This window comes from Ruegeria sp. AF8, from assembly GCF_056541825.1.
The window spans coordinates 113,306-170,976 of record NZ_JBQFYW010000002.1; the positions used below are offsets into that span (position 1 = coordinate 113,306).

Annotated in this window: 51 protein-coding genes, 1 tRNA gene and 1 pseudogene (2 of these 53 running past the window's edge); 26 read left to right on the plus strand and 27 right to left on the minus strand. The window is 60.3% G+C overall.

The window, feature by feature from the left end:
* The 3 genes from ACR0AO_RS05975 to ACR0AO_RS05985 form a co-directional block, all read left to right on the plus strand.
* Window positions 1–122: the final stretch of a MerR family transcriptional regulator gene (locus ACR0AO_RS05975; protein ID WP_480601152.1), read on the plus strand. It extends 514 nt beyond the left edge of the window; only the last 122 of its 636 coding nucleotides appear in the window; its start codon lies beyond the left edge, outside the window; it ends in the stop codon at window positions 120–122.
* Window positions 123–182: 60 nt separating this feature from the next.
* A tRNA-Pro gene (locus ACR0AO_RS05980) sits at window positions 183–259 on the plus strand.
* A 61-nt stretch (window positions 260–320) separates the two neighbouring features.
* Entirely contained in the window at window positions 321–1,400 is a 1,080-nt protein-coding gene (locus tag ACR0AO_RS05985; RefSeq protein WP_480601154.1) for a 2'-deoxycytidine 5'-triphosphate deaminase, read from the plus strand.
* Between the two features lie 243 nt (window positions 1,401–1,643).
* Here the strand turns inward: ACR0AO_RS05985 and scpB are convergent, their stop codons facing one another.
* The 6 genes from scpB to ACR0AO_RS06015 all read right to left on the minus strand — a co-directional run bounded on the left by scpB (window position 1,644) and on the right by ACR0AO_RS06015 (window position 8,231).
* Window positions 1,644–2,312 (minus strand): SMC-Scp complex subunit ScpB, encoded by a 669-nt coding sequence (gene scpB, locus ACR0AO_RS05990; protein ID WP_480601157.1) that lies wholly within the window; start codon window positions 2,310–2,312, stop codon window positions 1,644–1,646.
* Window positions 2,305–3,099, minus strand: coding sequence for a segregation and condensation protein A (locus ACR0AO_RS05995; protein ID WP_480601159.1), 795 nt, complete (start codon window positions 3,097–3,099; stop codon window positions 2,305–2,307). Before ACR0AO_RS05995 ends, scpB begins: the two co-directional genes overlap by 8 nt.
* On the minus strand, window positions 3,074–4,096 hold the full coding sequence (nagZ, locus tag ACR0AO_RS06000; RefSeq protein ID WP_480601162.1) for a beta-N-acetylhexosaminidase: 1,023 nt from the start codon (window positions 4,094–4,096) through the stop codon (window positions 3,074–3,076). The genes ACR0AO_RS05995 and nagZ overlap by 26 nt, the downstream gene beginning before the upstream one ends.
* Window positions 4,093–5,157 (minus strand): SPOR domain-containing protein, encoded by a 1,065-nt coding sequence (locus ACR0AO_RS06005; protein WP_480601165.1) that lies wholly within the window; start codon window positions 5,155–5,157, stop codon window positions 4,093–4,095. Before ACR0AO_RS06005 ends, nagZ begins: the two co-directional genes overlap by 4 nt.
* An 88-nt stretch (window positions 5,158–5,245) precedes the next feature.
* Window positions 5,246–6,991 carry an arginine--tRNA ligase gene (gene argS / locus ACR0AO_RS06010; RefSeq protein ID WP_480601168.1) on the minus strand — a complete coding sequence of 582 codons (1,746 nt, stop codon included), beginning with the start codon at window positions 6,989–6,991 and terminating at the stop codon, window positions 5,246–5,248.
* 82 nt (window positions 6,992–7,073) lie between these two features.
* Entirely contained in the window at window positions 7,074–8,231 is a 1,158-nt protein-coding gene (locus ACR0AO_RS06015) for a deoxyguanosinetriphosphate triphosphohydrolase (RefSeq protein ID WP_480601170.1), read from the minus strand.
* Window positions 8,232–8,307: 76 nt separating this feature from the next.
* Between ACR0AO_RS06015 and ACR0AO_RS06020 the strand changes: the two genes are divergently transcribed.
* Complete coding sequence (locus ACR0AO_RS06020; RefSeq protein WP_480601172.1) at window positions 8,308–8,631, plus strand: HesB/IscA family protein; 324 nt, start codon at window positions 8,308–8,310, stop codon at window positions 8,629–8,631.
* Window positions 8,632–9,030: 399 nt separating this feature from the next.
* Here the strand turns inward: ACR0AO_RS06020 and tcuB are convergent, their stop codons facing one another.
* Genes tcuB through ACR0AO_RS06035 form a run of 3 tightly spaced genes read right to left on the minus strand, consistent with a single transcriptional unit; the run spans window position 9,031 to window position 12,207 of the window.
* Window positions 9,031–10,131, minus strand: a complete 1,101-nt coding sequence (gene tcuB / locus ACR0AO_RS06025; protein ID WP_480601174.1) for a tricarballylate utilization 4Fe-4S protein TcuB — start codon at window positions 10,129–10,131, stop codon at window positions 9,031–9,033.
* Window positions 10,121–11,515: an FAD-dependent tricarballylate dehydrogenase TcuA gene (tcuA, locus tag ACR0AO_RS06030; RefSeq protein WP_480601178.1), complete on the minus strand. Its 1,395-nt coding sequence runs from the start codon at window positions 11,513–11,515 to the stop codon at window positions 10,121–10,123. The genes tcuB and tcuA overlap by 11 nt, the downstream gene beginning before the upstream one ends.
* Window positions 11,516–11,526: 11 nt before the next feature.
* Window positions 11,527–12,207 (minus strand): GntR family transcriptional regulator, encoded by a 681-nt coding sequence (locus tag ACR0AO_RS06035; protein ID WP_480601180.1) that lies wholly within the window; start codon window positions 12,205–12,207, stop codon window positions 11,527–11,529.
* A 78-nt stretch (window positions 12,208–12,285) separates the two neighbouring features.
* Between ACR0AO_RS06035 and ACR0AO_RS06040 the strand changes: the two genes are divergently transcribed.
* Window positions 12,286–13,350: an AbrB family transcriptional regulator gene (locus ACR0AO_RS06040; protein WP_480601182.1), complete on the plus strand. Its 1,065-nt coding sequence runs from the start codon at window positions 12,286–12,288 to the stop codon at window positions 13,348–13,350.
* On the opposite strand, the gene ACR0AO_RS06045 is transcribed toward ACR0AO_RS06040, so the two are convergent.
* The 5 genes from ACR0AO_RS06045 to ACR0AO_RS06065 form a co-directional block, all read right to left on the minus strand.
* A complete protein-coding gene (locus ACR0AO_RS06045; protein WP_480601184.1) occupies window positions 13,319–14,299 on the minus strand; it encodes a D-2-hydroxyacid dehydrogenase family protein in 981 nt (326 codons plus the stop codon). The two genes, ACR0AO_RS06040 and ACR0AO_RS06045, sit on opposite strands and share 32 nt — an antisense overlap.
* Window positions 14,296–14,532 (minus strand): hypothetical protein, encoded by a 237-nt coding sequence (locus ACR0AO_RS06050; protein WP_480601186.1) that lies wholly within the window; start codon window positions 14,530–14,532, stop codon window positions 14,296–14,298. The genes ACR0AO_RS06045 and ACR0AO_RS06050 overlap by 4 nt, the downstream gene beginning before the upstream one ends.
* A gap of 50 nt (window positions 14,533–14,582) precedes the next feature.
* A complete protein-coding gene (locus ACR0AO_RS06055; RefSeq protein WP_480601188.1) occupies window positions 14,583–15,671 on the minus strand; it encodes a 4-oxalomesaconate tautomerase in 1,089 nt (362 codons plus the stop codon).
* 79 nt (window positions 15,672–15,750) lie between these two features.
* A complete protein-coding gene (locus tag ACR0AO_RS06060; protein ID WP_480601190.1) occupies window positions 15,751–17,781 on the minus strand; it encodes a tripartite tricarboxylate transporter permease in 2,031 nt (676 codons plus the stop codon).
* Between the two features lie 78 nt (window positions 17,782–17,859).
* Window positions 17,860–18,948 carry a tricarboxylate transporter gene (locus tag ACR0AO_RS06065; RefSeq protein ID WP_480601192.1) on the minus strand — a complete coding sequence of 363 codons (1,089 nt, stop codon included), beginning with the start codon at window positions 18,946–18,948 and terminating at the stop codon, window positions 17,860–17,862.
* Between the two features lie 139 nt (window positions 18,949–19,087).
* Between ACR0AO_RS06065 and ACR0AO_RS06070 the strand changes: the two genes are divergently transcribed.
* Together ACR0AO_RS06070 and ACR0AO_RS06075 are read left to right on the plus strand one after the other, a co-directional pair.
* Window positions 19,088–19,756 carry a response regulator transcription factor gene (locus ACR0AO_RS06070; RefSeq protein WP_480601194.1) on the plus strand — a complete coding sequence of 223 codons (669 nt, stop codon included), beginning with the start codon at window positions 19,088–19,090 and terminating at the stop codon, window positions 19,754–19,756.
* Window positions 19,753–21,120, plus strand: coding sequence for a sensor histidine kinase (locus tag ACR0AO_RS06075; protein ID WP_480601197.1), 1,368 nt, complete (start codon window positions 19,753–19,755; stop codon window positions 21,118–21,120). Before ACR0AO_RS06070 ends, ACR0AO_RS06075 begins: the two co-directional genes overlap by 4 nt.
* A gap of 108 nt (window positions 21,121–21,228) precedes the next feature.
* Here ACR0AO_RS06075 and ACR0AO_RS06080 read toward each other — a convergent pair.
* Window positions 21,229–22,607, minus strand: a pseudogene (locus ACR0AO_RS06080) (IS3 family transposase).
* Between the two features lie 335 nt (window positions 22,608–22,942).
* On the opposite strand from ACR0AO_RS06080, the gene xth reads away from it, so the two are divergent.
* On the plus strand, window positions 22,943–23,722 hold the full coding sequence (xth, locus tag ACR0AO_RS06085) for an exodeoxyribonuclease III (protein WP_480601200.1): 780 nt from the start codon (window positions 22,943–22,945) through the stop codon (window positions 23,720–23,722).
* 5 nt (window positions 23,723–23,727) lie between these two features.
* Here xth and ACR0AO_RS06090 read toward each other — a convergent pair whose 3' ends face one another.
* The gene (locus tag ACR0AO_RS06090; RefSeq protein WP_480601203.1) at window positions 23,728–24,864 is read right to left on the minus strand and encodes an FAD-dependent monooxygenase; all 1,137 of its coding nucleotides are present in this window, start codon (window positions 24,862–24,864) and stop codon (window positions 23,728–23,730) included.
* Between the two features lie 86 nt (window positions 24,865–24,950).
* Window positions 24,951–25,373 carry an RNA polymerase-binding protein DksA gene (gene dksA / locus ACR0AO_RS06095; RefSeq protein WP_480601755.1) on the minus strand — a complete coding sequence of 141 codons (423 nt, stop codon included), beginning with the start codon at window positions 25,371–25,373 and terminating at the stop codon, window positions 24,951–24,953.
* 376 nt (window positions 25,374–25,749) lie between these two features.
* On the opposite strand from dksA, the gene ACR0AO_RS06100 reads away from it, so the two are divergent.
* From ACR0AO_RS06100 to ACR0AO_RS06120, 5 genes are all read left to right on the plus strand, one after another.
* Window positions 25,750–26,595: an AAA family ATPase gene (locus tag ACR0AO_RS06100; protein WP_480601205.1), complete on the plus strand. Its 846-nt coding sequence runs from the start codon at window positions 25,750–25,752 to the stop codon at window positions 26,593–26,595.
* A 122-nt stretch (window positions 26,596–26,717) separates the two neighbouring features.
* Entirely contained in the window at window positions 26,718–27,167 is a 450-nt protein-coding gene (locus ACR0AO_RS06105) for an N-acetyltransferase family protein (RefSeq protein ID WP_480601207.1), read from the plus strand.
* Window positions 27,167–28,531, plus strand: a complete 1,365-nt coding sequence (locus ACR0AO_RS06110; protein ID WP_480601759.1) for a DUF2927 domain-containing protein — start codon at window positions 27,167–27,169, stop codon at window positions 28,529–28,531. The genes ACR0AO_RS06105 and ACR0AO_RS06110 overlap by 1 nt, the downstream gene beginning before the upstream one ends.
* A 6-nt stretch (window positions 28,532–28,537) precedes the next feature.
* Window positions 28,538–28,705 (plus strand): apolipoprotein acyltransferase, encoded by a 168-nt coding sequence (locus ACR0AO_RS06115; protein WP_480601209.1) that lies wholly within the window; start codon window positions 28,538–28,540, stop codon window positions 28,703–28,705.
* Between the two features lie 4 nt (window positions 28,706–28,709).
* Window positions 28,710–29,894 (plus strand): vWA domain-containing protein, encoded by a 1,185-nt coding sequence (locus ACR0AO_RS06120; RefSeq protein WP_480601211.1) that lies wholly within the window; start codon window positions 28,710–28,712, stop codon window positions 29,892–29,894.
* Between the two features lie 14 nt (window positions 29,895–29,908).
* Here ACR0AO_RS06120 and ACR0AO_RS06125 read toward each other — a convergent pair whose 3' ends face one another.
* Entirely contained in the window at window positions 29,909–31,669 is a 1,761-nt protein-coding gene (locus ACR0AO_RS06125; protein ID WP_480601213.1) for a hypothetical protein, read from the minus strand.
* Window positions 31,670–31,842: 173 nt separating this feature from the next.
* Between ACR0AO_RS06125 and ACR0AO_RS06130 the strand changes: the two genes are divergently transcribed.
* Window positions 31,843–32,532, plus strand: a complete 690-nt coding sequence (locus tag ACR0AO_RS06130; protein WP_480601215.1) for a M48 family metallopeptidase — start codon at window positions 31,843–31,845, stop codon at window positions 32,530–32,532.
* A 31-nt stretch (window positions 32,533–32,563) separates the two neighbouring features.
* Here ACR0AO_RS06130 and ACR0AO_RS06135 read toward each other — a convergent pair whose 3' ends face one another.
* From ACR0AO_RS06135 to ACR0AO_RS06155, 5 genes are all read right to left on the minus strand, one after another.
* Complete coding sequence (locus tag ACR0AO_RS06135) at window positions 32,564–33,112, minus strand: RSP_2648 family PIN domain-containing protein (RefSeq protein WP_480601217.1); 549 nt, start codon at window positions 33,110–33,112, stop codon at window positions 32,564–32,566.
* Entirely contained in the window at window positions 33,109–34,320 is a 1,212-nt protein-coding gene (locus ACR0AO_RS06140) for an RSP_2647 family RNA methyltransferase (protein ID WP_480601219.1), read from the minus strand. The genes ACR0AO_RS06135 and ACR0AO_RS06140 overlap by 4 nt, the downstream gene beginning before the upstream one ends.
* A gap of 45 nt (window positions 34,321–34,365) precedes the next feature.
* Window positions 34,366–34,647, minus strand: a complete 282-nt coding sequence (locus ACR0AO_RS06145) for a hypothetical protein (protein WP_480601222.1) — start codon at window positions 34,645–34,647, stop codon at window positions 34,366–34,368.
* Entirely contained in the window at window positions 34,622–37,426 is a 2,805-nt protein-coding gene (locus ACR0AO_RS06150; RefSeq protein WP_480601224.1) for a [protein-PII] uridylyltransferase family protein, read from the minus strand. The genes ACR0AO_RS06145 and ACR0AO_RS06150 overlap by 26 nt, the downstream gene beginning before the upstream one ends.
* Before the next feature lie 63 nt (window positions 37,427–37,489).
* Entirely contained in the window at window positions 37,490–37,840 is a 351-nt protein-coding gene (locus ACR0AO_RS06155; RefSeq protein WP_480601226.1) for a DUF4440 domain-containing protein, read from the minus strand.
* Window positions 37,841–37,920: 80 nt separating this feature from the next.
* On the opposite strand from ACR0AO_RS06155, the gene ACR0AO_RS06160 reads away from it, so the two are divergent.
* Window positions 37,921–38,388 (plus strand): YbaK/EbsC family protein, encoded by a 468-nt coding sequence (locus tag ACR0AO_RS06160; protein WP_480601229.1) that lies wholly within the window; start codon window positions 37,921–37,923, stop codon window positions 38,386–38,388.
* Between the two features lie 53 nt (window positions 38,389–38,441).
* On the opposite strand, the gene ACR0AO_RS06165 is transcribed toward ACR0AO_RS06160, so the two are convergent.
* A complete protein-coding gene (locus ACR0AO_RS06165; RefSeq protein ID WP_480601232.1) occupies window positions 38,442–38,870 on the minus strand; it encodes an Lrp/AsnC family transcriptional regulator in 429 nt (142 codons plus the stop codon).
* 86 nt (window positions 38,871–38,956) lie between these two features.
* Here ACR0AO_RS06165 and rocF point away from each other — a divergent pair, with 86 nt between their 5' ends.
* The 7 genes from rocF to ACR0AO_RS06200 all read left to right on the plus strand — a co-directional run bounded on the left by rocF (window position 38,957) and on the right by ACR0AO_RS06200 (window position 50,720).
* Entirely contained in the window at window positions 38,957–39,877 is a 921-nt protein-coding gene (gene rocF, locus ACR0AO_RS06170; protein ID WP_480601234.1) for an arginase, read from the plus strand.
* Window positions 39,877–40,797, plus strand: coding sequence for a citrulline utilization hydrolase CtlX (gene ctlX / locus ACR0AO_RS06175; protein WP_480601236.1), 921 nt, complete (start codon window positions 39,877–39,879; stop codon window positions 40,795–40,797). The genes rocF and ctlX overlap by 1 nt, the downstream gene beginning before the upstream one ends.
* A 6-nt stretch (window positions 40,798–40,803) precedes the next feature.
* Window positions 40,804–41,850 (plus strand): ornithine cyclodeaminase, encoded by a 1,047-nt coding sequence (locus ACR0AO_RS06180; RefSeq protein ID WP_480601238.1) that lies wholly within the window; start codon window positions 40,804–40,806, stop codon window positions 41,848–41,850.
* Between the two features lie 156 nt (window positions 41,851–42,006).
* Complete coding sequence (locus ACR0AO_RS06185; protein WP_480601240.1) at window positions 42,007–43,638, plus strand: S8 family serine peptidase; 1,632 nt, start codon at window positions 42,007–42,009, stop codon at window positions 43,636–43,638.
* Between the two features lie 8 nt (window positions 43,639–43,646).
* Window positions 43,647–45,482 carry a trypsin-like serine peptidase gene (locus ACR0AO_RS06190; protein ID WP_480601242.1) on the plus strand — a complete coding sequence of 612 codons (1,836 nt, stop codon included), beginning with the start codon at window positions 43,647–43,649 and terminating at the stop codon, window positions 45,480–45,482.
* A complete protein-coding gene (locus ACR0AO_RS06195) occupies window positions 45,472–48,723 on the plus strand; it encodes an ATP-binding protein (protein ID WP_480601244.1) in 3,252 nt (1,083 codons plus the stop codon). Before ACR0AO_RS06190 ends, ACR0AO_RS06195 begins: the two co-directional genes overlap by 11 nt.
* 23 nt (window positions 48,724–48,746) lie before the next feature.
* Window positions 48,747–50,720 carry a DNA/RNA non-specific endonuclease gene (locus tag ACR0AO_RS06200; RefSeq protein WP_480601247.1) on the plus strand — a complete coding sequence of 658 codons (1,974 nt, stop codon included), beginning with the start codon at window positions 48,747–48,749 and terminating at the stop codon, window positions 50,718–50,720.
* Window positions 50,721–50,744: 24 nt separating this feature from the next.
* Here the strand turns inward: ACR0AO_RS06200 and ACR0AO_RS06205 are convergent, their stop codons facing one another.
* The 3 genes from ACR0AO_RS06205 to dctP are packed head-to-tail and all read right to left on the minus strand — an operon-like array spanning window position 50,745 to window position 53,857.
* The gene (locus ACR0AO_RS06205) at window positions 50,745–52,148 is read right to left on the minus strand and encodes a TRAP transporter large permease (RefSeq protein WP_480601249.1); all 1,404 of its coding nucleotides are present in this window, start codon (window positions 52,146–52,148) and stop codon (window positions 50,745–50,747) included.
* Between the two features lie 2 nt (window positions 52,149–52,150).
* Entirely contained in the window at window positions 52,151–52,780 is a 630-nt protein-coding gene (locus ACR0AO_RS06210) for a TRAP transporter small permease subunit (protein ID WP_480601252.1), read from the minus strand.
* A gap of 60 nt (window positions 52,781–52,840) precedes the next feature.
* Window positions 52,841–53,857 carry a TRAP transporter substrate-binding protein DctP gene (gene dctP, locus ACR0AO_RS06215; RefSeq protein WP_480601256.1) on the minus strand — a complete coding sequence of 339 codons (1,017 nt, stop codon included), beginning with the start codon at window positions 53,855–53,857 and terminating at the stop codon, window positions 52,841–52,843.
* Window positions 53,858–54,325: 468 nt separating this feature from the next.
* On the opposite strand from dctP, the gene acs reads away from it, so the two are divergent.
* From acs to ACR0AO_RS06235, 4 genes are all read left to right on the plus strand, one after another.
* Window positions 54,326–56,290: an acetate--CoA ligase gene (gene acs / locus ACR0AO_RS06220; protein ID WP_480601259.1), complete on the plus strand. Its 1,965-nt coding sequence runs from the start codon at window positions 54,326–54,328 to the stop codon at window positions 56,288–56,290.
* Between the two features lie 7 nt (window positions 56,291–56,297).
* Complete coding sequence (locus tag ACR0AO_RS06225) at window positions 56,298–56,981, plus strand: adenylate kinase (RefSeq protein WP_480601263.1); 684 nt, start codon at window positions 56,298–56,300, stop codon at window positions 56,979–56,981.
* 171 nt (window positions 56,982–57,152) lie between these two features.
* The gene (locus ACR0AO_RS06230) at window positions 57,153–57,437 is read left to right on the plus strand and encodes a DUF4212 domain-containing protein (RefSeq protein ID WP_480601265.1); all 285 of its coding nucleotides are present in this window, start codon (window positions 57,153–57,155) and stop codon (window positions 57,435–57,437) included.
* Between the two features lie 6 nt (window positions 57,438–57,443).
* A protein-coding gene (locus tag ACR0AO_RS06235; RefSeq protein ID WP_480601268.1) for a sodium:solute symporter family protein crosses the window boundary here: on the plus strand, window positions 57,444–57,671 show its 5' portion. It continues 1,554 nt past the right edge of the window; only the first 228 of its 1,782 coding nucleotides appear in the window; its start codon is at window positions 57,444–57,446; its stop codon lies off the right edge, out of view.

Here is a 57,671-nt window from a genome sequence, read left to right on the forward strand (position 1 = left end):
GCGTATTGGCGATGGTATGGTCATGTGACCAGTTCGACGAGGCGAAGCTCGGGATGATGGCCCCGATCGCGCGCGATTTGAGGGATTGGCTCGACAGGGTCGAAAATCAGATGGCGGGATAAGAAAAAGGCAATGTTTTCCTCTTGCCCCTGCCGGGAAAACCGTTATGAACAGCCCAACGTCGGGCTATGGCGCAGCCTGGTAGCGCGTCCGTCTGGGGGACGGAAGGTCGCAGGTTCGAGTCCTGCTAGCCCGACCAAATCACACCGACGTACCAAACCAACCGCAGGCCAGAACCGCTGGCCCACAGGGGGATCGGCATGACAGGCGTATGCCCGAACCAGCACATAGAGCAGATGATCGAATGCGGCCAGATCGTCGCAACCAACCCGGTCCTGCCCGCGCAGGTGCAGCCAGCAAGCCTGGATTTGCGTTTGGGGACAGTCGCTTACCGTGTCCGTGCTTCGTTCCTGGCTGGCGAAGGCAACTCGGTTCAGAACCGCCTTGACGAATTCGAGATGCACCGCATCGACATCAGCGAAGGAGCCGTTCTGGAAAAGGGCTGCGTCTATCTGGTGCCGCTAATGGAATCTCTTGCCCTGCCACCGGGCATGAATGCGGTCGCCAACGCCAAAAGCTCGACCGGGCGGCTTGATCTGCTGACCCGAACCATCACCGACAGCGGCACCGAGTTTGACCGGATCGCGTCAGGCTATGTCGGGCCGCTCTATGCCGAGATTTGCCCCCGGTCGTTTTCCGTGCTGGTGCGTCCGGGCATGCGGCTCAACCAGATCCGGTTCCGCCAGGGTCAGGCAATCCTGTCGGATGCCGATCTGAGGGCGGCGCATGCCAACACGCCGCTGGTCGATGGACCGGCGGTGATTCAGGACGGGCTTGGCTTTTCGGTCGATCTGCGCCTGCCCGACACCGATCTGGTGGGTTATCGCGCCAAACCGCATACCGGTGTGATCGATCTGGACCGGATCGGTGTCTATGATCCACTGGAATACTGGGAAGAAGTACGCACCAGAGATGGGCGGATCATTCTGGACCCCGGCGCGTTCTATATCCTTGTCAGCCGCGAGGCGGTGCACATCCCGCCGGTATATGCTGCCGAAATGGCCCCCTACCTAGCCATGGTCGGAGAGTTCCGGGTGCATTATGCCGGGTTCTTTGATCCTGGTTTCGGCCACGCCGCAGCTGGCGGCGCCGGATCGCGCGGGGTGCTGGAGGTGCGTTGCCACGAGGCCCCTTTTGTACTGGAACACGGACAGGTGGTTGGGCGTCTGGTTTACGAACAGATGGCGGAAATGCCGACACAGCTTTATGGAGCGGGTATCGCGTCTAATTATCAGGGCCAGGGTCTGAAACTGTCAAAGCACTTCAAAACAACCTCGTAACCTGTTGCAGTGAACTAGAACCGCATGAACCTTCGTATCTGCCGAACAGCCCGCTCGGCCTGGCGGAGTTTTTGCCTCTGACCCTTCGACAAACCGGGCTGCGGTTGTGCCTTTTGCACTCGGTCGGCCCCGTTTTCCGGAGCCCGGCTCGCAGCAAGATCAATCCCCCTGTCGACACCGCGGCGAAGCACCTGCCGAATGGCCCCTCTCACAATCCGCTCAACAATCCTGTTGGGGTTCATGTCACTCCTCTTCGAAAAGCTCGGGCTGACCGCCCTCGCCCTCGCCTTCATCTTCTTCTCGCCGCTCGCCGATGGGCATCGCACCCGGCGGCGGGCGATTCTCCAAAAGCCCCGCCGCGCGCAGTTCTTTCAGCCCCGGCAGGTCACGGGCGCTTTCCAAACCGAAATGGTCCAGAAATTGAGGCGTCACCACAAAGGTCACGGGTCGGCCCGGCGTCATGCGTCGGCGTCCCAGCCTGATCCATTCCATTTCCAGTAACTGATCAATGGTCCCGCGCGAGACGGAAACGCCACGAATCTCTTCTATCTCGGCGCGGGTACAGGGCTGGTGATAGGCGATGATGGCAAGCATTTCTATCGCCGCCCGGCTGAGCTTGCGGGTCTCGACCGTTTCTTTCTGCATCAAAAAGCCAAGATCGGGGGCCGTTCGGATGGCCCAGGCCTCGCCCACCTGCACCACGCGCACGCCGCGCCCGTCATAGCGCTTTTGCAACAATTCCAACGCCTGCGCGGCGTTGCTGCCATGCGGCATTCGGGCTTCGAGATCGGCAATTCTCACGGGTTCGGCGCTGGCAAACAGCACCGCCTCGACCATGCGCTCCTGCTCGGCCAGCGGGGGGGCGTCGAACAGATTGCCCGAACTATCGTCTTGGGTCGTCACGTCAGTCACGTCGCTCTGTCCTTTTGCGCAGTTGGATTGGGGCGAAGGTTTCGCTCTGGCGGATTTCCATGTGCCCTTCCTTAACCAGTTCCAGGGACGCAGCAAAGGTCGCCGCCGTGGCCGATCGGCGGCGCATCGGATCGGCGCCCCAGCCGTCGGGCAAATAGCTGGCCATATCCGTCCATGTCCCGGCAAAGCCGATCAGCGGGCGCATGCGTTCCAGCGCCTGTTCCATCGTGAACACCGCGTCACGATCCATGACAAAGGGGCGGAATTCGTCGCGGGTGCGGATGCGGGCATAGCCCTGCATCAAATCCAACAGGGTTGCGGAATAGGTCACGGTGCGGATACGGGTGACATCCTCGCCCTGCCCTCGCCTGAAAAAGTCCCGCCCCAACTGGTCACGCCCCATCAGCCGCGCAGCCACATCGCGCATCGCCTGCAACCGTTCAAGCTGGAACGCCAGATGGGCGGCAAGTTCTTCGCCCGAAGGACCCTCTTCGTTCGGATCAGGAGGCAACAGCAGCCGGGATTTCAGAAAGGCAAGCCAGGCCGCCATCACCAGATAGTCGGCGGCCAATTCGATCCGCAGGGCACGGGCACGTTCCACAAAGGCCAGATATTGTTGCGCCAGCGCCAGAACCGAAATCTTGCGCAAATCGACCTTTTGCGTGCGCGACAAGCTCAACAGCACGTCAAGCGGGCCCTCGAAGCCGTCGACGTCAACGATCAAAGCTTCTGCCGCCAGACGATCCGCGACCGAGATCGTGTTATCGCTGAAAAGGTTGTCCGACATACACCTGCCCGCCCATGAGGCCGGATAGTTCCGCCTCGGCGGCGTCAATGTCAAGTTCCCGAGGCGCCTGACGCAAAGCAAGCGCCCGTTCGGCACGATTTTGCGCAGCATCTGTCATCTCGCCAGCGGCCTCCATGACCGCCGCCCGATCCGCAAACGAGCCGTTGCAATGCAAAATGACGTCACATCCTGCGGCTATGGCACGCCGGGACAGATCGCCCAGCGAGCCGCTGAGCGCCTTCATCGAGATATCGTCGGTCATGATCAGCCCGTCAAAACCGATCTGCTCGCGAATGACAGTCATCATGCGGGGCGAGATGGTTGCCGGTTCGGTGTCGACACGGTCATAGACCAGATGCGCGGTCATTCCCATCGGCAGATCGTTGAGCGCGCGGAACGGGGCGAAATCGGTCTGTTCCAACGCCTCCAGTGGCAGGTCCACATGCGGCAGATCGAAATGGCTGTCCAGCGTCGCGCGCCCATGCCCGGGGATATGCTTGACGACCGGCAGCACCCCGCCGTCCAGATGCGCCCGCGCCACCGCGCGGCCCAGCCGCGACACGGTTCCGGCATCGTGGCCATAGCAGCGGTTCAGCAAAAAAGGATGGGTCCCGGACTGCGCCACGTCGACCATCGGTGCGCAGTTGCTGTCGATACCCAGGCCCCGCAACTCGTGCGCGATCAGGCGGTAACGCAGATACATGGCGCGTTCGGCCCCGTTGCCTGACAGTTCCGCATGGCGCAACGGTGGGTGCCACTCGCGCGCCAGTGGCGGCCGCAGGCGCTGCACGCGCCCGCCCTCCTGATCTATGGTGATCGGGCAATCGCGCCCTACTGCCTCGCGGAAGTCGGCGCAAAGGGCGCGGACCTGATCGGCGGTATCGATATTGCGGGCAAACAGAATGAACCCGAACGGGTTCATTTTGCGGAACAGTTTCTTTTCCTCTGCCGTCAGGCGTAGCCCTTCGGCATCGGTGATCGTCGAGCCAAACCTCACCGGGCGGACACCGGAATACAGTCGGCACCCTGCGCAACTAGCGCCGCGCAGAACTGGCGCGACTCGCTCAGGTCATCGAAACCCATTGCACGCAGGCGATAGAAAGTCCGGCCGCCGCTTGAGGTTTTCTGGATAACCCTTTGCTTTCCATCCATATAATCTCCAAAGCGGCCAAACAGTCGATCCCATTCGACCTGCGCGACCTCAGCACTTTCATAGGCGCCAAGCTGTGCCAGACGCGTGCCCACAGCCAAGGTGTCGGGATCAACATCCAAACCGGAGGCGGCTTTGACCGCCGCGTCGATGGCTGCCTGTGTGCTGCCCTTCAATTCAGCGCCGCTGGCGGTGGCCCGGGCGGGCCGCCGCACCGGACGAAGCGATTTGCGTACACCCGGAACTTCAAGCAACTCATTTTGAGGATGATTTGCGATCAGATCGGCCGGATCGATGGCCGGTTCTTCCTCGGGCAATTCAAGCGCGACGAACTCACTGACTTCCTCTGCCGGTTCCGCCGCTTTGGTATCTTCCGCGGAAAGTTCCGCAACCAGAGCGTCCACGCTGTTCTGCCGCAGATTCGCGGCTTCCTGATCGGAGATATCTTCTTCGACGACCAGCACGGCAGGCGTGGGTTTCAGTGCACCCATCGGCGCGTCTTCGTCCGTCAGCGAAACCGAGCGCGGCGCCAGGATCAGGCGATCAGCGGGTGGCGCTGCCGTTCCCTGCGCCGCAACCGTGTTGACGGCCAGCCCCTGATGATCCGCCGGAGTGCCACCGGGGCTTTCTGGCTGGATCCGCATCGGCCCTTCAGCAGCACGCACGACCGGAACGCCACTCACATCGCGCATCACCAGCTTGTAGCCCCAGACGCCGATACCGGCGACCAGCGCCAGTGAGGCAACCGCGCCAAAAAAATTCACCATCCGGCCAAGACCGCCGGACGGCGCATACGCCTCCGAAGCCGCCAGTTCATCCTGGAATTCCTCGTCCGCCGGAATATCCACCTGATCCGTATAGTACTCGTGCCCGGAGCCTGATTGCCCCGACTGGTAGTAACTCGTCATATCAGCCTCACCGCCCCTATGCGTCCAATCCGGACGCGCGGGTCATTTCTTGCCTTGATCCTCGGACCGGCGGTTCGGGCGATATTGCTTACCGCATCTCCTGCGCCGGCTTGACCCCAAGAATACCCAAGCCAGCCGAAATCACAACCGCCACGGCGCGGGCCAGAGCCATTTTCGACTGGCTTGTGGCCGCATCGCCATCCTGAAGGAAGCGCAACGAGGTCACATCGTTGCCTTTGTTCCACAGCGCATGAAAATCTCCAGCGAGTTCATAGAGATAGAACGCGACCCGATGCGGTTCATTCGTTCGCGCGGCGATCTCGATCAAACGGGGCCACTCGGCGATCTTTTTGGCGACAGCCAACTCGGCCTCATGGTCGATCTTGCCCAGATCGGCGGCGGACAGCGTCGCCTCATCGGCCGGTATTCCGGCTTCGGCGGCGCGGCGCAGCACGCTCATAACCCGGGCGTGGGCATATTGCACGTAGAACACCGGGTTCTCGCGGCTCTGCTCCAGCACCCTGTCGAAATCGAAATCCAGGGGGGCGTCGTTCTTGCGGGTCAGCATGACGAAACGGGTCACGTCCGGACCGACCTGATCGACCACATCGCGCAAGGTAACGAAATTCCCAGCCCGCTTGGACATCTTGAACGGCTCGCCATTCTTCCACAGCTTCACCAGTTGGGTCAGCTTGATATCCAGCGACACCTTGCCGTCGGACAGCGCCGAAACGGCAGCTTTCATCCGCTTGACATAGCCGCCATGATCGGCCCCGAAAACGTCGATCAGCGCGTCAAATCCACGGGTCACCTTATCGTAGTGATAGGCGATATCCGGGGCGAAATAGGTCCAGCTGCCATCCGATTTCTTGACCGGGCGGTCGACGTCATCGCCATGCTCGGTAGATTTGAACAGGGTCTGTTCGCGCGGTTCCCAATCCTCGGGCTTTTTGCCCTTGGGCGGCTCCAGCACGCCCTCATAGATCAAACCCTTATCCGTCAGCGATTGCAACGCCGCCTCGATCCGGCCAGTGCCATAAAGCGATTTTTCCGAAAAGAACACATCCATCTCGACGCCCAGTTCCTTCAGGTCGGCGCGGATCAGATCCATCATTGCATTGGTGGCGAAGTTGCGAAGATCCTCCAGCCATTCGCTTTCGGGCCTGTCGATCAGGCTGTCGCCATACTTGTTCTTCAACGCCTCGCCAATCGGGATCAGGTAGTCGCCAGGATAGAGACCCTCGGCAATCTCGGGGTTCAGCCCATTGGCCTCGCGATAACGTTCATAGGCCGAGCGCGCCAACACATCCACCTGCGCGCCACCGTCGTTGATGTAATATTCACGGGTCACGTCATGGCCCGAATAGGCCAGCAGGCTGGCCAGCGCATCACCGAACACCGCGCCCCGTGTATGGCCTACATGCAGCGGGCCGGTCGGGTTGGCCGAGACATACTCCACATTGACCTTGCGCCCCTGTCCCATGGTCGAGCGGCCATAATCGGTGCCCAGATCCAGCACCGCTGCCAGAACACCCTGCCAGACCGACGGTGCCAGCCGCAGGTTCAGAAAGCCCGGCCCCGCAACTTCAGCGCTGGTGATCCGGTCATCGGCGACCAACTTTTCGGCCAGCGCGTCGGCAATTTCGCGCGGCTTCATCTTTGCCGGTTTCGCCAGCACCATCGCCGCATTTGTCGCCATGTCCCCATGGGCGGCATCGCGCGGCGGCTCGACCGCCACGTTGTCAAAGCTCAGCCCCTCGGGCAGCGCGCCTTGGGACTGCATCTGCGCCAGCGTGTCCAGTACCAGGTCGCGGATCTCGGAAAACAGGTTCATTTCGGATGTCCTTTTACTTGCCCGGCGGTTTACCACGCAACGCGGCAAGGTCAATGGAACGCTTAGCTTCACCGCATGGCGATCAGAGCCGTTTCAGATCTGACCCGGTCAGCCGTGCGTGGTCCTGCAGCGCGAACCGATCGGTCATGCCGGCGATATAGTCAGAGACCAGACGGGCCAGTGCGGTTTCATCCTGAGCCGCTTCGATATCCGTGTGCCAATGGCGCGGCATCTGCCGGGGATCGCTTAGGTAGATCGGGAACAATTCCTCGACGACCCGGCCAACCTGGGCGCGGACCTCCATAACGGACGGAGCACGATACATGCGGTTGAACAAAAAGGCGCGGATTTGTTTCAGACTGGTCCAGAGATCCGGCGAGAACCGGATAACCGGATAACCCAGTTCGCGGATATCCTCGACCCTTCCCGCATCCGAGCGCGCCAACAGTTCGCCCGATGTTTCGATTACGTCGGAGACCATGACACCAAAGACGCGCCGCAGCGCTTCGTGCCGGCGGCGATAGGCGTCAAGCCCCGGATAAGCCCGGTCCACCTCGGCATAGCAATCACGCACAATCGGCAACCCCGCGATTTCCTCATCGGAAAACAGCCCCGCCCGCAAACCGTCGTGAAGGTCGTGGTTGTTATAGGCAATATCGTCCGACAAGGCCGCAACCTGCGCCTCGGCGCTGGCATGGGTGTCCAGTTCCAGATCGAAAGCGGCATTGCATTCAGCCAGAGCCCAGGGCAATTCACCCACTACCGGTCCATTGTGTTTGGCAATCGCTTCAAGAGTTTCCCAGGTCAGGTTCAATCCGTCGAACCCGGCATAATGCCGTTCCAGCCGGGTCACGATCCGGATCGCCTGTGCATTGTGGTCGAAGCCGCCATAGGGCTTCATCAGCGCGTGCAGCGCATCCTCGCCGGTATGGCCGAAAGGCGTATGGCCCAGATCATGTGCCAATGCGACAGCTTCGGTCAGTTCGGGGTTCAATCCCAGTGCCCCGGCAATCGTCCGCGCCACCTGCGCCACTTCGATGGAATGGGTCAGCCGGGTGCGGTAGCTGTCACCTTCGTGCTCAACAAAAACCTGTGTCTTGTGCTTTAACCGTCGAAAGGCACTGGCATGGATGATCCGGTCGCGGTCGCGCTGAAAGCATGACCGGAAACTGCTTTCCTCCTCGGTCACTCGCCGCCCTCGCGTGCGCCCGGGATCCGAGGCAAAAACCGCTCTGTCCAAAGGTCTTGTCCTTGTCGCCTGTCCTTTAACTTTCTATATTGTACGTCGCCCAGGAAGAAAACCATCGGAGACCGGCATGAACCTGCCCCCAAGAGTCACGGAACGCGCCTTTGCCCGGCTGGCCGAAATCGGCGCGTCGGACCAGGGTCAGGCCCTGCGTGTGGCCGTCGAAGGTGGTGGATGTTCCGGATTTCAGTACGAAATCGCGCTGGATGAACCAAAGGACGACGACCTGGTTCTGGAAGGGAACGGAGAAAAGGTGGTGGTCGATGCCATTTCGCTCCCGTTTCTGGAAAATGCGACCATCGATTTCAGCGAAGAACTGATCGGTGCGCGGTTCGTGATCGACAATCCGAACGCCGCCTCATCCTGTGGCTGCGGCACCTCTTTTTCGATGTAAGGCCGTGTGGGGGCGTTGCCCCCACACCCCCGGGATATTTTGGCCAGATGAAGCAGGGATCCGCTCTCCGACGATCATGTCATGTGGAACGTCACGAACCTTTGACTCTTTTCGCAACCAAAACCATAGGAAATGAGTAAGTCGCGTCAGTCAATTCTGTCTCAAACGTCAAGCACTATTGACCCAATACGCAAAACCGCAATTCGCCGAAGCAGCGGCGAAGGTGGTGAAAGAGCCCTGAGTCCCAGACGATGCGGAAAGACCGAACGAGCGTGAAGCGCGTTTGGCTGCCACCGCACGCGTGTGGAACGGTCCAGTCCAGAAGTTCACCGTCACCCGCATTGCCGCAACGCAGCGTCCTTCGATATCAAATGCGATTCCATTGCATTTTCTTTCGCCTCACGCAGGCGCGGCGGGCTGTTGGCGGACCACCGACACATCTCTTTTTCGTTGCGCATCCCTGACAAGGGCAGCAAGCCGATAGAAACCGTGAGCCATTTTTGTGTAGGGCGTAAGGAGGAAGAACGCCAGGACCGATCCCAGATGGACGGCAAGCAGCGCAGGCATCAGTGTCGATGAACCAAAAGCGTAGAGAACAAGCCCGCTTAACCCCACAAACCCAAGCAGCAGGATGAATCCAATGTCTCCGCCCCAAGCTGAAACGTCGCCGAGGTTGCGGTCTGATTTCTGTTTCAGCAGGACCATCGCGCAGCAACCAACGGTGAGCAAAACGCCCCCTGTCACGCCAAACAGCTTTGGCGATGACCAGAACCCGTAAGGTGCGTGCAGGTCGAACCCGTAATGCATTAGAGTCGCGATGCATGTGGACAAGAAACACAGCAGGAAACCATACATGATGGCGTGATGAACGTGACGGCGCGCCTGGCTGAAACGGTCTTCGTCCTCAAAGTTGCATCCCTCGCCGTGCCCGGCGGCCAGATCCTGCATCTTGGCTGCTCGGCTTAGCGCAGCTTTCAAGTCGCCGGGTTGGATCGGTTTGCCTCCGACCGCGTACCAATAGCGCCGAAGGCTGATCCCAATGCTAAACAGTGGTAGAAGGAAAGCCGGAGCAAAGATCGCCACCATCGCATTGTGAGAGAGGACAGCGTAGAAGCCTTCACCCCCAGCCGAGCCGATCACGCGAATGGCCCAAAACAAAAGCGCGAAGCCAACGACCAGAGCCAGAGCGATCGCCCCACCATGGGTATGGAAGCGGCGCGCCACGGGTTGCGGCCAGGCGAAGCTTTCCCAACTGTCCCGCCGCACCTCTGCCAGCGCTTTGGGCAGGTTCAGATCAAACTCGTGCGGTTCCGTGTATTGACAGGCGTAGTAGCAACCCCGGCAGTTGTGGCAGAGGTTGGCCAATTGCATGATATCGCCGTCCGAGAATGCGCGTTCGGCGTGAAGCGACGGAAAGACCGAGCAATAGCCTTCGCAATACCGGCAGGCATTGCAGATCTCGGCCTGACGGCGGGCTTCCTGGATCAGATCAGTTTGCATATGCGGCGGCCTCACGTCCTGCGATGCGTCCAAAGACGGTTCCGATGGTCATGCCGAACCCGGCCAGATATCCCTGCCCCAGAACCGACCCGGCCATGGTTTCGCCAGCCGCCCAGAGGTTCTGGATCTTGGCGTGTGGCGTCGAACACTGCGCGTTCTCATCCACCTTCAGCCCCAGATAAGTGAAGGTCACACCTGTGCGCAGCGAGTAGCCGTAGAAAGGAGGCTCAGTGATCGGACGTGCCCAATTGGTCTTGGGTGGGGTCAGGCCCGAAGTGGAAACGCCGTCCAACTCGGTTGGATGAAAGCCGCTTGTATCCCCACAGGCGCCGTTGAATTCCGCGACGGTCGTGGTCAGCTTGTCGGCGGGCAGGCCCATTTTATTGGACAGATCCTCCAAAGTGTCCGCCTTTATCGGCGGGAAGACTGACGGCATGAACAGGTTTAACGACTTGGCATCAATGATCACATAACCCACCTGATCCGGCTGGGCTGCCACCAGGCGCCCCCAGATCGCGTAACGCTTGGGCCAGACGTCCTCGCCCTCGTCATAGAACCGCTCGGCGTTTTTGTTGACGACAATTGAGAATGGAACGCAATCCAGACGGGTGACGATGCCGCCGTCGAATTTCGGCGCACGCCCGTCGATTGCAACAGCGTGGCATTGGGTCGGATCACCAACGCTCTCAACGCCTTGATCCAGAAGATCAGCCAGCACGACACCCCGATTATAGGGCGTGCCCCGGATCAGAAAATTGCGTGCCGCAGGTCCCCACGCGCGGGTCAGCCAATCCGTGTCAGCCTGAAACCCGCCCGAAGCGACGATGACCGCTTTGGGCGTGATGCGATGGGATTGACCTTCAAAAGTATAGTCTACCCATTCGATCCGGTCCCCGTTCAGTTCCAGATGTGTGACGGCGGCTTCGTAAAGGACCTCGATGCCCAGTCCGACGGCCGTCCTGTAATAGGCGTTCACCAGCGATTTACCGCCGCCCATGAAGAACGCATTTGTTCGCGCCAGTGACAATGTCCCCGACAGAGAGGGCTGAAACCGGACCCCGTGCTCCTCCATCCAGGGCAGACATTCTTCAGACGTTCTGATTGCAAGCCGCGCCAAATCCTTATCGGTTTTGCCTCCGGTGACCATGAGCAAGTCTGACAGGTATTCGTCTTCGCTGTATTCTTCGACCAGCGGACCCAACGGGCCAGAATGCATACAGCGAAAGTTGCGGGTGTGGCGCGAGTTGCCCCCGCGATAGGGTTTCGGCGCCGTTTCAAGGATGAGAACGCGCGCGCCCGCTTCGGCGGCGGTCATCGCAGCGCAGAGGGCAGCGTTCCCTCCGCCAATCACCGCGATATCATAGGTTTCCGGTTGGGCGGCCATGTCGTTTCTGCCTATTGAGTTTGGTCGGTTGTACGGTCGCGTTCCTGCAAAGCGCGAATGCGCATGCGTTGTGCCGCGTGGATGTGAGCGCGCATCTCAGTCTCAGCCCCCGCGCCATCACGGGCTTTCAGGGCGGCCATGATGCAGCGGTGTTCGGCCACCGCCGCCTCGGCCCGGTCCCCATCCAGCAATTGCGACGGGCCCAGGATCAACAATGCCTTTTGCAGAGACAGCATGGATTTTGCCAGAAACCGATTCTTGGCTGCATCCAGAAGGGTGGCATGGAAAATCCGATTGATCCGCGTGGCCTCCGGGCCGGTGCCCGCCTCAGCCAGCCGATCGTTCAACACGTCCAATTCGTCCAACTCGACATCCGATGCCGCTCGCGCTGCAAGACGGGCTGCGGTGCCCTCAAGCACAGCGCGCATCTCATAGAGTTCCATCACCTCGGCGTAATCCAGGCTGCGCACCGTTGCACCTTGCCGGGGGATGTGCGTGACCAACCCGTCCGCTTCCAGCTGTCGGATCGCTTCACGCACAGGCGTGCGGCTGACACCCAGTCTCTCGGACAACTCAATCTCGCGCAGGCGTTCGCCGGGCAGCAGGCTACCATCACGAATCTCATCCAGCAGACGCTGATAAGTGGAATTTCCTTGTGGGCCGGGCTGTAACGGGTCGTCCTGAAGGGTCATCAAACGCTCACTTGTGTTATTGCGTCCAGTTGTATACATCTGGATACACAATGAGTCAACCGCACCGGAATCAACACTTTGCCCACCCAGATCAACGCACCCACTGCTGTGAAAAAACGGGCCGTGACCTTTGCGCTTGCATTGCTGGGTACCGGCGCATTTTGGGCTCTGAATTTGCCCTTGCCCTTTTTGTTCGGCCCCATGAGCGCCTGTCTGATTGCCGCCCTGGCGCACGCGCCGATGGAGGGCTTCGGGCAGGTCTCGGTGGCGGCGCGCACCATTTTGGGTGTCGCGGTAGGAGCTTCGATTACCCCTGCCCTGTTTGCCGAATTGCCGAAAATGGCCGCGTCGATTGCGCTGGTGCCGTTCTTTATCCTGCTGATCGCGCTGGTCGGCGTGCCGTTCTTCCGCAAGGTCTGGGGCTTTGACACCACAACCGCCTTCTACGCGGCCATGCCCGGCGGATTGCAGGACATGATCATCTTTGGGACCGAAGCCGGAGCGAACCCGCGCACCCTGTCCCTGATCCACGGCACGCGCGTGCTGATCATCGTGACGCTGGCCCCCCTTTTCCTGACAGTGTTCTATGACGCCGAACTGACCAACCCAATAGGAGAACCTGCGCGCGACCTGCCGGTACGCGAGTTGGCCTTGATGGTGCTGGCGGCCCTAATCGGCTGGAAAGGCGGCGAGCGCATTGGCCTGTTTGGCGCATCCATTTTGGGACCGATGATCCTGACGGCAGCTTTGTCCCTCGGGGACTTCATCCATACCCGCCCCCCGCGCGAGGCAATCCTGGCCGCGCAATTCTTCATCGGCTGCGGGATCGGTGTGAAGTTTGTCGGTGTCACCTGGGTGGAGTTGCGCAAGGTCGTGGCGGCGGGCTGCGCCTATGTGGTTGTTCTGGCTGTGCTGGCGGCGGCTTTTACCGTTGTCGTCACCTCGCTGGGTCTTGGTCAACCGGTCGAAGCGTTTCTGGCCTTCGCCCCCGGCGGGCAGGCTGAGATGACGGTTCTGGCTATCGTTTCAGGCGCGGATCTGGGCTTTGTAATCACTCACCATCTGACAAGGATTGTGCTGGTGATCATCGGTGCGCCTATCGCAGCCAATCTTATTCTTCGGTGGTCCAAACCTCGGGGTTGATCATGTGGATCGGAGCACCTTGGGCATAAGCATTCACCTGATCGAAGATGTCGGCAAATTGCAGGTCGAACTCATCCTCGGTCACGAAACCGATATGCGGCGTCGCAATCAGGTTGGGATGCGCCAGCAACGGATCGTTTGGGTCGGTCAGCGGCTCGGCATCGAAGACGTCAATCGCTGCTTTGCCGGGTCGACCGGTGTTGAGCGCCTCAAGCAACGTGCCCGGAGCAATCAGCCCGGCCCGCGAGGTGTTCACGAACAGCGCCCCCGGCTGCATCTGCGCGAAATCCGAAGCGGTGATGATCCCACGCGTGTCCGGTTTCAGGCGCACATGGACCGAGACAACATCACTGTCGACAAAAAACGCCTCTCGGCTCGGCGCGATTCTAGCGCCATCCGCCTGTGCACGTGACCGGCCTTTATCGGACGACCACCAGACTACATTCATCCCGAACGCCTCGGCGTAACCTGCAACCGCTCGGGCTATACGACCGTAGCCATAGAGCCCGAGCTGACGACCACGTAGGGTCTTGCCCACTCCGGCTTGCCAGTGCCCTGCCTTGACCGAGGCCATCTGCGCGGGCAAATCCCGCATCCCGGCCATGATCAGTGCCCATGTGAGTTCCGCTGCGGCATAAGACGGCATGCCGCCATGCATGTTCGAACACAGCAAAACACCCTGATCTGTGCAGGCTGGAACATCGACATGCGGATAGACGCTGCGCTGACTGATCAGTCGCAAGTTGGGCAGCTTTTCCAGCAAGGCGCGGGTGACTTTGGTGCGCTCGCGGAACAGCACCAGCGCCTGGGCCTCGCGCAAACGCTCGGCCAAGATATCTGTATCCTCGACATGATCCGTCCACACCGTCACCTCATGACCGGAGAGCTTCTCAAAACATGGTAAGCCACTCAGCGTGTCGAACCAATCATCCAGAATGTGTATTTTCATCGGCTTTCAATACTCTGCCCAGTGGTCAGTTTTCTTGGCGTCGGCACAAAATGCTGCGCGTCGAGGGCCGCCAGCGCATTTCGGACGCGTTCGCTTTGGTCCAGCAGATGGTTGAATTGCTCGTCGCACCCCGCAATTGGCGTTGGGTACTCGGCCATATCCCGCCGCAAGGCTGCCTGTGCCAACTTGAGCTCCTGACGCGCGATATCGAGGCATTCCGAATAATTGTCCATCGAGACCTCCTTTAATGTATACCATAGTATACTATTTCCAAGTTGCCCGATCAACTCCCCCGCCACACCGATTGCGGCACATATACATGCCCGTCCGCCAGTTTACGCGCAGTCCGCACAAGGCCCGCAGCATTCACTGTGAATCCTTGGTCGGTGGTGAAATCCACCAACACGTTGATCTTGCCCGAGGCGTGTTCCAGTATGACTTCAGCCGGGCTTGTCGTGGGGCGATCCAGCAAACCGTCCGCGACCGTGCCGGGCGTCAAGGCGCAGGACGCCATGCACTGCGCACCGGTTACAGCCATGGTCGGATGAGTCTTCCAGGGCATGAAGTACCGCACCGCAAGAGTTCCGCCCTCTCTGGCAGACGCGACAAGACCGAATTTGGGGGTCACCGATTTCGACACATCCCCCATCCCCATCCGTACCCCGGCTTCGATCCGAACGACCTCCATCCGGTCAAAAAAGGCGCGGTTGGCGTCCAACTCCTCGGCACTTTCATAGCCCGTCAGGCCAAAATCGGCGGCGCGGGCAATGGCCATAGGCATGGCGACATCCATGCAGGTCAGGTCAATGCCCTGAACCGTGTCGCGCAGGTTTCCGGTGGGCAGGAATGCGCCCGTGGCCGATCCCACAACGCCCACAAAACTCAGCTGCACCGGCGCAGACTGGCCGGGCACCCCGGCAATGCCCGTTTCACCCTCATAGGTAAGCCTTCCTCCGGGTGTCTGAACCCGGGCCACTACGCGGGCTCCGGTGTTTACCGCCCGGATACGGATTTCGGCCTCATCGCCCTGCGGTTCGAACAGTCCCATTTCGATGGCAGCCGGGGCGACGCCGGACAGGATGTTGCCACAAGTCGGTTTGAAATCGACCAACTTTTCCTCGACCGCAACCTGCGCGAAGAAATAGTCAATATCGGCCCAGTCGTCCTCACTGACCGATAGCATCGCGACCTTGGTGGTCACCGCTGCACCGCCGCCGATGCCATCGATATTCAACGATTGCCCGGCCCCGAGGGCGGCGATCAGCACATTGGCCAGTGTGTCCAGATCCTCGGGCAGGTCCGAGCGGCGGAAATACGGGCCCCGAGAGGTGCCGCCGCGCATGAAAATATATGGGATTGCTGTTTGGGTCATCGGGTGCCCCCCGACCAATGCGTTGTGGAGATTTCTTCGCCCGACCCTTTGCTCAGGCCGGGCTGCAACAGCGGGCCTGTCATTTCAGCGGCCATGGCAAACTGACCATGTCCTGCAACAGACCCGGCGGGAAATCGCGGTTCAGAGCACCCGCCATCAGGCACATGAACCCGATGCCGCAGGCGGCCAGAACCAGCGTCATCTGCCAACTGGCCCCGGCGCGAATGCGGAAGAACGCGATCAGGAAACCCAGCAATGCCAGGATGAAACCCACCACCCATGTCGCCGCGATCAGGCTTGCGAACCACGCCAGCGTGGACCACAAACCGTGGGGCGCACTGGCATCCTCACCCGCGATTTCCTTGTCGGCAAAGATCGCATCGCCCTCGGGCCGCCGCATCATCTGGATCAGCAGGATTACACAGCAGAACAGGGAAACGCTGCCGATCACCAGCGGGATGATCTTGTCGGTCATGTTGTAGTCGGGGATCAAGTTGGCATTGACCAAGGCCACGATCAGATAGGCCATGATCACCAGCAGAAAGACCAACGGCGCACGCTTTGTTCCGGCCTGAACGTCGCCCTCAGCCATGATCATCTTGGCCTGACGAATGCCCAGAATGACCGACACCACGGTAACCACGATCAGGATGATGACGATCGGGCTGAAGACATATTCCATGCCTTCACCAAAGCTCTTGCGGAAGCGGAACGATGCAATCTGAAATGCCTGATTGGTGAATTTCTCGACCGGGTTCGACAGCACGAACCCAATCAAAAAGGCCGGGCGCGACCAGTCGAAGCGGCGCAGGAAGATGCCGATCAGGCCAATCACGAACAGGGCCAGCAGATCTTCGAAGTTCTGACCAGACTGGAAGGCTGCGAAGCTGATCAGCATGAACAGGAACGGGGCCAGATAGGTGAAGCGGATTGTCGTCAGCTTGGCGATGCCACCCGAAGCCGCGATGCACAGGATGGTGCCCACGACATTGGCCAGCGCCAACAACCAGACGATGGAATAGGTGATGTCGAGATTGTCCTTGAGCATGCTCGGACCAACCTCGATATCCCCCGAGCCCAGCAGCGCAACAGCGCCGATGAAGATCGCCATCGAGCCGGAGCCCGGGATGCCGAACAGCAGCGTTGGCACCAGCCCACCGCCTTCCTTGGCGTTGTTCGAGCTTTCCGGCCCGATAACGCCGCGCACTTCGCCTTTGCCGAAGTTGCTTTTGTCCTTGGTGGTTTGAACCGAATGGCCGTAGGCGATCCAGTCGACAACCGATCCACCGAGACCGGGAATGACGCCTACAATCACGCCAATGATCGAACATCGGACCGACAGCCAGATATTCGCCGCCCAGTCCTTCACACCGTCCAGCCATCCGGCACCCAGAGACGCCCCTTTGGCGATGGACCTGTCTTGCCGCAGCAACGAGACGATCTCGGGTACCGCAAAGATGCCCAACCCCACGATGACCAGTTTCAGTCCATCGGTCAGATACGGAATGTCATAGGTCGCCATCCGCAGCGAGCCGCCCGCGTCGGCCTCACCAATCGTGCCGACCATCAGACCCAGCCCGGCAGCAGCCACGCCTTTCAGGGGGATACGCCCGGCCAGGATGGCAACCATCGACAAGCCGAGAATAGTGATCATCAACATCTCGGGCAGACCAAAGGCCAGCACGATGGGACGCGCGATCAGGATGAACATGGTCAGGAAGGTCGCGCCCACCAGACCTCCGAACAGCGACGAGGAAAAGGCTGCCGACAGCGCCCGCGCGGCCTCGCCCTTTTTCGCCATGGGGAAGCCATCAAGCACCGTGGCCTGCGAGGCCGAACTGCCGGGGATGCCCATCAGGACGGACGCAAAAGTGTCCGAGGTGGGCACCACCGCGACCATTCCGATCATCAGGGCCAGTCCCAGGATCGGGTCCATTCCGAACATGAAAGGCAGAAGCAGGGACAGACCGGCAATGCCGCCGAGCCCCGGAAAGACGCCCACAGCCAATCCCATGACGACGCCAAGCACGAGATAGCCCAGAACGATGGGCTGCAGGATCAGACCCCACGCATCACCAAGCGCAGGTAGAGCGGTGGCGAAAACCTCCATAGCGGCCGCCTTTCATAAATTGTCTTGTGTACGGAAAGGCGCGCGCCCTGCGTTGGGCACGCGCTGCGGCGTGTCGGCTTAGTTCAGCTCGACGCCGTAGGCTTCTTTTAGCCAAGCCAGGACGTATTTCTTGGCATTGTCGCCGACATTGGTCGCTGTTTGCAGTGCCGATTTCGAGCTATCGCCGACGAACACTGGGTACTTGCCCACGCGTTTGGAGGAGATCTCGGCGAAATCGCCGCGCTCAGTCACGGCCTGGAAGGCCGCGGTATAGGCATCTACGACTTCCTGAGGCGTGTCACCCGGCAGGAAAGCCAGCTTCTGCACCGGGAAACCCGCAACAAAAAAGGCCTTCCACGCATCCCATGCCTCACCACTGGTTTCGCAACCATCGGTGGCCTCGCAAACCTCCTTGAAAGTCGGAATGTCCGGGAAAGTCGGATCACGCACGATATTACCATCGGCATCCAGTGCACCCCAAGTCATCATCGGCACGGCCTGACCGGCTTCGACCAGCGGGACTGAACCGCCCAGATAGCCAGAAGAGGTCTGATAATCGATGTTGGCTTCACCACGTTCGAACATCAGACGGCCGTCACCACGGCCCTTGATGCCGAAAACCGGTTCAACATTCATGCCCAACATCTGCCATGCCAGCAGTGGGACAAGGTCCAGACGGGTTGCGCCCTGCGAACCGTAGATGAAACTGGTGTCTTTCAGAGCATTCGCCGAGCCATCAAACTTGGCACCATCCTCGGCATTCAGATAGGCAACACCGCCGGTTCCGGACGCCATGACCGGGATCCAGTCGTTATACTCGTAGCGCACACGCGGGTCGCTCAAAAGATAGGGAAACTGGGTCGAACCGGATGTGCCGAACAGCAGCGTGCCGTCATCGTGGTTTTGCTCCTGAAACCAATTCGCGCCTTTGGTCGAGCCAGCGCCCGGCATGAATTTGACCACAACAGTCGGCTGACCCGGCAGCGCCTCGGACAGAAGCGGTGCAAAGAAGTTAGCCCATTTGGCGGACCCGCCCGTTTCCGAGAACGGGATTACCCATTCGATGGTCTTGCCTGAAAAATCGACCTCGGCAGCTGCAGGCGCGGCAAGTCCGGCGGCGGCGATCAGCCCCACGACAGCGCGACGGGTGAATTTGGAAATGGCCATTGGTTCCTCCCTGTTGACCAGACAACCACGTCAGCGCCCTCCGCGCCACCGTGATCGCAAATAGAACTGTGGGGTTGATTCCCCTTCCCATCTGGCAATCATGGAACGCCAACCTTGCGTGAAACTTGCAGGAGACCCGATGCGGATTGTCATCGTCGAGGATAATGAGACCCTCGCCAACGCCATTGCCTATCGCCTGCGGGATCGGGGCCATGCCGCTGATGTGCTGACAGACGGCGACGCGGCCGATCTGTATCTGGAGCAGGAAGGCGCAGACCTGATCGTTCTGGACATCAACCTTCCCGGTCGGTCCGGGCTTGAGATCTTGCGGTCCTTGCGCAACCGCGGTGACAGCGCCCCCGTCATTCTGCTGACCGCACGCACCGAAACCAGTGATCGAGTCTCGGGTCTGGACATGGGCGCCGATGATTATCTGGTCAAACCTTTCGAGATGGACGAGCTTGAGGCCCGTATCCGCGCCCTGTCCCGCCGCAAGCAACTGGACTACGGCGCGCGCGAGATCATCGGAGACCTGGAATTTGACCGCACCGCACGGCAGGTCAGCGCAAACGGTCAGGTGCTAGATGTGCCACGCCGGGAAATGGCCGTGCTTGAATGCCTGCTGGAACGGCGCGGCAGGATTGTCCCCAAAGGCCATCTGACTGATTATGTCTACGGCGTGGGTGCAGATGTCGATGACTCTGCCGTTGAACCGCATGTATCGCGGTTGCGCAAGCGGCTTCAGAACCTTGGTATCCGGATCAAGACGGCGCGTGGCCTAGGATACCTGCTTGAGGTGCAGAAGTGATCAGGCATGGTTCGCTCAGACTTAGACTGTTCATTCTGATCCTGACACCGTTGGTGTTGCTCGCAATCCTGCTTGGATATTGGCGCTACACAGTTGCCCAGCAAACGGCGCGAGAGCTTTTTGACGACAGCCTGTTATCCGCCGGTCTGGCGATTTCACGCGATGTGGCAGTTTCAGAAGGCGATGCCTTGTCGCCCACCACGCGTAGCTTGATCCGCGATGCATCGGGTGGAGAGATTTTCTATCACGTAACCGGACCCGGCGGTATCTACGTAACCGGGTACGCATATCCCCCGGCCTCAGCAAACCCGTCGAAGCAGGAGGTTTACCAACCGCGATTTTTCGAGGCGGTATATCGTGACGAACCCGTGCGTGTGCTGAAAATGACCGAACGGGTCACACTGGATAATCTGGTGGGGGATGCGACGGTCACGGCCTGGCAACGCATTGCGGACCGCAATGCCTTTGCCAATGAGTTGTCGATCCGCGCGGCGATCCTGATGGGTATCCTGCTGGCCACCCTTGCCTTTGTCGTCTGGTTCGGCGTCGCGCGCGGCCTGCGGCCGTTGCTGGATTTGCAGGACGCCATTGACCTGCGCTCACCCGACGACCTCAGCAAGATCAAACGCCCGGTCCCGGTCGAAGTCCATGGCATTGTCCGAACGTTGAACCGACTGTTTGGGCAGGTCGAACACAGCATCAACGCCCATCAGGTGTTTATTTCAGAAGCTGCACATCAGCTGCGAAATCCGGCAGCCGCGGTCCAGTCCATGGCCGAGGCATTGCGAGATGCAAAAACGGATGAGGACAAGGACCAACGCATTGTCGAGCTTGTGACAGCGGCAAAGAATTCGGCCACGGTGGCCGAGCAGCTTTTGTCGCTGGAACGACTGCGGCAGCCCACGCATCAGGATCAGATGGATAAGATTGATTTCCGCTTAATCGTGGAAGAGGCTTGTGCAGAGATGGGCGCACACATCCTCGCAAAAGGGATCGATTTTGAGGTCACGATGCCGGACTCGGCAATCATGGTATCAGGGGATCAGGTCTTTTTGACTGAGGCCATCAAAAACCTGCTGGACAACGCGGTTAAGCACGGTGGCGCTAAGTTGAGCCGAATTTCAGTTGCGCTGCGCTGTGATGGCGGGCACGTCAATCTTACTGTGGCCGATGACGGAACAGATCTTTCGCCTGACCAAAGCGAAGCAGCGTTCAGTCGGTTTTCGCAGCTGGAGCATTCCGAAGGCAGCGGTTTGGGGTTGTCAATCGTCTCTGAAGTGGCAAAGCGCCACGGAGGGATGGTCGCAATCAACCAAGTCGAAAAGGGAGCGAGCGTTACACTTGAGCTTCCTATAGCTCGGTAAATCGTTTCGAGTTCTACTAGGAACCCGAAGAAACTGTCCGTCATCAGAGGTTTTGGACCTGGGAGCTGTCTGATCTAAGAGAGTATCTGGCTCATCTGGTTGGATCGATTATGCGGCGGATTTGCGGTGAAGCAAGCGCTTGGTTTCGATGGTCTTTCGTTTGATCCTTTCTCGTTGTTTCAAAATAGTCTGGCCTCGTCCGAAGTAGACGTCAGCGGGCGTGAGGTTTTGCAGGCTTTCGTGGCATCGACGGTGATTGCAATGCTCGACGAAGGCGTCAATCTACTGCGTGAGATCTCCAGGCAGATAGTAGTTTTCCAACAGGATGCGGTTCTTGAGGGTCTTATGCCAGCGCTCGATCTTGCATTGGGTTTGCGGATGATATGGCGCACCACGCAGGTGATCCATTTGCTGATCTTCCAGCCAACCGGCCAGTTCGCCGGAAATGTAGCTGGACCCGTTGTCACTGAGCAGACTCGGCTTGTGCAGCACGGTTGCCTGATCACAGCCTGACGCCTGTGGCGCCAAGTCCAGCGTGTCTGTCACATCCTCAGTCTTCATCGTCGTACAAAGCTTCCATGCAATGACGTATCAGCTGTAGTCGTCCAGGATCGTACTGAGATAGAGCCAGCCCCAACCGATGACCTTCAAATATGTGAAGCCTGTCTGCCAAAGCCCGTTCGGCCTTGCTGTCTTGTCCCGGGACTCATCCGCAGCGGACAGAACCACATAAGCCGGGCTGGTGATCAGATCGTAGGACTTGAGGATACGATAGACCGAAGCCTCTGACACAAAGTACTTTTCCGTGTCGGTGAAGCGCACGGCGAGCTCGCGAGGCGATAGATCGCTTTCCTTCAGAGCCAGATTCCTGATCTTCTCGCGCACGGGCGAGGGAATGCGGTTCCAGATCCGTGACGGCGTTGGGCGACGATCTTCAAGCGCCTCAGGGCCACCGACGAGATATCGGTCGTACCAGCGATAGAAGGTGGTCTTCGGAATGCCCAGCTTTTCCAAAGTGCGTTTGGTCGGCAGATGCGATTGCTCAACCAAGCGGATGATTTCCAGTTTTTCGGATGCAGCCCTCTCATCGCTGCAAGCAGCGACTGCAGGGTGACAGATATCTCATTCGTCGTCGTCCCCATCCGCGATCATGCTTTTTTTGAGCAGGCGCAGTTCCAGGGCCTGTTCTGCCACAACTTCATTAAGATCGCGGGCTTCACGGTGCAGGTCTTTGAACTCGGTCGATGTCGCGGCACGTGCCGTGTCACCTGCCAGCCGCTTCTTGCCGCCTCCAGGAACTGTTTGGACCAGCTGTAGTAGAGGCTCTGTGCAATGCCTTCACGGCGGCAGAGCTTGGCAATGCTGTCCTCACACTTCAGGCCGTCCAGCACGATCCTGATCTTCTCTACTGCGGAATACTGTTTGCGGGTCGCTCGGCGAGTGTCCTTAACGACCTTCTCGCCGTGGCTCTGCTTGGTTCCGGTCATGCGCTATGTTTGATCCACTGGATCAAACGCTTAACGCTTTGACCTATCTCATCTCCACTCCTTGGCGGTTACGATGAGCCAGAAACTCTCTCTTATCAAATCAACCTAAACTGCCCCATTGGCGCTGACGTCAGACAAGAGCTTCACCTGGCGCGGTCATCGGCGTCCCCGCCTGTACCGCTCAACCATTTCAGTCTAGTTTGGTTATGGATCCGTTTCTTCATCTGGCCAAAAATATCCCGGAGCACGAGGCAGAACCTTGCAAACTCCTTCACGATCTTGCCGCCGGGTCTTTTCTGCGCGATAGGTTGCGACAAGGCATCGGAGGTTCGCGCATGAAAATCGCCACGTTCAACATCAACGGCATCAAGGCGCGGGCCGAAGCCCTGCCCCGCTGGTTGGATGAAGCGCAACCGGATGTCGTGCTGCTGCAGGAAATCAAATCGGTGGACGAGAACTTTCCTCGCGTGTTGTTCGAGGATCGCGGATACAACGTTGAAACCCACGGACAGAAAAGCTTCAACGGCGTGGCGATTTTGTCGAAACTGCCGCTGGAGGACATCACGCGCGGGTTGCCCGGCGATGCCGATGACGAACAGGCCCGGTGGATCGAGGCGACGGTCGTGGGCAAACGGGCGCTGCGCATTTGCGGTTTGTACCTACCCAACGGCAACCCGGTGCCGGGACCGAAATATGAGTACAAACTGGCGTGGATGGAGCGCTTGTACGCCCGCGCGCATGCATTGCTGGCATCGGAAGAACCGGCGCTGATGGCTGGAGATTACAACATCATACCGCAAGCCGAGGATGCCAAGCGACCGGAAGCCTGGCGCGAAGACGCGTTGTTTCGCCCTGAAAGCCGCGCGGCGTATCGCAAAATCCTGAATTTGGGATTCACAGAAGCATTTCGCGCTCGCACGCAGGGACCCGGGCACTATTCGTTCTGGGACTATCAGGCAGGGGCCTGGAACAAGAATGACGGCATCCGGATCGATCATTTTCTGATGACCCCGCAAGCCGCCGATTTATTGCTGGACTGCCGGATCGATTCCGAGGTGCGGGGACAGGAAAAGCCGTCGGATCATGTGCCGGTCTGGGTCGAGATGGACCTCTGATCCGCTCAGGCCGTCGCGTCGTAGCCGTAAATCCATTCGTAGCGGCGACTGAGCTTTGGACCGAGCGTACTCAGCGCCAGTTGTGCGGCCAGACGCATTGGCCCGCCGAGGTGAAAGTTGCGCGCATTTGCTGCCGCCGCAGCTACCACCCGTCTGGCGCGTTTCGCTCTGGTGGCTTCGTAAGCGGCGAGCGCTTGGGGGACGCTGTTTTCGGTTTCGAACGAGCGGGCCAACACCCAGGCGTCTTCCAGCGCAAGGCAGGCGCCCTGCGCCATGAACGGAAGCGTTGGATGCGCCGCGTCGCCCAGCAGGGCCATGTATCCGTTCTGCCACAGGGGCGCGACCGGGCGCAGGAACAAAGCCCAAAGGAACGTTTCCTGCACCTCGCCGAGCATCTCGGCGACCTCGCCGCCAAAGTCGTGAAAGCGCGCGCGCAACTCATTGGGATCGCCCCGCCGTTGCCAGCCCTCCTCGCGCCAGTCAGAGCGCTCCTCGACGGCCACAATGTTCATCAAGGCGTGATCGCGCAGGGGATAGAGCACAACATGGCGGCGCGGACCCATGGTGAGGCTGGCGCGTGTCCGGCCCGGGTCGCCGGTCCAGGGAATTGTCGCGCGCCACGCCACCTGGTGGGTGAATTCGGGTGTTTCCCGGCCAACCAACCCGGTCCGCAGACGGCTGCGACCGCCATCGGCGGCGATGACACAATCCGCCTCGATCCGCGCACCGCCTTCCACTTCGAGCGTCGCGGCTTTTCCCTCGGCCCGGGTCGAAACAACGGTTGTCCCGAGGTCGATTCCAACACCCTGGCGAACCGCCGCATCGCGCAGCAGCTCAATCAGGTCGGCGCGGTGATAGTAATAGGTCGGCCCCGCTTTCGGCTGAGGTAGTTCGGTGATCCGCCTGCCAGCGCGAAAGTCCCGCACGACCGTGCCCTGGGATCGCACTCCGCCCTGCGGAACATCGCCTTCGACGCCGAGAGCGCGCAGAACCGCGATACCGTTCGCACTGATCTGCAGCCCGGCCCCGACTTCGGCAATCTCTGATGCCTGTTCCAGAACGCGAACCGAAGCACCCCTTTTTCGCAGGGCAATCGCGGCGGCAAGGCCGCCAATACCGGCGCCAGCAACACAGATTTTCAAGCCGTTGATATCCATGCGCACGGCATAACGGAAAAACGCCGGAGCGAAAGGCCCCGGCGTTCATTCTGTCGAAGATGGCTCAGCGATCAATCGTCGCGGTGCACCTTTTCACGACGCTCATGCCGTTCCTGCGCTTCCAAGGTCATGGTCGCGATCGGTCGGGCATCAAGCCGCTTGAGCGAAATCGGATCACCGGTCACTTCGCAATACCCGTATTCGCCCTCGTCGATCCGGCGCAATGCGGATTCGATCTTGGCCACAAGTTTGCGCTGACGGTCGCGGGTCCGCAGCTCCAGCGCGCGATCGGTTTCCTCGCTTGCACGGTCTGCAACGTCGGGAATGTTGCGGGTATTCCCCTGAAGCCCTTCGATCGTGTCGCGGCTTCCCGCCAAAAGTTCACTTTTCCAGTTCAGCAGCTTGCGGCGGAAATACTCAAGCTGGCGTTCATTCATGAAAGGTTCATCTTCGGCCGGACGGTAATCTTCCGGCAGAAAAACTTCCTGCTTCATATCTGCTCCCTCAGCATGGCCGGAAACGTCGGTCATTCTTGCTTCACCTGACATTCGGCTCTCCCCTTCTGCGGTGCGTTTATCCGACGGAACGAGGAATGTCACTACACAAACACTGCGATATCCGACCAAACGATTAACTCGTCTAAATATGAGACATCTTGCAGAAGAACCTAGTTTTTCTGTGGAGTTCGTCTGTCAATTTTGAGGCACCCGGACACCCGCTGCCAACCGAGGCGCGAATCACGGCGCCACGGCGACAACCGGAAGGCAGGCGACCATCCGCGACCCGGCGTCGGGCTTGTCAATTGCCGCGCCCGCGAGTAACCCGGTGGCGACAACGCATTCTCCGCCCCGGCCAATTTACGAGAGTTTCATGACCGCACGTTTTCAAGGAACCGCAGAATATGTGGCGACCGACGACCTGAACATCGCCGTGAACGCCGCCGTTACGCTGGAACGGCCCTTGCTGGTCAAAGGCGAACCCGGAACCGGCAAGACCGAACTGGCCAGGCAAGTGGCGAACGCGCTTGGGCTGAAAATGATCGAGTGGAACATCAAGTCCACCACGCGGGCGCAGCAGGGACTGTATGAATATGATGCGGTCAGCCGGTTGCGCGACAGTCAGCTGGGCGATGAACGGGTTCACGACGTCGGCAACTATATCAAAGAAGGAAAACTGTGGCAGGCATTCGAGGCCGACGAAAAGGTTGTGCTGCTGATCGACGAGATCGACAAGGCCGACATTGAGTTCCCGAATGACCTGCTGCAGGAACTCGACAAGATGGAGTTCCATGTCTACGAGACCGGCGCGACAATCCGGGCCAAACACCGCCCAATCGTTATCATCACCTCGAACAACGAAAAGGAACTGCCTGACGCATTCCTGCGCCGCTGCTTCTTTCACTACATTCGTTTTCCGGACGAAACGACGATGCGGCGGATTGTCGAAGTACATCACCCCGGCATCAAGGAGGCATTGCTGACAACGGCACTGACCCAGTTCTATGAAATTCGCGAAACATCGGGGCTGAAAAAGAAACCCTCAACCTCGGAAGTGCTGGACTGGCTCAAACTGTTGCTGGCCGAGGATCTGAGCGCCGAAGATCTCAAGCGTGACGGGGCAAATGCCCTGCCGAAACTGCACGGGGCGCTGCTGAAGAACGAGCAGGACGTACATCTGTTCGAGCGTCTGGCCTTCATGGCTCGGGGACAACGCTAGGCGGCAAATGCCGCGTTTGCGGCCCCTGCCCGCTTGCCTTCACCGGACCGGAATGCGACCATGCGGCTTGTCGTGACCGGTGCAGGCTGGTCGAAACCGTGCAACACCGGGGAAATAAAAGCGTGACCAGTGAACTCGTCATCCGGGACTTGCGCCAAACGGACCGGCCCGAATGGGGCGAGCTGTGGCGGGACTATCTGGCGTTCTACAAGACCTCGGTCCCCGAGGACGTCTATGAGACCACCTTTAAGCGACTTTTGGGCGACGATCCGCAAGACTTCTCATGCTTCGTGGCCGAGCTTGACGGGCGGCTGATTGGCCTTACCCATTACCTGTTTCACCGCCACGCGTGGAAGATCGAAAACACCTGCTACCTGCAGGACCTCTATGCCCGCCCCGAAGCGCGCGGCACCGGGGTCGGCCGCGCCCTGATTGAGGCAGTCTATGCCGAGGCCGACCGCCAGCGCGCGCCCTCGGTCTATTGGCTAACGCAGGATTTCAACGAACCCGCACGTAAGCTGTATGATCGCGTGGGCAAGCTGACCCCGTTCATAAGGTACAACCGCCCGTGATCCGCCGCGCCGCCCTCATATTGGCCACGACCCTGGCCGGCTGCAGCACCCTCCCGACGCAGGATGTCGCCACGCGCACGCAGGTTGCAAGCAGTGTCCTGCCGCCGATGAAAAGTTTTTCGACGGCGCAACCCAAGGCGCCTTCACGGTCGAATGCCAATATCGCGGCGGATTTCCTGTCGTTGCATTTCGAGTTGGAAAGCGGGCGTGAACTGCCCATGTTCACCCGCTTTGAAACGCCGATCACCGTGCGCGTAACCGGATCACCGCCCCCGACCATGAACACCGATCTGGACCGCCTGCTGGTGCGATTGCGACGTGAAGCCGGGATTGATATTCACCGCACGGCTGAAAGCAATGCGAACATCACCATCGAGGCCGTCAGCCGTGACCAGATCCACCGCGCGCTTCCACAAGCCGCGTGTTTTGTCGTTCCCAACGTCTCCAGCCTTGCCGAATACCGCCGTGACCGGCGCAGCCCCAAGACAAACTGGTCAACCCTGACCAAGCGCGAGCGGCTGGGCATTTTCATCCCCTATGACGTCAGTCCGCAAGAGGTAAGGGATTGCCTGCACGAGGAACTGGCACAGGCGCTGGGGCCGCTCAACGATCTCTACAGGTTGCCGGATTCGGTCTTTAACGACGACAATGTTCACACGGTTCTGACCGGGTTCGACATGCTGGTTCTGCGCGCGACCTATGCGCCGGAATTGCGCAGCGGCATGGGGCGCGGACAGGTCGCCGCCACCCTGCCCGGAGTGCTGAGCCGTCTCAATCCGAGCGGGGATTTCGTCCGCTCCACCACATATTACGAAACACCGCGCAGCTGGATTGATGCGGTGCAGATTTCGCTGGGGCCGAATGCAGATCCATCGCAACGGCGCCGTGCGGCCAACCGGGCGGCCACGATCGCCGAACAATCCGGATGGCACGACCAGCGTCGCGCCTTTCCGCACTACCTTATCGGGCGGATGATTCAACTGGACGATCCCGAACAGGCGCAGCTTCACTATGGGACCGCACTGCACTTTCTGTCGCAAACTCCGGACACCGAACTGCACCGGGCCTATGTCGTGGCGCAAACTGCGGCATTTGCGATCTCGCAGGGTGATGGGGCCACGGCGCTGCGCCAGGTCAATCCCAGCATAGAAGTCACGGCCCGCGCCGAGAATGCCGCAATGCTGGCAACGCTGATGATGCTCAAGGCCGAGGCGCTGGATCTGACCGGAAAGCCGGATCAGGCCCGTGCGCTCAGACTGGACAGTATCGGATGGGCGCGGTACGGGTTCGGCTCGGACTGGGAGGTTCGCTCGGTGATGGAAGACATCGCGCTCCTGAACCCCCGTAACAGGTTGGGCGGATAAGAAGATATGATCGTTTTGGCGTTGGCCGTGCTTGGGGCAATCGTGGGGGGCGTGACGGCCCGCAAGCGCAATGGAAGCCGGGCGGATATCGCCCAATATGCCGCCGGATACGCGATTGCGTTTGCGTTGCTGGGAATGATCACGACACTGGCGGTTCACAGATTCATGGTTTGACGCGATGTTCCTACCCTTTTTCGAAAACCTCAGGAAAGCCGGTATTCCCGTATCCCTACGCGAATACCTGACTTTTCTCGAAGGGATGAAGCGGGGTCTGGCAACCTATGACGTCGAAGCGTTCTATTTTCTTGCCCGCACCTCGATGGTGAAGGACGAGCGCAACATCGACAAATTCGACCGCGCCTTTGCCGCCAGTTTCAAGGGGCTTGAAGAAATCGGATTCGAACAGGTGCTGGAGGCCGTGAATATCCCCGCCGACTGGCTGGCGAAGATGGCCGAGAAACATCTGAGCGACGAGGAAATGGCCGAGATCGAAGCACTTGGCGGGTTCGAAAAGCTGATGGAGACGCTGAGCGAGCGTCTCAAGGAACAGCAGGGCCGCCATCAGGGCGGCAACAAATGGATCGGCACGGCGGGAACTTCGCCTTTTGGCGCTTATGGTTACAATCCCGAAGGTGTGCGGATCGGGCAAAAGGAAAGCCGCCATCAGCGCGCCGTCAAGGTCTGGGACAAGCGCGAGTTCCGCAATCTTGACGACACGGTCGAACTGGGCACCCGCAACATCAAGGTGGCGCTCAAACGCCTGCGCCGCTGGGCGCGCGAAGGTGCGGCGATGGAGCTTGACCTCAACGGCACCATCCGCGCCACCGCCGAACACGGCTATCTCGACGTCAAGGAACGCCCCGAACGCCATAATGCGGTCAAGGTGATCCTGTTTCTGGATGTGGGCGGCTCAATGGACCCGCATATCAAAGTCGTGGAAGAGCTGTTCTCGGCCGCCCGCGCCGAGTTCAAGCATCTGGAATATTACTATTTCCACAACTGCCTTTATGAAGGGGTCTGGCGTGACAACCGCCGCCGCTGGGACCAGCAGACCCCCACCCATGAGGTACTGCGCACCTATGGGCCGGATTATAAATGCATCTTTGTTGGTGACGCATCGATGAGCCCCTACGAGATCGCGTATCCGGGCGGTGCGAACGAGCATTGGAATCAGGAGGCCGGGCAGGTCTGGCTGGAACGTGCCCGCGAACAATGGTCATCGAACCTGTGGATCAATCCGGTACCTGAAAAATACTGGGACTACACCCATTCCATCGGCATGGTCCGCGAGATTTTTCAGGATCGCATGGTGCCAATGACGCTGGCCGGGTTGGAACAGGGGATGCGTGAACTGACCCGCTGATCGCCGCCAAGGATTTACTGATCGATTCTCAAGCTCTCCAGCAGCGACGGCACCCCCGAACCGGATTCGGGAAGCTCGATATCCAAAAGTACCTCTCGTCTTGCCGGGATCTCTCCGTTTCGTCCGGAAAACAGCACCATGCGATGCGGGCGATGTGTCGTTTCCAGATAGAGGTAGGTCGGCTGGCTGTTCTGATAGTTGCCGGTCACCATTTCCGCATCAAGCCGGAATTCCAGCTGGCGATTGCTGTTGGCCGCCTCGACCACGGCACGCGCTTGTTCCTCGGTCACCGGAATTTCGGTGACCTGCGGAAAAAACGTGTTGCTCATGCTGAAGCTTATCGGCAGCGTCTGGAAATTCTGATTATGGGCGTTGAAGTTCTGAACCGGCAGAACTTTTCTCACCGGATCATAATTTCCAATCTGCAGGGACCCGCCAAAGGTCATCATGGTGGGGCCGCGGGTATCACCGAATTCGGCCAAAATCTGCTCTGCGGTTTTTCGCGGTTGCGCACCGCTGTTTACATATGACTGAGCCATGAATTCGGCGGCAGCGTCGCTGTCGGTCAAGGTTCCGACCGCGCGCACGAAATCCTCACCGCCGGAAATCGCTTGCCGCAGATACTCCGCCACCTGATCTGCCTTTGCCTGACGTTCCGCCAGAGCAGGGGTGTAGTCAAACAGGATCTGCGTCAGCCCCGCGTCGGCAAAAAGGGCGATCTGTTTCAGTTCTGTGTTTTGCGCCGCCGGTTGATAGGAACCATGTTGTTCGAGCGAGGGCGGCAAATCAGGCGTGATCTGTGCGAAAATCGCCAGATACAGGCGATTGTCGTTTCGCTGGCGCAAATAGTCATCCAATTGCCGGGCCTGATCAACGCTGGCGACGAGTTCATTCGGCAGCACGATCCCGTCAAATGCGTTTGACACCTGCATGGTTCTCCAGCGGGGCGCATTGTAACCGCGTAATTGTTCGCCGTTCAGCGGGAAAGAGCCCGTGTTGAAATCATATTCTCCGAGCTGCATGGGAACCGAATGGTACACATTGATCGGGCCCGTCTGGCGGCGCGTGTCCAACCCCTGCGCCAACTGTGTGCGCACGCGGTTCGCCAGATCCCGGCGCTCGAACACGGACCATTGGTGGACCCGCTTGTTGGCCAGCGGTCCCTGAAATTGCTGATACTCAACCGGCGTCAACATGCGTTCCGCGATCTCGACGGCCAATTCGTCGTTCTGAACGATCTCGGGCCGTTCGGCGAATGCGCGCGCGGCCAGAGCGCGCGACCAGATATCGTCATGATTGAGTGGCACATATCCGCGAACCGATTTCACCGGCCCGAATACGCCCGCGAATTGTTCGAAGCCTAGTCCCGGCTTGATCGAAGGTTTTGCCGTTTGGGCCTTTTTCGGCTTTTCCGGAACAGGTGCTTTCTGCCCGGTCTGCTCAGCCGCAGTTTCTGCGGCCTCGGGTTCTTCGGGCGGATCCAGTTGCCACCCATCCTTTCGATGCACCGTGAAGGAATAGCGCACGCCACGGTCCTCGCCCGCAACTGACAGCATCTCGACCTCGGGGCAGCTTTGCGCCAGCCCTTTTGCCATCTGAGATACGATCCGGTTCACCTGTGTACGATCCTTGGCAAACAGCGTAGCCGCCGAACCTTCGAGTTTGAATTCGGGCGGCTCGGAACACTCTATCGACGATGGCGCGGACAGCGTCAGTTCCCCTTCCGAGATTTCGATGCGCTCCTGCGCCGGCGATATCGTCGCTGAAAATACCAATATTGAAAGAGCTGTTCCGCCCCTGCACCAAGAACCCATAACCGTTTTCCCAAGAAATTGTTTTCTTTGATTGTGCGGGCGAGCCTCTGTTTGTCAAGAATTTGGATTTCGCTATGGCCCGGTCGCCAATTGGACCGCTTGCCGGATCGGCCCGTCTGCCCCATATCTAACCCATGCTTCGTGTTACTCCGATCCTGCTGGCCCTGCTTTATGCCATTGTGATGTACCGGATTTCGGTCTGGCGCACGCATCGGGAACTGGATGCCAAATCGACCGAGCTTGCCGATCCGGCCCTGAAGAGGATGACTGACCGGTTGGCCGCCGCGCTCGATCTGGCGCGGATTCCGGTCTACATCTACGAAATCGACCCGGTAAACGGGCTTGCGGCTCCCGACGGACGGATATTTATCACCCGCGGCTTCTATCGCAAGTTCGGCACCGGAGAAGTGTCGGCCGAGGAAATGGCAAGCGTCATCGCGCATGAACTGGGGCACGTCGCCCTCGGTCACGCAAGGCGGCGGATGATCGATTTTTCCGGCCAGAATGCCCTGCGAACCGTGTTGATCATTTTTTTGAACCGCTTCGTTCCCCTGATCGGTGTATGGATCGCCAATGGCCTGACTGCTTTGCTGGCCTCGCGCCTGTCCCGGGCAGATGAGTATGAAGCGGATGAATATGCCGCCGCGTTGCTGACCAAAGCCGGGATCGGGATCGGACCGCAGAAATCGCTGTTTCGCAAACTCGAAGACCTGACCCAGCAGCGCGCGGGCGTGACGCCCGCATGGCTGATGAGCCACCCCAAGACCGACGAGCGGATCGCTGCGCTGGAAAAACTTGAGCAGCGCTGGGAAACGATTGGCTGAGGCTCAGCCGTTCATATCATCGGAAACAAACTCAGGCAGAAGACGCAAGCGCCTTGCCCAGCCTCGGAAGGCGCGCCTTTTTCATAAGCCCTCGCAATGTCCATTGATCGCCGGAAAGACGATTGGCCTCGGCCAGAACCCGGCTGGCCACCTCTGACAGACCTTCCGGATCGTCGCACCAGAACCCGTGCAACAACGCATCGGGGTCGATCCGGTCCAGCCCTTCCTCGGCAAGGATATGCTTTGGAAAATCGCGGGCATTGACGGTGACGATGGCATCGGCGGACCCCGAAACCGCGACGGCCAGCACGTGGATATCGGCGCTATCCGGCAGCCATAGCCGCTTTTCCACCCCCGGTGCCGGTGGCAGTTCCGAATGCGGCCAGGCCGCCCGGGTCAAGGCGATTTCGCCTCGTGCCTGTGTCTCGCCCCCGGGACCCAGCTTGCGTGCTGCCCGCGCCCATTCTTCGAGAATGCGGGCAGACCAGAGCGGTGTGAAATGGCCAAGGCCGGCGGCGCCGAGCAGCATCTCGCGCATGACCGTGGGGTAGATCACGCAAGTGTCGAGGACAGCCTTCACAGTCTGAAAAACACCGCTTTGAGGTAGCCGCTTTCGGCCAATTGCGGCAATTGCGGGTGATCCGGTCCGGCAAAGCCCGTATGAATCAGTTGCGCCTGCCGTCCGGCCCGACCAACCCCACGCGCCGAGGCATCCCGGAAACGGCTCAGATCGGCGGCATGAGAGCAGGAGCACAGGCCCAGATAGCCCCCCGGCGCGACCAGCGGCGCCGCCAGCCGCGCGACACGCTCATAGGCGCGCAGACCAGCATCAAGGGCCTGTTTCGACGGCGCGAACGCAGGCGGATCGCATATCACCACATCGAATTGAGCGCCTTCTTCGCCCAAGGCCGTCAGAACCTCGAACGCATCGCCCTGCCGGGTCGAGAATCTGTCGCCAAATCCGGATGCCTCGGCCCCCGCAACGGCCAGATCCAGCGCAGCGGCCGAGCCGTCGATCGACAGCGCCCGCGCGGCACCACCTGCCAGCATGGCATGGGCGAAACCGCCAACATGGCTGAAAACATCCAGAACCCGCGCCTGCGGATGCACAAGCCGGGCGGCAAAGGCGTGATTCAGACGCTGATCGTAGAACAGGCCGGTTTTCTGACCCCCTGTCAGATCGGCCATATACGTCGCCCCGTTCATAGGTACAGGCAACGGGTCGACGGGGGTCTGTCCACGCAGGGTAACGCTGATATCGTCCAGCCCTTCAAGCCCGCGCGTCCGCCCCGAGGCGTTCTTGAGCACGGTCGAGACACCAGTCACGTTCACCAGCGCATCGGTCAGCAGATCCAGATGCGCTTCGGCCCAGGCAGCGTTGGGCTGGATCACGCAGACATCGCCGAACCGGTCGATGATCACCCCCGGAAACCTGTCGGCTTCGGCATGGACGAGCCGGTAATACGGCGCGTCGAACAAACGCTCGCGCAAGGCCAGCGCGTGGCCCAGCCGAGCCTCGAACCAAGCGGTATCCAGCACCGCGTCAATATTGCGGTCCAGCACCCGGCACATGATCTTGGAATTCGGATTGACCGCGACCAGCGCGACAGGCGCCCGCTTGTCATCTTCGAGAACCGCAAGCGCGCCCGCCGCGATCTTTCGTGTGCGCCGGTCGGTGACGATGTCGTTCGCATAGACCCAGGGAAACCCGTGCCGCATTCCACGGGCATTGGCCTTGGGTTTGAGACGGATTCGCGGTCGGTCGGATCTGATTGAAGGCGCTGTCATGTGCGCCGTCATAATTCGGTTGCGCGCAAGGCGAAAGCCCCCTCGTCAGCCCTGCCCCCGCGGGCGGGACTTCCATCCGCCGCGCCGACGTGGAGCCTTTGCCGCAGTCAACCCATCGCTCAGGACCTGGGTCATCGGGTGATCCGGCGTGTCCGGGGAATATGCCGCATGCAATTCCCGCAGTGCCTGAGCCTGGTCAAGATCGACCGGCAGGCTGAGCGCCCAGTCCAGAAAGATGCTGCGGCACTCGGGCATGGTGATGCCTTCGATGCGATAGGCTTCGCGGATCAGCCCCTTGGGGTCATTCGGATCGTTGCTGCGGGGCATCGATATCCTTTCCGATTGCGGTTTCGATCAGCGACGCTGCTGACTCATAGCTCTGTTCCAGCGCGGCCTGAAGCGCTTCGACCTGCTCGAAACCGGTGGCGCGGCACAGGAACGCCGCCCCGCCCTCACCGATCTTGTCGGTCTCGATCGCCTTGCCGGACAGCAGCCGCGTCGCCGTTTGCACCGACCAGCATAGGCCATAGCTGTCTTTCAGAGATCGGGCATCTGCGACATCGAGCAGACCGGCAGCGACGGCACCATCAAGACCGGCCTGGACATCCCTTTCAATAACTCCGGCCAGAAGCGCTCCGGTCTCGGCCATCAGTTCGATGTCCAGCAGCCGGCCCGACCCGGTTTTCGCGTCCCAAATTCCGGTTGGAGATTTCGCTTCGGCCAGCCGCGCCCGCATCTCGGCGACTTCGCGCAGGATTTTCCGGCGGTCCTTGGGTTGCGATATGAGCCCGGCCCGAAATTGCTCGATTTCACGGCACAGTCTGTTGTCTCCGGTCACGGCACGTGCGCGGGTCAGAGCCAGATGTTCCCATACCCAGGCCTCGTTCTGTTGATAGTTCTTGAAACTGGTGAGGCTCGTGGCCACGGGCCCCTGATTGCCCGATGGGCGCAGGCGCATGTCGACCTCGTACAACCGGCCCTGGGACATCGGAGCGGACATGGCCGTGATTAGCGCCTGTGTCAGCCGGGCATAATAAGTTCGGGTCGCCAGTGGGCGCGGACCGTCCGAAAAATCCTGATCCAGCGGGTCATATACGACAATCATGTCCAGATCGGATTGCGAGTGGATGCGGCTTGCCCCTAACGATCCCATACCCAGCACCGCCAGCCCTCGCCCCGGTGCCGGGCCATGCTTGACCGCGAATTGCGACATGACGAATGGCAGGATTGACGCGATCACGGCGTCGGCCAGATCGGCATATTGACCCCCGGCAGTGGCACTGTCGATCAGGCCGCGCAGATGATGGACACCGATCCGGAAATGCCACTCCTTGGTCCAGCGGCGCGCCATGTCTAGCTGGGTTTCATAGTCGTCTTCTGCAGCCAGCGCGGCGCTCAATTCCGCCTGCAAGGCCGCCTGCCCCGGCCAGTCGGCAAAGAAATCGCCGCCAATCACCGCGTCGAAGACGGAAGAGTTACGCGACAGATGCCCAGCCAGGGCATGGGAGGTGCCCACTATATCGACAAGCAGGTCGATCAACTGGGGATTGGCATCGAACAGCGAAAAAAGCTGTACTCCGGCCGGCAGACCCGACAGGAAGCCATCGAGCGCCATGAGCGCCTCGTCGGGCTTTGCCGTTCTGGACAGGCGGGTCAGAATCTCCGGCTTCAGTCGTTCGAATATCCGCGCGCCCCGTTGCGACCGCAGCGCCGGATAAGTGGGCCAGCGCGCCAGAATACCGGCGTCGAATTCAAACGCCTCAACCGGCGTCGGCGCCACGCCGGGACCGGGCGCAAAAAATCCCTCGGTCAACTCATGCACCTCGGTCAACCGGTGCGTTAGTTCGCCGATCAGCTCGCCGCGATCCATCCCCATCAAACAGGCGATCCGTTCAATTCCATCTTCCGATTGCGGCACCTTGTGTGTCTGCGCGTCGTGAACCATCTGTATGCGGTGCTCAACCTCGCGGTGGGCGCGGTAGTGATCGGTCAGTTTGTTCGCCACATCCTCCGGTATCCATTCCTTGGCCGCCAGCGCCGCCAGTCCCTCGACCGTTCCCCGCACCCGCAGATCGCGGTCGCGCCCACCGGCGATCAACTGTCGTGTCTGGGTGAAAAACTCGATTTCCCGTATGCCGCCCCGCCCCAGCTTCATGTCATGGCCAGGGATGGAGAACGCGCCGCCCGTGCCCTTGTTTTCGCGGATTCGCAGGCGCATGTCATGAGCGTCCTGAATGGCGGCGAAATCCAGATGCCGCCGCCACACGAAGGGACGCAGAGTTTCCAGAAACCGCTCTCCAGCCGCAATGTCCCCGGCGCAGGGACGCGCTTTGATATAGGCGGCGCGTTCCCAGGTTCGCCCCAGGCTTTCATAGTAGCGTTCCGCCGCCTCCATCGCCACGCATACGGGCGTGACAGCAGGGTCAGGCCGCAACCGCAGATCGGTTCGGAAAACATATCCGTCTGCCGTCTTTTCGCTGAGCACCGCGCAAAAATTACGCGTTGCCCGCACCATGTTCTGACGCGCTTCGAAAAAATCGTCAGGGTCGAACCGGGTTTCGTCAAAAAGCACGATCAGGTCGATGTCAGAACTGTAGTTGAGCTCATGCGCGCCCATTTTTCCCATTGCCAGAATGACCATGCCGGCAGCGGTCTCAACATCGTCCTCGGTCATGCCTGGCAACCTGTTGCGTCGGATCAGAGCCGCGATTTCCGCCTTGGCGGCCACATCGGCGGCCAGAGCGCCAAAATCGGTCAGCGCCGCGGTCACCTTCGCAAGCGGCCATGCACCGGACAGGTCCGCCAGCGCGGTCAGCAATGCCAGCCTACCCTTGGCCTGCCGCAATCCCGATTTCAGCTGATCCGGAGGCAAGGCACGGGCATCCCGAGCAATGTCGGCCAAAGCGGCATCGGGATCTGCCAGAGCCGGCGCAATCCAGTCGGCCTCGCGATCGATCAGGTTTTTGAGATAGGGACTTGTTCCGGCGGCCCCCGCAATCAGGGCACCCTGATCGGGTGTCAAACCCGGAACAGCGGCGCGAGCCTCGTCCCCCAAGGACGGATCGAACGGGCGCGGCAGGCGGGAAATGGCAAGTGCATCGGTCATGCGCGCAGGTTGCGCATCGAGCTGCGGTCAGGTCAATGGGACAAACAGGTCGGGCAGTCCTGTCTAGTTGACCGGAGTGTCCTGACTGAACGTATTGATCCATCGCCCGGCGCGATTTTCCCACAAGGAAGAAATCAGCATCGCCTCGCGTGCCGATGCCTCTGGCCGCCGATAATCGGCTCGATAGGACAACAGCACTGCATCGTCGGTCAGGATACGCAAACGAACTTCGCTAAGATGGAATTCAGCCATTGTCGGGGCGGCCGCGAACTGCCCGACATGTTCTTCCTTTGTGGCGAACCCCGTTGGATAGACACCGGTGAAATCGTCGCTAAGCAGTTCACGATCCGCTTTGGCGTCGCCGTCGACCAGAGCCTGCCAAACTTTCTTTTCCAGCAAAAGGATTTGGTCCACTATCGGACCGGTGCACAATTCACGACTTTCCATGCGTGCAGGATGCGCAGCGGATCTTGATCGGTCAACAGGGACAAAACATGAGCAAAAGCCTCAAACGCGTGCGAGCGGCTTTGGAACAGGCCGGTTTGGCAATCGATATCCGTGAAACCGAAAATGCCCGGACGGCACAGGACGCCGCCGACGCAGTGGGCTGTGCTTTGGATCAGATCGTAAAGTCGATCATTTTTCGGGGCGGACAATCCGGTGCGGCCATTCTTTTTCTTACTGCCGGAGGGAACACGGTCAGTCCCGAAAAGGCCGAGGCAGCCGCCGGAGAGAACCTTGGCAAGGCGGATGCCGGTTTGGTTCGCTCGCAAACCGGATTTGCAATTGGCGGCGTGGCCCCGATTGGCCATTTGCCCCCGATCAGGGCGTTTTTCGACCCGCGTCTGAAAGACTTCGACTCTGTCTGGGCCGCAGCAGGCACGCCACGCCATGTGTTTCAGATCATGCCCGACGCACTGCTTGGCGTCACCGGGGCCGAGTTGGTCGATTTCACGGTCTAGCCTTGCCCCATTTAAAGAAGCTGTGGCCTTTCGGATTTGGCTCGTTTGGCAGCTCAGACACGCCCCTTGCGGGTAGAAAGCAACAGGTTGGTTTCCGACCGCGTGACCCCGTCCATGCGCCGGATGGTGAAAATGACCTCGTCCAGCTCCTCAAGTGTCCGGGTGCCGATCTCGGCGATCAGATCCCAGGTGCCGTTGGTCGAATGAACCGCCCGCACCTGCCGCATTGCCGAGACCCGTGACATGATCCGTTCGGTTCCCCGCCCCTCGATCCCCAGCATCATCAAGCCGCGGACCGGGCTTTGCGCCACGTCCTGACGCGTAAGGACGGTAAAGCCCACGATTTCGCCCGATTGCTTGAGCCTTTGCAGCCGGGTCCGAATCGTGGTGCGGGTAACGCCCAGATGCTCGGCCAGTTCCGACAGTGACGCGCGCGCGTCCCGATGCAGTGCGTTCAAAAGGCGACTATCCAGATCGTCCATTTCCATATTCCATTGTGAGTGGATTGGTTCCATTTTGAGCAATTTGGTCTCTTCCGGCAAGACCGCTTCGGGCACAAAATCAGGGTATGGAAAACAACGATCTCTTGCTGTTGGGCGTTCCGATGGACGCGGGGAAACGACGCCAGGGCTGCCGGATGGGGCCCGACGCCTATCGCGTGGCGGGAATTGAGCCGGCGCTTTCAGATTTGGGACACCGCGTGATCGACCTGGGCGATATCGCGCCGGATTCGGTCGAGACACCCGAACACGAACATCTGTTCGCGCTGCCCGAATGCGTGGGCTGGACACAGGCTCTGTCGCGCGCGGTGTTGAACGCGGCCGCACGGGGCATTCCGGTCTTCATGGGGGGCGATCATGCCTTGTCGATGGGAACCGTCGCGGGAATGGCAACCCATGCAAAAGCCGAGGGGCGACCGCTGTTCGTGTTGTGGCTTGATGCTCACAGCGACTTTCACACGCCTGACAGCACCGGCAGCGGCAATCTGCACGGCACGCCTGTCGCCTATTTCACCGGACAGCCGGGTTTCGAGGCCTTCCCTGCCCTCGCCGCCCCGGTTCCGACCGACAGGGTTGGCATGATCGGGTTGCGCTCGGTCGATCCGCACGAACGTGCGGCGCTGGAAAAGGACAACGCATTTCTTGTGGACATGCGCAGCATCGACGAGCACGGCATCAGGACGCCGCTGATGGCGTTTCTGGACCGCGTGCGCACCTCCAACGGCGTTTTGCACGTCTCGCTGGATGTTGATTTCCTGGAACCCGCCATCGCTCCAGCTGTCGGCACGACGGTTCCCGGCGGGGCAACCGAACGCGAGGCGCATCTGGTGATGGAGTTGCTGCACGAAAGCGGCCTGGTCCGATCGCTGGATCTGGTGGAATTGAACCCATTTCTCGACGAACGCGGCCGCACCGCGAAACTGATGGTCGATCTGGCCGCCTCGCTGATGGGGCGCCGTATCTTCGACCGCCCGACACGGAGTTTCTGATGCTGTCCCTGCAAGCCCCTTCCGCCGTGGTGATGATCCGGCCGCACGCCTTTGCCTCGAACCCCGAAACCCGCGACGACAACGCGTTCCAGACGCTGGCCAACCGCTCGGCCGCCGCCACCTCGGCCGCCGCGCGGGATGAGCATGACCGCGCCGTGGAACAACTGCGCGGGGCCGGTGTGACCGTGCACGTCTTTGACGATCACGGCGATCGCGACACCCCCGACAGCGTATTCCCCAACAACTGGTTCTCGACCCATCCGGGCGGGCATGTGGCGATCTATCCGATGTTCGTACCGTCGCGGCGGCGCGAGCGGCGCGCGGACGTGATCGAGATGCTGAAACAGGATTACCGGGTTCAGGACGTGATCGACTATTCCGGGCTGGAACAGGACGATCTGGCGCTGGAAGGCACCGGAGCCATGGTGCTCGATCACGTGGGCCGCATCGCCTATACGGTCAAATCCCACCGCGCCGATCCGGTGCTGCTGGAGCGCTTCTGCACCCATTTCAACTATGAACCCATCGCGTTCGAGGCGCGCGACGCGCAGGGCCGCGACGTCTATCACACCAATGTCCTGATGGGGATCGGCACCAACTATGCGATGATCTGTCTGGACATGATCACCGAGCCTGAGCGGCGCGCGACGATCCGAACCCGGCTGGAAGAGACCGGACGCAAAGTCATCGACCTGACACATGATCAGATCGCGGAATTTGCCGGAAACGCAATCGAGCTGACCGGGCGCGACGGCCTGGTTCTGGCGCTCTCTGCCCGCGCGCTTGACGCGCTGACGCGGGACCAGATCGCCATCATCGAGGCCAGCGCCAAGCCGCTGCCGCTCTCGATTCCCACCATCGAAACCGCCGGCGGATCGGTCCGCTGCATGATCGCCGGCATTCACCTTGCCCGCCGATAGGAGTGCGTGATGCAACCTTCTGACAAGGCCCTCGTGCCCTTCGTATCCGTCGACAACATGATGCGCCTGATCCACCATGTGGGGGTCGAGCGGATGATCACCGAGATCGCTGACCAGATCGAAGCCGATTTCAAACGCTGGGAGAGTTTCGACAAGACGCCCCGTATTCCGGCCCATTCGCCGCACGGGGTCATCGAACTGATGCCGACCTCGGATGGCGAGGCCTATGGGTTCAAATACGTCAACGGTCATCCCAAGAACACGTCCGAGGGGTTGCAGACGGTAACGGCGTTTGGTCTGTTGGCCGATGTCTATACCGGCTATCCGATTCTGCTGACCGAAATGACCATACTGACGGCGCTGCGCACGGCGGCCACCTCGGCGCTGGTGGGAAAATACCTTGCGCCCAGGGGATCCAAAACCATGGCGATGATCGGCAACGGGGCGCAGTCCGAGTTCCAGTGTCTCGCCTTCAAAGCCCTTTGCGGCATCGACACAGTCCGCCTTTATGACATTGACGCGAACGCCACTGCGAAATGCGCGGCCAATCTGGCTGGCAAGGGATTGACCATCGTTCCCTGCAGCACAGCCGAAGATGCCATCGAAGGCGCGCAGATCATCACCACCTGCACCGCCGACAAGAAATACGCCACTATCCTGACCGACAACATGATCGGACCGGGCGTTCACATCAACGCAATCGGCGGCGATTGTCCGGGCAAGACAGAACTGCACCGCGATATCCTGCTGCGGTCAGACATTTTCGTGGAATACCCGGAGCAGACCCGGATCGAAGGTGAAATACAGGCGCTGGCGCCCGATCATCCCGTCACCGAAATGTGGCAAGTGATCACCGGTCAGGCGACAGGACGGCGGGATGAACGCCAGATCACCCTGTTCGACAGCGTGGGATTCGCCATCGAGGATTTCTCGGCCCTGCGCTATGTCAAATCCGCCATCGGGGGCACGAATTTCTATGAACCGCTGGATATGCTGGCCGACCCTGACGATCCCCGGGACCTGTTCGGGATGCTGATGCGGGCGGAAAACTAAAGGTCTGCGTACGACAAATTTGTACCGGGCGAGCCATTCTGCCCGGTCTTTTCGTTGGCGCAACATTCAGGCGTTCACATGCATTGGGTGAATTGAAGTGCAATCTGTGCTATCCTCACACGTACTGATTGTTTCAATTCGATGGCGGATTTTGCCATGCATGATCTTCTCGCAACGCTTCGCGCGCAGGCTCCGGATATCGGCGCACCTCTGATTGTCGAACTGGTCTTTGACACCGAGGCCAGCGCTCAGGACGTACAAGCCCGGATCGAACAAGCGCTGCCGGGCGCCGGGGCCGATGTGGAAACCGCTTTCGGCGCCGATACGGACCAGTTCTTTTTTGCCGAGTTTTCCAACACTGATGTAACAGGTCAGGAACCGGCAGCCTTTGCCTTTGCGCGTCAATTACGCGCGGCCCTGGAAGCAGTCGAAGTTAATCCTGTTCTGCCCGAGAGCCTTTTTGGAGCCGTGGCGATCGGGGCGGTCACGACCGAGGCGGGGCTGTTCTCATGTTCGACGCCGCGCAGCAGCGCACAGACCTTCGGCTGGGTCCACAAGCTGATCCGCACACCCTTGGCCTGGCAGCACAGCCGCGGCGCGGGATCGACGGTTGCGGTAATCGACACCGGCTATTCCACTCATGGAGAGCTTGAAGGCGCGCTGGATCTGACCCATCAGATCAATTTCGTCGAGGGTGGCACGGATGCGTCCGACCGTTTCAGCGACAGTCTGTTGCAGCATCCGGGGCACGGCACCCTTGTCACATCGGTGGTCGCCTCGCGCGGCGGCGCCAACATGGATGGCAAGACTAGCGGGCCGGGGGCGATTACGGGTTCGGCACCAGACGCAAAGATTATGCCGGTCCGGGCAATCAAATCCGTGGTCAATTTCGAACAGCGCACCCTGCCCAAAGCGATCGCTCATGCCATCAACAACGGCGCGGATGTGATCGCGATGGCGCAAGGCGGCCCGGTGCGCGTGTCGTCCACCGAAAAAGCGCTGCGAATGGCGGTGGAGCGCGGACTGGTAGTGATCTGCGCCGCCGGCAACTGCTGGCCGGACGTGATCTTTCCGGCGGCCTATTCCGATTTCGGTCTGGCCACGGCGCTGGCCGCCGTTGGGCCGGATCTCAAACCCTGGGCACGAACCGGACGCGGACCGCAGGTGACGCTGTCGGCACCCGGAGTGCATGTGTGGGGAGCGGCAAAGAACAAGGCCATCGATCATGACTGGGGCATCAAGGCAGCGCAGGGAACGACGCTCGCGACCTCGTTGACGGCTGGCGTTGCCGCCCTTTGGGTTGCAAGGCATGGCGGTCGGGCCGCGCTGCGCGCCAGGGCCGCCGCCGCAGGAACAACCGTTCAGGCCATGTGGATGGCCTGCGCCACGCACGGCCTCAGCAAGCCTTCCGCCTGGAACGGGGCCACGGATCTCGGGGCTGGCATTCTCGACGCGAAATCCGCGCTGGATGCCCCCTTGCCGCAATCGGCAACCGGGCACGAAGCGGTGGCCGCCTCTGACCTGGGCAAGACGGGCGTGGAAAGCAGCGCGAATGTGCTTTTGGGACAGCTCGCCAATACCGATCCGGCTGCCGCGGCCGAGTTCACGGCGGACCTTGCGGACTATGCCTCGGAAATGCTGTGGTTGCGATACCGCGCCGGAGCCCGCAAACGCGCCGAGGCGATGCTGGACGAAGAAAGCCCGGTTCCCCGCGATACGACCGCCCAGGATCTGTCGGACGCCCTGTCCGGCAAGCCCGCCCTGACCGCTGCAATCGGCGCGGGTTAGGCGTGCCCATGGCCGGAGCGGAAACACTGACGGCCGTTCAGCTGCAACCCTTGTTGCAGGATCACCCGAACACGGTGAACCAGACCGTGGAAGAGGTGTTCCAGTCAGCGGGGCACATCGGTGACATCGACACGTTCCGGCTGGTAGCTCAGTCCATGCCCGGCACCGCATTGGCGGGGTTGATCGTGGGGCGGCTGGTGGACAAGGAACTGATGAACCGTTTCATCGCCGCCTTGCGCAGTCGCGGGCTGGAGCCGCTTCCATTGCCGGACGAACCGACGGATCAGGTGGAGCACGTACCGATCAACGGGGGCGATCTGGCCGCTGCCGACGCGGACGATCTGGACATAGACCGGATCGGCGAATTCGCCAGCGGCGCCAAGGCATTTCGGTGCCGGGTTCTGAAGCACGATCAGGTTCTCGGCAGCGGTGCATTAATCTCCCCGCGCCTGATCCTGACTTCCGCCCATGTGGTCGGCGCTTTCGTGCCGGACGCAGCCAGCGAAATCGATCCGAACACGATCTCGGACGTCAGCGTGCTTTTGTCCGATGGCAGCAGGCACAAGGCCCGGGCGGTCTGGATCGCCCCTTGTCTCGACAGCGAAAGGAACGGCGTTCTTCCCGATGACGGCGATGCAATCGCCATGTGCGACGCGGTTCTGTTGCGCATCCGAACACCGCTCGGGCGCACGCTGGGGCATATGTCGTTGCCGAGTGCACCGCCGGACTGGCTTGGCACCGAAAGTTTTGTTCTGATCCATTTCCCGGACGGCGTGGAAAAGGGAATCGCCGTCGGAAAACTCAAACGCGACCGCCTGGACGAACCGCGCCACCTGCACAGCATCAAGACGGATGGCGGATCTTCCGGAGGCGCGGGTTTTGACCGCGGGTTCAACTTCATCGGCCTGCACCAGGGAAAGTGGAACAATGTCCGGCGTTTGGTGCCGTTTCAGCATTTCGCCGCCAACGACGATTTCTGCGCCCAGGTCAAGCTGGATTGCCCGCCCCGCCGGCTGTGGTCTCTCAGCGACGATCTGGACGGTCACTTCGTGATCGGGCGGAACAATTTCTTTGACGCGCTGACCTCAATTCTGGACAGGCAGGACAAGAATCTTCGCGGCATCTGGATCAAGCGCACCAAAATCGCCGAACGGCAGGGGCTGAATTTCAGCTTCAGCCTGTTGGAAAGGTTTCTCGAAATTCAGGGCGGAAGGCATCGCGTTGTACGAATGCAGGCCGGATATGAAAAAAGCGACCTGACCGACAGCTTCAATCGCCGCACGCTGGGCGGCATCGTGCCGGTGGCGGCACAGCCTGGCGTCGCAGCGGACGAAACCACCGACACTGCGCATGAAGACGACCGAATCCGGGCCGTTGTGTCGGAGCTGAGCCGGCTTGCAGTGGAAAAGGAAGAAACCGTCTGGATCTACTTCGACAATCCCGATAGCGGCCTGATCGACCGGACACGATATCAGTTGGAGCATCTGATCGAAGAGGTTCTGGATGCACCGAACCTGCGACTGATCCTGTCGGGATTTGAAACCTATGACCTGCGCGCTCGGGCCCTGTCGCATCTGGATGACGTGGCGACCGATCCGCGCCCGGCGCTCTTTGTTGACTATATCCGCCCATTCCTGCGCAAGGATGTTAGGGAATGCGTCAGGCTGATGGTCAGAACACTGGCGCTGAGGTGGACGCCGGACGTGTGCGAGCACATTGTAGGCATTGCCCTGCAAGGAATTCCGACGGAAATGAACCGCTTTTCCATTTCCAATCTTCCTCTTGTCGCCGAACGGTTGCGTGCAGAAGCCAGAAAAGATCAGGGAGCAGACGATGCAGGCTGATCCCCAAACCCTTGATGTGCTGGAAAAACTCCGCTGGGTCGCGGCGGTGTCCGGTGCGTTCAATCCGGTCTCGACCCTGTTGAAGATCGGCGGCGAGAAAATCGCGGCGGACCCGAACCGCATGCTGGATGTTGTCAGCCTTCTGCGCCCGGACTGCACGGTCGAAAGGGACGATTCCCAGGATCTCTGGACCATGCGCAACAGCGTGCGCCACGAGGTATTGGCCAGCCCGTCCCCCTTTGCCCCCGGAACCGAATATTCCGACGCGCCGACCGATGTGGAACTGGCCCTGTCCGGGGCGGACCGTTATTCGCCCGGCGCAATTTCCGACCTGATCGCGGAGGCCAGCAAACCGCAGCCGATGTTGGATCTGATCAAGGTTCTGGACAGGGCCGGGCCGCAGGCGCCGGGATTTTCGCAGGTCTCGGCCCTGAGGGGGGCGGTCAATAAGTTGCTTCAGGCCCGCGCCAACGATCAGGCGCTGGCGGGCGGATTTTTCGGTCGCGAGGCCGAACTGGCCAAGATAGAACGCTGGATGGCGTCTCCTGAGCGATGGATCAGAACAAACGACCACCCCGGCAGGCAGGCTTCTGCCACATTGCGCACATTGCACGTTTCCGGGCTGCCAGGGATCGGCAAATCCTATTTATTGGAGCGCATTATTCAGATGGCGCGTCAGCGGGGCATGGTGATCCTGCGTCTGGATTTCGACCGTTCATCGCTGAACGTGCAGGACGATCACGCCCTGTTCGACGAGATTTCACGGCAGATCGGCAATGGCCTGCCGCATACTGCCCGGCTATTGCGTGAGGCGCGGTTCAATCGCGCCGAAACGCTGGCCGATACGGAAAACCTGTCGCGGCGCGGGCGGTCGCGCGAGATCATGCAGGCGATCCGAAGCGCCTTGTCCGGCTTCGATGGCACCATCCTGATCCTGCTTGATACGCTGGAGGTTCTGCGGCAACGCGCGGATTCGCGCATCGTACGGCTGTTCGAGCATCTCGACCGGCTGGCGGAATTTGCCGGATGCCCGATCTGCGTGATCTCTGCCGGGCGCAAAGAGTCCATCCTTCCGGCGCAATCGCGGGTGGACCCGGACAGCATCGATCTGATCGGGCTGGAAGACCCGGTGGCCGATACCATGCTGGCACAGCGCGGCGTTGCAGCAACCGAGCGCGCGACGATACTTGATATGGCGCAGGGTATTCCGTTGCGCCTCGTGCTGGCCAGCAAGTCGCTCGAATTGGGTGCCCATCCCGACCAGCATGTGCCGGACGATGCCAGGGGCCGGAAGATCGAAGGATATCTTTATCGTGCCATTCTCAGCAGGGTACCGCGAAATCTGCGCGACGTGGCGCTCAAGGGGCTGATCCTGCAGCGGATCAACGCGGACGCCCTGCGCGAGGTGGTCGCCCCGGTTCTCGAGCTTGAAATTAGCAAAAAAGAAGCGGGAGACATCCTGACGGAACTTGGCCGCCATCACTGGCTGGTCCGTCGCGACGGGCCGTGGGTTTTTCACCGCAGCGACCTAAGGGCGGCCACGCTGGACCTGATCTATGACGAATTCCCGGACATCGCACGCGAGATCGACCAAAAGGCCGCGGATTGGTTCCAGGGGGTCAGCCGCGTCGCCGCACTTTATCACCGGCTTCAGATGTGTCGCGATCCCAAGGTTGAACTGCCGCAGATCAGTCGCGTTTTGGCCGAAGAGTTCACCGGCCACATGCTCGCGGAATTGCCCGCGCGCGCCGGTGACGCGGTGCGTCAGGCCAAACGGGAACGGTCCGATTTCGGCCGGCAGGATCAAATCCCCCAGGAAGAGGCCGATCTGTACGAATTGGAAGACTTCGCCCCTCTGCTGGAGAAGGAATTCGGCGGTGACTTCTGGAGCGGCGCGGCACCCGCCCCGTCGGAAACCAGACATGCGCAGCCGCAGCTTGCGTTCGATCCCCAGCAAAAGCGGGCGATCTATGTCAAACCCCGCGACGCAGACCTGACCTTTCCGGTGGATGACCGGGCGGTCAGGGATGTCGAGATCATGCTGGAAAAAGGCGAGTTGCGCGAGATCCCGGGCATCATGCAAAGCGCCTTTCCCAAACGTTTTGAACTGGCCAGCGACGCGGGGGTGATCACGATGGCCCATGCATGGCGCAGCGGGCAATGGACGCTGGCAAACCAGATCCTGCGGGCCTTGCCGATGCCGTTTTGGGAGGATGCCCTGAAACGCGCGAGCCCACCTTTGACGCGTCTTCTGCTGGAGATCTGGGCCGAGTTCCGATTTGAAAAATGCCTTGGCTGGCTGCGAGCCGCCGACCGCTACGAAGTGCTGGGCAAATGCGCGAACATGCGACAGTCTTCGATGCTTACGGGCTGTGCATTGGATTTCATGCTTTTGTCGGTTCGCGAAATCACGGCTTTTCCATGGGTCACGGACGAAACCCGGGCCCTGATTTTCCCGTTCCTGACGGAGGGCAATGAAGAACTGGCCTGGCGCGCTTTGGATCGCGCAGATCGATTGCGCGCCAATCTTGGCGTTCAGCAGACTCTGGATACCGGCAGTGGCGGGCTGTCTCCGGAAACCCAGGGACGCAGGATTGCGCCGCTCAATCCCTATGCGACGCCGCTGGTCGAATTCGTGCGCTTCGATCAGATGTCCGACCGCGAGGGCGCGCGCCTTCATAGCGAACTGGCCAGCCTGCGAGAGTTGTACGGAGAAATCGGCGATCTTGCGGCACCCGACCTTCAGGGTCTGAATGACATTTCGTCAGGCCTGTCTTCCTATGCTTCGGACGCGGCAGAGGCGCTTGCAAATGCGGGGCTGGCTGCCGAGACGCTCGGCGGATACGCCTTTTTCCGGCCTGACAGAGATCTGCCCGCGCTCGCCGATGCGGCGGAACGGTGGCGGCGGACGGTGAATGGCCTTTGGTCCTATGGCGCCGTGCCGCCCGACGATTGGGTCTCGGATATCCCCGTCGATCATCAGGCCCTTGCCCTGACAGAACATCTGCAAATCCCTGATCGCGCCGAAGCATTGTTGTGGCTGCTAGCCCCCCGCGACCGGTATGGCGTGCAGGCCCGGCGCCGTTTGCGGCGGCCCTATCTCAATGCGCTCGCCAAGGGGCACGGTGAGCGGATCGAAATTCTGAAGCTGCTGCAAAGGGATGGATTGCCGCTGATTCAGGCGGCGACGCTGACCGTTTTTGCCGTGCATGAGGTTACACCCGAAACCATATTCCGCTGATATTTCGGATAAGGAGACTTGCAATGACCAACCGCGCCGAACAGGAAAGCCTGAACCGTCTGGAAGGGCTCAGGAACAGTTGGGATTTCGACAAGATCAAGCAGGCCATCGACAATGGGTCTCCGGTTCTGAAAGAGCTGGGTCTCGTTGCCGACAGCGCGGCGAAGGAGATGATCGACAGCACGCCGCCGCAACTTGAGGCCGCCGGGCACTCGAACCTGATGCTGGAAGCAATCGTGCGCGCGGTCGGCCGCCCACCACTGCTGATCAAGAACGGCGCGGTCGAAGGGAAAACCCAATTGGGTGGCGATTTCGCCCCGGGTACAGACATCAAGATTACCAACATCGAACCGATGATCCCCTCGATTGGCCGCATCGAATTTCGCAACCACGACATGGCTTGGGGCGGCACCGGCTGGGTCATCGAAGAAGAGGACGGCGGAAGCCTGCTGATCGTGACCAACCGGCACGTGGCCAAGATCGTCGCGCGCCGGACGTTTCTGGGCGATGGTGTGTTCAAGTTCGGCCCCGGCAATATCCTGTACGGTGCCGCCATCGATTTTCTGGAAGAAGTCGGCACTGGCGGCGACGGGTCAAAGACCGTTCCCATCCGCAAATTCACCTACATTGCCGATGACATCTCGGCAGATGTGGCATTGGCACGGATTGACAAGCCGGATGTCGCCAGTGGTATCGACCTCGCCCCTCTGCCACGTGCGGAAAATGACGCAGGCGATGGCGAAATGATTGCGGTGATCGGTTATCCGGCCTCGGATTCACGGAACAACGCCGCGCAGATGGAGCGCTATTTCAAGGGGCTTTACGACGTCAAACGCTTTGCTCCGGGTTTTGCCAGCATGGCCGACAGCAGTTCGCGGCTGGGCCATGACGCAACGACATTGGGTGGCAATTCGGGCAGCCCGGTCATCAGCCTGGACAGCGGCAAGCTGGTGGGGTTGCATTTCGCGGGCCGCTTTGGTGTCGGCAACAGCGCGGTACGGGTCAGCACCCTGAGCGCCCTGCTGGATCAGGGCGTTGCCGGAAACGTGCATGGCGGTGCTGCGATTCCGTCCGAAGCTCCGTCCGGTCATGACCTCAACCACTTTGCAGGGCGCGAAGGATATGATCCGGATTTTCTGCAGGTGGTTCCGGTGCCGTTGCCCAAGCTCAACGCGCAAATTCCCTTGAGCACGCCAAGCGACGCGACCCCCGAACGCCCGCACGAGTTGCGGTATCAGCATTTCGGAGTGCTTTACAGTTCCGCGTTGAAAGGCCCGGCGCTGACCGCGCTGAACATCGACGGGGAACAGACCATCCGGATCAAGCGGAAATCCACGACATGGCGCAAGGATCTGCGCGTTCCGGCCAATCAGCAACTCGACGCCGAAGCCTATGGGCACGCCGATATCGACCGGGGGCACCTGGTGCGCCGCGCCGCCGCCAACTGGGGCGAAAATCGCGAAACGGCAGAGCGGGCCGACAAGGACACATTCCACTATACGGTTTGCAGCCCGCAACACCGGCTTTTGAACCGGAATTCCGAACTGTGGCTGGGGTTGGAGGATTTCATCCTCGACAACGTGCGCACTCACGGCTTTCGCGCGAACGTGTTCAGCGGCCCGATCATATCCGGCACAGAGCCTCTTCTAGGCAACACCGGCGCGCCGGTCCCGCTGGAATTCTTCAAGGTGGTCACGATGCTGGCCGAAGCGCCCGAAGAGGGCGGCATCCTGCGCCTGCACGCGACGGCGTATATCCTGTCCCAGGGCCAGCTGATCCACCGGATGTTGTCCGAGCGCGGGCGCGTCGAAGCGGTCGAAGGGTTCGAATTCGGCGAATTCAAAACCTTTCAGGTTCGGATCAGGGATCTGGAACATGCGACCGGGCACGATTTCGGTCTGCTGCGAGATTTCGACCCCTTGGGCAAAGTGGACGAGACCGAAGCCGGAGAAAGCGTCGCGATTACCGTTTGGGATTACGAGAATATCCGGTTGTAGACAGGGACGTTGACCGCCCCTGCCCTAGCCGGCCAAAGACGGCAGGAAAAGCACGATGCCCGGAAACGCGACCAGCAGAGCGATGGTTGCCGCATCGGCCACGAAAAACGGCGCGACGCCCCGGAACACGTCTTGTACGCTCAGATCCGGCCGCACCCCCGCAACCACGAAACAGTTCAGGCCGATGGGCGGCGTGATCAGGCAGAATTCAGCCATCTTTACTACCAGGATACCGAACCATATCGCGCACATTGGTCCGGACATGCCAAAGGTGCTTTCCGCGGCGCTGACCGCTTCGCCGCCATTCAGCGCCATGACCGCCGGATAGACAACCGGCAGCGTCAGCAGCAGCATGCCAATGGCATCCATGAACATGCCCAATACTGCGTAGGCCAGCAGGATGCAGATCAGGATCAGCATCGGCGACATCGACAGCGAAGTGATCCAGTCGGAAAACGCGCCGGGCAGATCGGCGAAGCCTAGAAACCTTACATAGATCAGAACGCCCCAGATGATCGAAAAGATCATCGCGGTCAGTTTGGCGGTTTCAAGCAGCGCCGATTTCAGCTGTTCCCACCGCATTCCGTGAATCAGCGCAAAGCAGAAGACGATGAACGCACCGATGGCACCGCCCTCGGTTGGTGTACCCCAGGCCTGGTCTCCGAACGGGTTGTAGACGAAGCAGATGATGATCAGGATCACCGCGACGATGGGCATCGCAGCTGGCAGCGCGGCGAACCGCTGGCGCCAGGTAAAACCGGTCACCGGCGGGCCTACGGATTTGAAGCACAGCGCGATACCGATGATCAGGGTGCCATAGATCACCGCCGAGAATGCGCCGGGGATGAACCCGGCCAACAGTAGCTTGCCCACATCCTGTTCAACGATGATGGCATAGATCACCAGAATGGCCGACGGTGGAATCAACGAGGCCAGCGTGCCGCCCGCCGCCACAACCCCCGCTGCGAAGCGTTTGTTGTAGCCGATATTCAGCATCTCGGGGATGGCGATGCGGGCAAACACGGCCGAGGTGGCGACAGATGCACCGGACACTGCCGCGAACCCTGCCGTCGCGAACACGGTCGACACCGCAAGGCCGCCCGGCACCCAGGCAATCCAACGCTTGGCCGCCTCGAACATGGCGCGGGTCAGTCCGGCGTAATAGGCGAGATACCCGATCAGGATGAAGGTCGGGATCAGGCTGAGCGTGTGCGAGGCGACCTTGGAGTGAGGCACCTGCCCCGCCGTCTTGACCGCGACCGTGAGCGCTTTGCCGAACCGGTCCGGATCATATCCGAACTTGGCCCAGAATATCCAGACGAGCCCAACCAGCCCCGCCAGCCCCGCGGCAAAGGCCACACGCATGCCCGTCACCACCATGACCAGCAAAAAGCCGGTGACCCAAAGGCCGATTTCGATGGAATCCATGCTCACTCCTGCCCTTCGAGCTGTTCGGCCTCAGCCGCCGCTTGCGCCGCCACATCCTGAATGAGCGGCACCGCCACGGGCATATCCAATCCAAGAACAAAGGCCCGCCCAAAACCCCAGACCTGCAATGCCAGTCGCAAGCACAACACCGAAAAGGCGACCGGAGCCAGCAGTTTTGCGGGCCAGATCGGGATACCGATATCGATCGAGCTGTCCCGGCTCCACAGCGGCGCGCCAAAGTCGAAAGAGCGGTCGAAATGCGCCCAACTGCCCCAAACCAGCGCCAGCATCAGAACCAGGATCAGCACGACCGAGATGAGTTCGAACAGCCACAACGCGCGGCCATGCAGCCGTGCGATCAGGATGTCCATGCGGATATGTCCGCCATTTCGCTGCACGAAGGATATTCCCAGAAAGGCGATCAGTGGCATCGCCTGTTCGATCCAGTCCACATAACCCGGCAGCGGGGCGTTCATTGCGTTGCGCCCGCCGACCGAGACCACTGCCAGCACCATGAGCGCAAAAACGGCCATTCCGCTGAGCAGAGCGAAAATCCGCTCCAAATGTAAAAGATACTGATCGAGACGGCTCAGGAGGCTGTCATCCTCCAGCACCGTGGCATGTCCTGCCATCGTGGAATTCCCCTGTTGGTCGGAAATGACGGACCGGGCGCAATGGCCCGGCCCTTGCGATCAGCTGCCGCCGCGCTGATCCTTCAGCGTTGACTGGACAAGATCATAGAGTTCCTGAGCGGGCAGCCCCTGTGCCGACATATCGGCAATCCACTGATCCCGGATCGGATCAGCCGCCTTGGCGCGGAAATCGGCAATCACCTCATCCGAGATCATCACCTTTTCAACGCCTTTCTCGTCGAGCACCCCGTCCCATTTCTTCAGCAGCTCACCGTAGTTTGCCAGATAATGCGCAATGGCTTCATCGATCGAACTGTCGAGCGCCTCACGATGTTCGGGGCTCAGCGCCTCATAGGCCTCGATATTCACCACCACCGGACAATTCACCGTACCGGGGTTCAGGTTCGCCGTCCACCAGTCGGCCTTGTTGATGGTGCCAAAGCTGAGATGCGCGTGCTGGGCAAAGGCAACGGTATCGACAACGCCCGATTCCATCGCATTGTAAGCCTCGGTCGCCGGGACTGAAGTGGGCACACCGCCTACCGCCTCGAACGCCTGCCCCAGGCCACCTGTGGCACGCACACGCATACCGTCGAACTCGGCCAGATCGTCGCGCGGATCGCCGGTACCGACAAGATTGTATTGCGGCATCGGTGAAGTCATGACGATCTGCGCGTTCCACTGGGCCATTTCATCCTTGACCGCCGGGTGTCCATAGACTGCGTGGCTGACGGCAACTTCTTCTTCCAAAGTGTTCACGCCCAAAAACGGCAGCTCCAGCACTGTAATCGCCCGGTTCTTGTCGCGATGGTAACCGGCGCAGAATTGCGCCATCTCAAAGGCGCCGATCGAAATGCCGTCCAGATTCTCTTTCGGCTTGGACAGACCGCCATAGCTGACATTTATGGTGAAATCGCCGCCGGTCTTTTCGCTGACAAGCTCGGCAAGTTTCTCGACGTGTTCAGTAAAGGCACGACGCTTGCCCCAAACTGACGCATTCCACTCGGTCGCTGCCGCTTCGGTGACAAAAGCAAGGCTCAGGGCGGCGAAAGCCGCACCGCTCATCATCTTGTTCATTATGGTCTCTCTCCCTTATCCGCGGTCCCTCTGGCAGGCCGCTTGCAAAAGAAGCTAGCGCCAACAATACCAACTGCCAACCCCTCGGCGCCGTGACGGGCCGTCAGCCCGGACCCTCTGCCCAAATCCATGAGAGCGCAAACGGAAACAAAATGTCGCGCAGGCATTCCGGATCAGAACATGGCAAGTCGGCGTCCCGCCATCCGCAATACCCCTGATGCGGCAGAGATTCATTAACATCAAAATTATTTAAAAACAAAGATTTATAAAAACTCCCTTCACAAAACTTTAACAATTTTTTCAGTTAGACAAAATATCTTTACAGACAAATCTTTGGTTTACAGTAATTTATTTCCTTATTTTCAGTCTTGGCTATTATCTCCCGCAGGGTAGGAACCGGATCGACAAAGCCTGTGTGACGGGCGAAAACGGTCTCGGAGCAATCAACGACCAGGGAGGACCCCCAGAATGAACGCCGCCGCTCATTCCGAAGCGAAAGTCTATCCGCCAACCGCTGAGACGGTTGCCCGCGCACACGTGAACGCTGAAAAATACACCGAGATGTATGCGGCCTCGATCGCCGATCCTGTCGCCTTCTGGGACGATCAAGGCAAGCGGGTCGACTGGATCAAACCCTACACGCAGGTCAAGGACGTCAACTACGATTTCGGAAATGTCAGCATCAACTGGTATTCGGACGGCACGCTGAATGTTTCGGCCAATTGCTTGGATCGCCATCTGAAAACCCGTGGTGATCAGACTGCGATCATCTGGGAACCCGATGATCCAAACGACGAAGCGCAGCACGTTACCTACGCAGAGCTGCACCGCCGCACCTGCCGGATGGCCAACATTCTGGAATCGATGGGTGTGCGCAAGGGCGACCGGGTCGTCATCTACCTGCCGATGATCCCCGAGGCCGCCTATGCCATGCTGGCCTGCGCCCGTATCGGCGCGATCCACTCTATCGTATTTGCGGGCTTCTCGCCCGATGCTCTGGCGGCCCGGATCAACGGCTGCGACGCCAAGGTCGTCATCACCGCCGACGAGGCGCCGCGCGGAGGCCGCAAGACGCCGCTGAAATCGAACGCGGACGCCGCCCTGCTGCATTGCAAGGACACGGTGAAATGCCTGGTGGTCAAGCGCACCGGCGGACAGACCACCTGGATCGACGGGCGCGATTATGACTACAACGAAATGGCGCTTGAGGCCGAGGATTACTGCGCCCCCGCCGAGATGGGCGCCGAGGACCCGCTGTTCATCCTCTATACCTCCGGTTCGACCGGCCAGCCCAAAGGCGTGGTCCATACAACCGGCGGCTATCTGGTCTATGCCGCAATGACGCATGAGATCACCTTCGACTATCACGATGGCGACGTGTACTGGTGTACGGCGGATGTGGGCTGGGTCACCGGTCACAGCTATATCGTCTATGGCCCGCTGGCCAATGGCGCGACCACGCTGATGTTCGAAGGCGTGCCGACCTTTCCTGACGCCTCACGGTTCTGGCAGGTGTGTGAAAAGCACAAGGTCAACCAGTTCTACACTGCCCCCACCGCGATCCGCGCGCTGATGGGTCAGGGCAACGAGTTCGTTGAGAAATGCGACCTGAGCGATCTGCGCACGCTGGGCACCGTGGGTGAACCGATCAATCCCGAGGCCTGGAACTGGTACAACGAGGTTGTCGGCAAAGGCAAATGTCCTATCGTGGACACCTGGTGGCAGACCGAAACCGGCGGCCATCTGATGACTCCCCTGCCCGGCGCGCACGCGATGAAACCCGGCTCGGCGATGAAGCCGTTCTTTGGCATTCAGCCGGTGGTTCTGGACCCGCAATCGGGTGTCGAGATCAGCGGCAACGGGGTCGAGGGCGTACTGTGCATCAAGGACAGCTGGCCCGGCCAGATGCGCACCGTATGGGGCGATCACGAGCGGTTCCAGAAGACATATTTCGCCGATTACAAAGGCTACTACTTCACCGGTGACGGCTGCCGCCGTGACGAGGACGGCGATTACTGGATTACCGGCCGCGTGGATGACGTGATCAACGTATCCGGTCACCGCATGGGTACAGCCGAGGTCGAAAGCGCGCTGGTGGCGCATGCCGCCGTGGCCGAGGCCGCCGTTGTGGGCTATCCGCATGAAATCAAAGGGCAAGGTATCTATTGCTATGTCACTTTGATGAATGACCGCGAACCTTCGGATGATCTGCTGAAAGAGTTGCGAACATGGGTCCGCACCGAGATCGGCCCGATTGCCAGCCCTGACGTCATTCAGTGGGCGCCGGGCCTGCCCAAGACCCGCTCGGGCAAGATCATGCGCCGTATCCTGCGCAAGATTGCCGAGAACGACTTTGGCTCGCTGGGTGACACCTCGACTCTGGCCGATCCGTCGGTAGTCGAAGATCTGATCGAAAACCGCGCGGTCAAGTGAGGGCGTGATGGACACTGCCGTAACATCGACCCCCGCCGTTCTGATCCTTCTCGGCCCTCCGGGCGCCGGGAAGGGCACGCAGGCCCGGATGCTTGAGGAAAAGTTCGGTCTGGTCCAACTTTCGACCGGTGACCTGCTGCGCGAAGCGGTCGCCGCCGGAACCGAGGCCGGAAAGGCCGCCAAGGCCGTCATGGAGGCCGGAGAGCTGGTGAGCGATGACATCGTCATCGCCATCCTGCGCGACCGGTTGGCTGAACCGGACTGCGCTGGTGGTGTCATTCTGGACGGCTTTCCGCGCACCACGGTTCAGGCCGAGGCGCTGGACGGGCTGCTGGCGGAAACCGGGCAAAAGATCGGAGCCGCCATCAGCCTTGAGGTCGAAGACGCCGAAATGGTCTCACGCATCTCGGGCCGCTACACCTGCGCCGGTTGCGGCGAGGGGTTCCACGACCGGTTCAAGATCCCGGCGGTCGAAGGCAAATGCGACAAATGCGGCCACACGGAATTCAAGCGCCGTGCCGATGACAATGCGGAAACAGTTGCTTCGCGGCTGTCTGCCTATCATGCCCAGACCGCACCTTTGATCGACTACTACGCGGAAAAAGGTGTTCTGACAGAGATCAATGCCATGGGTGAGATCGAAGAGATCGCTCAGGGACTCGCGTCCATCGTCAAGGGGGCGATGGGCTGAGCGGGTAATACCGGGGCGGCCCAGGGCCACCCAACCCCCTTAAAATCTGACCGGACAAACCGCCTTGGCGGACCGGTGAAGGCATGTCTGTTGGCCGGAGTATGGCGGCAGGCAAGTGGAGAGGTTTGCCCGGGCAATGGGCGACCCTGGAGGAAGCAAGGAGGAACCGCCATGGCGGATCGCACTACAAACTCCGTGCAGACGGCCGAAGCCGATAAGAGCTATTGGCAGGCCAACGTACGGATCATCATCGTCAGCCTCATTATCTGGGCGCTGGTGTCTTTCGGGTTCGGCATCCTGCTGCGCCCCATGTTGTCGGGTATCGCAGTGGGCGGCACCGATCTTGGCTTCTGGTTCGCCCAGCAAGGCTCGATCCTGGTCTTTCTTGGCCTGATCTTTTTCTACGCCTGGCGCATGAACAAGCTCGACCGTGAATACGGCGTGGACGAGGAGTAGAACGCCATGGATCAGTTTACCATCAACCTGCTGTTTGTGGGCGCGTCCTTTGCGCTTTACATCGGCATCGCGATCTGGGCCCGTGCGGGTTCCACATCGGAATTCTACGCCGCCGGGCGCGGCATTCACCCGGTCACCAACGGGATGGCAACTGCTGCTGACTGGATGTCGGCGGCTTCGTTCATCTCGATGGCGGGCCTGATTGCCTTTACCGGCTATGACAATTCCAGCTTC

Coding starts and splice junctions, on each gene's coding strand:
- ACR0AO_RS05985 (WP_480601154.1), top strand. CDS start 321: ATGACAGGCGTATGCCCGAACCAGCACATAGAGCAGATGATCGAATGC.
- ACR0AO_RS05995 (WP_480601159.1), bottom strand. CDS start 3,099: ATGTCGGACAACCTTTTCAGCGATAACACGATCTCGGTCGCGGATCGT.
- ACR0AO_RS06005 (WP_480601165.1), bottom strand. CDS start 5,157: ATGACGAGTTACTACCAGTCGGGGCAATCAGGCTCCGGGCACGAGTAC.
- argS (WP_480601168.1), bottom strand. CDS start 6,991: ATGAACCTGTTTTCCGAGATCCGCGACCTGGTACTGGACACGCTGGCG.
- ACR0AO_RS06020 (WP_480601172.1), top strand. CDS start 8,308: ATGAACCTGCCCCCAAGAGTCACGGAACGCGCCTTTGCCCGGCTGGCC.
- tcuB (WP_480601174.1), bottom strand. CDS start 10,131: ATGCAAACTGATCTGATCCAGGAAGCCCGCCGTCAGGCCGAGATCTGC.
- tcuA (WP_480601178.1), bottom strand. CDS start 11,515: ATGGCCGCCCAACCGGAAACCTATGATATCGCGGTGATTGGCGGAGGG.
- ACR0AO_RS06035 (WP_480601180.1), bottom strand. CDS start 12,207: ATGACCCTTCAGGACGACCCGTTACAGCCCGGCCCACAAGGAAATTCC.
- ACR0AO_RS06045 (WP_480601184.1), bottom strand. CDS start 14,299: ATGAAAATACACATTCTGGATGATTGGTTCGACACGCTGAGTGGCTTA.
- ACR0AO_RS06050 (WP_480601186.1), bottom strand. CDS start 14,532: ATGGACAATTATTCGGAATGCCTCGATATCGCGCGTCAGGAGCTCAAG.
- ACR0AO_RS06055 (WP_480601188.1), bottom strand. CDS start 15,671: ATGACCCAAACAGCAATCCCATATATTTTCATGCGCGGCGGCACCTCT.
- ACR0AO_RS06060 (WP_480601190.1), bottom strand. CDS start 17,781: ATGGAGGTTTTCGCCACCGCTCTACCTGCGCTTGGTGATGCGTGGGGT.
- ACR0AO_RS06065 (WP_480601192.1), bottom strand. CDS start 18,948: ATGGCCATTTCCAAATTCACCCGTCGCGCTGTCGTGGGGCTGATCGCC.
- ACR0AO_RS06070 (WP_480601194.1), top strand. CDS start 19,088: ATGCGGATTGTCATCGTCGAGGATAATGAGACCCTCGCCAACGCCATT.
- xth (WP_480601200.1), top strand. CDS start 22,943: ATGAAAATCGCCACGTTCAACATCAACGGCATCAAGGCGCGGGCCGAA.
- dksA (WP_480601755.1), bottom strand. CDS start 25,373: ATGAAGCAGGAAGTTTTTCTGCCGGAAGATTACCGTCCGGCCGAAGAT.
- ACR0AO_RS06100 (WP_480601205.1), top strand. CDS start 25,750: ATGACCGCACGTTTTCAAGGAACCGCAGAATATGTGGCGACCGACGAC.
- ACR0AO_RS06115 (WP_480601209.1), top strand. CDS start 28,538: ATGATCGTTTTGGCGTTGGCCGTGCTTGGGGCAATCGTGGGGGGCGTG.
- ACR0AO_RS06120 (WP_480601211.1), top strand. CDS start 28,710: ATGTTCCTACCCTTTTTCGAAAACCTCAGGAAAGCCGGTATTCCCGTA.
- ACR0AO_RS06130 (WP_480601215.1), top strand. CDS start 31,843: ATGCTTCGTGTTACTCCGATCCTGCTGGCCCTGCTTTATGCCATTGTG.
- ACR0AO_RS06140 (WP_480601219.1), bottom strand. CDS start 34,320: ATGACAGCGCCTTCAATCAGATCCGACCGACCGCGAATCCGTCTCAAA.
- ACR0AO_RS06145 (WP_480601222.1), bottom strand. CDS start 34,647: ATGCCCCGCAGCAACGATCCGAATGACCCCAAGGGGCTGATCCGCGAA.
- ACR0AO_RS06150 (WP_480601224.1), bottom strand. CDS start 37,426: ATGACCGATGCACTTGCCATTTCCCGCCTGCCGCGCCCGTTCGATCCG.
- ACR0AO_RS06160 (WP_480601229.1), top strand. CDS start 37,921: ATGAGCAAAAGCCTCAAACGCGTGCGAGCGGCTTTGGAACAGGCCGGT.
- ACR0AO_RS06165 (WP_480601232.1), bottom strand. CDS start 38,870: ATGGACGATCTGGATAGTCGCCTTTTGAACGCACTGCATCGGGACGCG.
- rocF (WP_480601234.1), top strand. CDS start 38,957: ATGGAAAACAACGATCTCTTGCTGTTGGGCGTTCCGATGGACGCGGGG.
- ctlX (WP_480601236.1), top strand. CDS start 39,877: ATGCTGTCCCTGCAAGCCCCTTCCGCCGTGGTGATGATCCGGCCGCAC.
- ACR0AO_RS06185 (WP_480601240.1), top strand. CDS start 42,007: ATGCATGATCTTCTCGCAACGCTTCGCGCGCAGGCTCCGGATATCGGC.
- ACR0AO_RS06190 (WP_480601242.1), top strand. CDS start 43,647: ATGGCCGGAGCGGAAACACTGACGGCCGTTCAGCTGCAACCCTTGTTG.
- ACR0AO_RS06195 (WP_480601244.1), top strand. CDS start 45,472: ATGCAGGCTGATCCCCAAACCCTTGATGTGCTGGAAAAACTCCGCTGG.
- ACR0AO_RS06200 (WP_480601247.1), top strand. CDS start 48,747: ATGACCAACCGCGCCGAACAGGAAAGCCTGAACCGTCTGGAAGGGCTC.
- ACR0AO_RS06205 (WP_480601249.1), bottom strand. CDS start 52,148: ATGGATTCCATCGAAATCGGCCTTTGGGTCACCGGCTTTTTGCTGGTC.
- ACR0AO_RS06210 (WP_480601252.1), bottom strand. CDS start 52,780: ATGGCAGGACATGCCACGGTGCTGGAGGATGACAGCCTCCTGAGCCGT.
- dctP (WP_480601256.1), bottom strand. CDS start 53,857: ATGAACAAGATGATGAGCGGTGCGGCTTTCGCCGCCCTGAGCCTTGCT.
- acs (WP_480601259.1), top strand. CDS start 54,326: ATGAACGCCGCCGCTCATTCCGAAGCGAAAGTCTATCCGCCAACCGCT.
- ACR0AO_RS06225 (WP_480601263.1), top strand. CDS start 56,298: ATGGACACTGCCGTAACATCGACCCCCGCCGTTCTGATCCTTCTCGGC.
- ACR0AO_RS06230 (WP_480601265.1), top strand. CDS start 57,153: ATGGCGGATCGCACTACAAACTCCGTGCAGACGGCCGAAGCCGATAAG.